Below are 42,301 nucleotides of genomic sequence, written 5' to 3'. Positions count from 1 at the left end.
GACATGGTGGTAGATTACCTTTCTTCCCAGCCCAACCGGGCTGGATATCAGGTGTCCACCAAAAAGGGGTCAGGTCCGTTGTGGCCGGTGAGCAGCAGGCGAAAGACCCGGCAGCGCCCACTTTGGCGGCGGTATCACGTCGAGCCCTGGGAGTTCGACCACGGGTAGTGAATCAGTCATGGGGCCATGAAACAAAGTGAGGCCAACTTGCCTGGAAACATGTTTCCGGGCTATGTACGCGATGAACTTGACTAATATGTTTCCGAAGTTCACCAACAAACTCTTCGTGGACGGGTTCTACAGCGCCCGACGACACGCTTTAAGCTGTGGATATGGGTTCAAAGGCGCCGGTATTCAGCTCCGGAACAGTCGAAAAAGTGGCCAAGCTCATCGGTGAGGTCTACTCGGGTAGGCAGCTCACCTCACTTCTCCTCGACGTAAAGTGTGGGCGGTTCGATCCCGGAGAAGGGATCACGAAGTGGAAGCGAATTGACGAGGCCATTAGTCGGCAGCAGGTTGCCCAAGGAGACGGCCGCCCCCTTCTCGCGGTCGCCTGCAAAGCAGTCGAACCTGGCCGCCTAATGTCCGCGGAGTATCCCGAAGCTGCTGAGCACTTGCATGCGGAACTCGACACAGTCCTATCCACCGAAGGCTACGGGCTAACCGACAACGGGCGGGGCCGCAAACTGGCGCGTAAGGCAACCTTCGAAGAAGCCCGAAACAAGGCGTTGAGCTTGAGAGAGCACCTTCAAAAGCGCGGCTCTCACGCAGAAGTTCTCAAACACTGCCGGGAAGAACTTCTACAAGACGAATCAGACTACTACGAGCTCGTTTTCGAAGCTGCCAAAGGGTTGGAGGATAGAATCCGCCTGCTGTCTAACAGCACAATGGACGGACGCAATCTCCCGCAGAATGTGCTCGGGTCGAAAAATCGCACTGTTCCAATCAATTCGGGTGCAACAAAAACACAGCGCAATGAGCAAGATGCCGTCGCACTGTTCGTTGAGGGCGTGATCGCCGGATTCCGTAATCCGCAAGCCCATGAGACGAGGCTTAGCTGGACAGTGACGAGGGAGGACGCTCAGGACGTTCTTGGTCTGATGGCGCTTATCCACCGGCGCCTCGACACCGCGGAGGACATTCTCCGCGGCGGGGGCGCTGACACTGTGAGCTAAGAGCCGTTGATGGCCTTGGAGACTTCGCTCGCCATGAGCTGAGCAATACCTTTGGCATCGAAGCGCTCGCCCTGCTTGACCGTGACCCAATCATCGTTTCGGAGCGAGATGAGCGCTGACGAAACAATGGGAGACCCGTTGATCGGGCTCGTCCAGGTACCACCGTCAACGACGTACTCATCATCAGGGGTGATTACGAGCCGCTTGCACCTGCCGTCAAAATCCGTCGGCCGGGTCTCCGGCTGGGGTTTTCTCACTTTGAGGTCCTCGAACGACTCGGCGAGGGTTTCGCGCACCGTGTCCAGGTCAGTGGTGTCGTGGACAACGTGAACCGACTCGACGTAGTAGTCGTTTCCCGAGGCCGCAAAGATGCGGACGGGCTTATCGAACTTCGCTGAGGAGAACGATCCGTCATCGAAAGTCGTGGCTGTCTCCGCCTTAACGTGGTCGGTTAAGCCCGGAACCATGTACGCCAACGGCATGTTCGACAATGCCGTTGTCACGCGACTTTCCGCCTCGGAGTCCGTATCGGCTTTCGTTGCGGGCTTCGGGGCGAGTCCCTGCGCCGCCCCGCCCTTCTGCTTAGAAGCAGGGCCGGTGTAAGCGGTGTTACGCACTCGCCGGCCGTCTTTGGTCTTGACGAACTCTAAGTGTGCTTGACTCGGGCGGTGAGCGGTGTCTTTGCGGCGTGGCATCGTTTTCTCCTTGGGCTACTCGGCTGGTGCGCCAGAGAAACTAGCCGGAAGTGCCAAAGTTCTAACCTGCAACGACCGAACGCTCCGTTAGGCAGACCACCACCGGGATACCCGTCTTGCGAAACGCAGCCGCCTTCCGTTTCGCTTTACCTATGTCTGTGGTGCGCCCAAAGAAATCCGAGCCGCACTCGCTCCATACCTCGTAGCACCTGTCATGGAAGCATGTCTCCGCAGGTTCCCGGGGTTGATCCTCAAACGGGTATTGCCCTTCCCGTTCCAAGACATGCTGCTCGAAGTGGTCCTCGGCAATCAGCGCTCCGCGCTCCCACAGCGACAAAGCTCCAAACGGCGCCTCTGCCTCCAGACACAGCAATCCGGTTGGCCGGTCTGTGCAACGGAGCACGGTTTTCAAGAATGCGTGCGCGGCCTGTACGTCTACAGCAACATGCTCGCCGTCGGGTCCGAGAAAGCGGACGGTGCTCTCATTGCGCCGCATGAAAATTTGAAGGCTCGCCAGGCTGTCTCGGTCGAGGTGTAGGTCAAGGTGCAGAAGCACTCGGTCGTTGTCTGTTCGGCTGTGCCGGCTGGGGTGGTGGAGGTTCATAGGAGCACAGCCTGCCTATTTGACCCGAGTAGTCGTCAACCACGGGGGCAAATGCTCTCTACTCACCAGCGTGGCGTTTCAACCGCGGGTCATTTTCCGATTCAATCCGCTCCCACGTCGCCACATAGACGGCGGCTTTCTCTCCCTGCGTCAAGCGTTCACCTACTTCACCGAGAGCGGCACGAGCCGACCAGTGGACGGACAGAAGCTGAAAGTCCTCGTCACGTACTTCGAGTCGGAAACCCGAGGCTGGGTACGTGTCGGTTAGCGCGTTGCCGTGGAGGGCATAAAACATGTGGGGCGCAGCCTGGTCAGCCCAGGAGTCGCCGGGGCGTTGTGATGGAATCTCAGTCATGGAATGACAGTGTGACGTCGCCGACGGTTCACCGCCAGCACCGGGGGTACACATTACGACCGAAGATGCGACGACAATATGTTCGAATCCAGGCGTTCATTTTCTTCGGGCTTGTCTGACCTCCCCGCTACGATAAGACAGACAACATCAATACCGTCCCGACAAACGAAGCGAGGCAGCGAAGCGGTGGCCGGAGCGAAGCAACTACTTGAGTTGACCTGGTTCAACAAAGACAAGGCACTCATTCCCAGTGAGGAAGGCAGGTACGCCTACGAGTGGGTTGACCCGAAAGACCCCCGCTACTGCGAAGCCCGCACTCTCGTCATTGACGAAGTCGTCACCGGCTCTCAGTCTCCAAAAGAGGAGGGCACCCAGTACTCGAAACGCGCAGACCTGGAGCCCACCGACGACAACCTACTCATTCTCGGCGAGTCGGGAGACGTGCTTGAGGCGCTGACTCGGGTACCTGAGCTTCGAGAGAAGTACCTGGGGAAGGTCAAGTGCATTTACATTGACCCGCCATTCAACACGGCACAGACCTTCGCGAACTACGAGGACAACCTCGAACACTCTGTTTGGCTGACCATGATGCGTGACCGCCTCATTCACCTCCGCAAACTGCTCAGCACTGACGGGTCGATTTGGGTTCACCTCGACAACGTCGAGAACCATCGAATGCGAGTTCTTTTGGATGAGGTCTTTGGGAGTCGGAACTTCGTAGCGGAGGTGGTTTGGCAGAAGGTGTATTCGCCCAAGAACTCGGCGAAATATCTGTCGATTGAGCATGACGTGATTCTCGTCTATTCCAAGAATAAGGAAATCTGGCGACCTAATGACCTGCCAAGGTCAGCCAGCAGTGATGCGAAATACACGAATCCGGACAACGACCCACGAGGGCCTTGGAAACCTGGAGATTTTTCTGCGAACAAGCCGTATTCGAAAGGAATTTATCCTATTACGACGCCATCCGGACGGATCATTCCTGGTCCGCCCCCGGGTCGTTATTGGCGCAGCTCGCTGGAAACCCTAAAGGACCTCGATGCCGACAACCGAATTTGGTGGGGTAAAGAGGGAAACAACTCTCCAGCCCCGAAACGCTTTCTATCAGACGTCCGTGGAGCTGTTCCCCAGACAATCTGGATGTATGAATCCGTCGGGCACAACCAAACTGCCAAGAATGAGATACAGGAACTGTTTCCTGGTTCGAATCCTTTCACGACGCCGAAGCCTGAACGGTTGCTTGAGCGAATTATCCACATTTCAACTGAACCCGGTGATCTCGTTCTGGATGCCTTCGCTGGTTCGGGTTCTACCGCCGCAGTAGCCCAGAAGATGGGACGGCGCTGGGTGACCTGCGAACTTGTCGATGACACCTTCAATTCTTTCACCCGTCCGCGCTTGGAAAAAGTTGTTTTGGATAACGACCCGGGAGGGGTCACTTTCACCAACGAACGGGAGCCAAAGCCAGGTGTTGAGGTCCCAGAGAAATTCGATACGAAGAAAATGGAGGATGCCGCAAAACTTTTGCGAGCGGTTCGCTCAGAGCAGGACCTCTCATTAGAGGAGGAGACTGCAATCAAAACAGCCCTAAAGCTCATAGCCACCCGCCCCAGCACTGTACGGAACTGGCGCGGTGGCGGCGGCTTCACAGTGGCTCACCTTTCGCCTCAATGCTTTGACTATTCACCCGAATTGAACCTCGTCACGCTCACCGAGGCGGCGACCGGGCCGACATTGGTCAACTCCGTAGCTGCGAACCTGAACTTCGCCCTCACACCCGATAACCGTCACTTCGACGGCAAGCGCGGTTCCATGTTCCTCAAGGTCATCGAAGGTCGCCTTGACCGCGAAAAGGTAGAGGAGCTGCTCACACACCTCGGGGAAGGCGAAGGTGCAACGCTTGCCGCCACGGAACTCGAACCGGGAGTTCGACAATTCGCGAGGACAACTGACAAGCCGTGCCAGATTGTCCACATTCCCAACGACATCTTTAGCTACTCGGGCACGCAGGAGGGCAAGTAGACATGGCACTTCCAATCGCACTTGACCAGGGTCTTATCGACACTATTGCGGCCGAGTTCGACCTGCGCGATCCGAACAAGCGAGCGCTGCGTCAACTCATTTTCAGCCTCACCGGCGACTTCGATTCACAAGAACCGATGGTCATGCACATGGCCACCGGCGCGGGCAAGACCTACCTCATGGCCGCACTCATTGAGTACCTGGCACGGTTTGACCTCACGAACGTGATGGTTGTAGTTCCACCTTCGACGGTCTTGGAGAACAAGACCGTCCAGAACTTCACCCAAGGCTCGCGACGCTACGTGGGCGGGTTCTCGGCCGCCCCTCAAGTCGTCTCCCCAGGAAACTACGGTGCATGGCGAGCCGGCCAGTCGGAATTGTTCCGCGACACCGCCGACGGGCCTATGGTTTTCGTGTTCAACGTCTCGCAGTTGATTGAGCCAAAGAAGGCCGATGCGGCCGCTGGCACTGACGACGGCATGCGCCGCAAGATTCGAGACCACCAGGAAGAAACCGGATCACTTTACGACCACCTAGTCGGCCTCGATGACCTCGTGGTGATCGCAGACGAGTCGCACCTTTTCGGCTCGTCCGCGAAGGCGTTCAACCAGGCGCTCAAGGACCTCCGCCCCGCGGCAACGATTGGTCTGACCGCTTCGGCATCCGATACGGACCATGTCATCTTCCACTACCCGCTCTACCAGGCCATCGAGGATGGCTACGTGAAATCTCCGATGCTGGTGTACCGCGAGAACGGCTACCCCAAGGACTCCGCGGAAGAGCGCCAGCTCCTCGACGCCGTGTCACTACTGCGCAACAAGGAAGCGGCATACAAGGCTTACGGCACAGCCAACTTCCCCGGTGAAGCCGGTGAAGCGAAACGCACTAAACCACTGCTGTTCGTGATCTGTGAAAACGTGGCCCACGCGGGCGAGGTGACAAAACTGCTCCAAGGCCCGGGGTATTTTGATGACCCAGAGGCAGTGCTCCAGTTCGACAACAAGCACAACGACGCTGTCACGCTGCGGCGCCTAGACGAGCTCGACAGCCCGGCCTCGACGGTGCGGGCCATCGTCTCCGTCGACCGTCTCAAAGAGGGATGGGACACCAAGAGAGTTGCCGTCATGTGCGCTCTTCGCGCTATGTCCTCAGACATTCTCACCCAGCAGACAATGGGTCGCGGCCTCCGGTTGCCTTATGGGGTGAGGACGGGCATCGCGGAGCTCGACCAGTTGGACATCTTGAGCCACAAGTCGTTCAAGTCCCTGCTCAAAGACGAGGACGTGCTGCGGTCATTCGGTCTCGGAGACGCCGCTCAGGGCGCAATCTCGGGAATGGATGTGAAAGAGAGTTTCCTTCAAGGAGAGCAGCAGGTTCAACCCCAACCCGGAGTGGCCGGCCACGGAGACAACCAAGCCACCCCAGGTGCTGGTTCGACGGCATGGCCAGGCCCCCAGGCCGGTGGTCACGATGCCAATGCTGAGCAGGCAGGTGCTTCTACCGCTGGGGAGACAACACAGGTCACCGGTGGTGAAAACGGTGGCGTGAAGTTCCGCAGGGTCGGCGACGACGAGTCCATGCAGAACCAGAATCACATCCCCGCGACGGTCATCAAGGTCAACCACGAGTTCGCAGGGAAAACGTTCCTGTTCCCCTCAACTGTGATGGCGAAAGCGACTTCCCCGTTCCTCCTGAGCCACATTGACGACGAGGACATCATCCGTGCTGCGAAGCGTGTCTCGGACTCTAAAGAGGCGCTCACTCGTGAAGAAATCGTGGTGCGAAAGTCCAAGCTCGACACGAAACGAAGCGCCGACGCGGAGGTCGAATCGGCTCCCGTGGCGGAAGACGTTGTCATCAAAGAACTGACCCGCCGCGTGTTCGGTCTCGGGGTTGTCACCCAGGACAGGAAGAACGCCATCACACTGGCCCAATACGTCCTTCCGACGTTCATGGCGAACGCCGGTATCGACCACTGGACGGAAAAGGCAAAGCAGTCCGCTGTTGACGAGCTCGTAGCCCTGGTCAACGCAAAATCCAAAGAGCACGCCAGTAGCTTGCAGACCGAAACGAATATCGTTCCGATGGAGCTGCCGATTGACGAGGTCGTGACCCTGCCGTTTGGCAAAGAGGTGCTCCAGCAACTGTCCAAGGACCAGCAGGCGAAGTTCAAGCCCCGCGAGTTCTACGACGGGTGGAACCGCGGACTGTTCCCCGCAGCGAGCTTCGATTCGTGGGGCGGCGAGTACCTGCTGGCTCTGCTGCTGAACTACACCTCGGACATTGTCTGGTGGAAGCGACTGTACGTCTCTGACGGTACCTCGATCATGTACACCACTCGTGACACCTACTACCCAGACTTCGTCGCCCAAGATGCCGCCGGCACCATGTGGATCATCGAGGGCAAGTCCGACAAGGGACGAGATGACGAGACGGTTCAAGCGAAACGAGCCGCGGCCCGGGTGCTCGTCCGGGAACTGCTCGCCGAGGACGGCTTCGAGGGCCAGAAGTGGGGCTATGTTATTGCCTACGAATCAGACATTCGAGCGTCCGAGTCGTGGGAGGACTTGAAGCGGAAGTCGAATCCGAGCTCTTGATCCAATTACTGTTCCCATCCAGCACGCAATCAAGGAGAAAACGTGTATCGCACTCTTGCATCCAAGACACGGCACAAGTGCTTCGTCTCGTACCATTCCGAGGACGAAGAAGAGGTGACCAACTTCATCAACTCTTTCGACCACAACAATGACGTCTTCATCTCACGCGGAATCGGCGCTGGGATGGCTGGCGACATCATCGAAAGTTCAAACGAAGATTACGTCAAGCGCCGTATTCGGGAGCTTTATCTTCGCGACAGCACAGTGACGGTTGTGATGATAGGACGATGCACCTGGGCCAGAAAGTTCGTTGACTGGGAGATTGCGGCCTCGTTGCGCAACACCTCAACTAGCAACCGCAATGGGCTTATTGGAATCGTTCTCCCATCCGTGGCGGGGCAACCGTCTTTAAACTACCCCGAGCGATTGACAGATAATCTGTCGACCAACGGGGAATTGGCCTACGCGCGACTGATGTCGTATCCCACCTCGGTGGACGAACTAGCTAACGAGATTGACGCGGCTTTCGCGATGCGGTCCCTATTCGGAAACCTTGCGGATAACTCTCGCAATCTAATGGATTACAACGAACTGTGTTGGTGAGCGGATGGAACTTAAACTTCCGGGTTATTGGGAATCTTCTGATTCCAGCTCTCTGAAGAATCAGCGCTTAGCTTTAGGGATTGCTCGGTCGCGGAACGGAGGACTGATCGCAGCCGCTGCGGCCACCGTCATAGCCTCTCAGCCGATATTAACCGATGCCCGCTGGGTAGCGGTTGCGGGATTCACTTTGGCGTTGATTGCCGAAGTTCTCGATCTTACGCTCAACCCGACCCAGAAGTGGTATCAGGGTCGTGCCTTTGCAGAATCTTCCAAGACTCTCGCATGGCGATTTGCCGTGGGTGGATCGCCATTTCCAGTGGAAATGACCAGCGCAGATGCCGAAATCCTCCTAACCGAACGTCTCGCCGATATTAACAGCGAGGCGTGGAGCGAGGTCGCCGTTCCGCTGGAGGGCGCAACGGTGACCAGCCAGATGCGTGAACTTCGAGCGAAAGGATTCGAAGAGAGAAAAGCTGCGTATCTTGAGGGGCGCATTAAGAATCAGCAGAACTGGTACGCGGAAAAAGCCAACGACTGCAATGAAAAATCCTGCTGGTGGAAAGTCGTGCTGGTTACCGGAGAGGTCCTCGCCCTCGTTTGGAGCATTGCCTGTGCAATGAACCCCGGCTTGTGGAACGCTACCGGTCTTCTCACCACCGTTATCGGATGCGGGTCGGCCTGGGTCTCGTTGAAGCAGTTTGACAACCTAAAGACAGCCTATGCCGCGGCATCACATGAGTTGACTCACATTGCTGCAAAACTAGAAGTGGCCGACAACGCGAATTGGGCACTGGTAGTAGATGATGCAGAGGAGGCCATTAGTCGCGAGCACACGTTATGGTTGGCTTCTCGCTCTGGGGTCACTTCGGTCAGGGGTTTAAGTAAACGGTGACTTGCCTGGGTGTTGTTTTGGACTGAGGCCACTGAAACCACGGACTGATCCTTTGGGCGGAGTTCCATTGCCCCCGGTCAGTTAATTGTCAGAAACCGCCGATGAGGGGGTTTCACGAAACTGTTCCAATCTTTTCACGAGACCTCCTTCCGGCCGAAGAAAAACGGCCGCGAACGACAAAATGACCCACTCCGCTCGTTCGGAGGGGTCATTTTTCTGTCTTAAAACGCCGTTTTGAGCCGAATTTCGGCACTCGCCCACGACCTCTAGGCCACGGGCTTCGTCCTCGTTGTTTTGAGGACCAGTCGGTGGCCTTGGTCGGGCTACGCCGCAAGCGGTGGCGCGTTGGGGAAAGCGTCGGTGCCAGTCTCCTCGCGGCCGCGGGTGAAATTGGGTAGCCGAAAGTTTAATTGCTGGGATTCTGTAAACTCTGTGTGATTAGGTTCACACGCCCGACAGCGCTTCAAAAAGGCCTTCCAGGCGTTATAGGAGCCACCGATAACGCCCGGTCGGGGCCGTTTGGAACGCTGCCGCTACGTCAGAGCCCGAAGGCTCCGCCGCTGACGAGGATCACGATGCCGAGGCCGATGAGAACGATGGGAAAGAGGATGTGCTCAAAGCGTTCGAGCACTTCCGCGATCGGGGGGCGGGTTGCGACGAACTTTGCCAGGGCCACCAGGACCGCAACGAGCGCGAGGAAGATAACGCAGTAGGCGACTACTGCGAGAGGTTCCACGCTGAGGAATACAGGGGTGTAGACGCCGATATTGTCGCCACCGTTGGCAAAGGTGACGCCTGCGACCGTCCCCACGCCGACCTTCTTGCCGGCAACCTTGGCCTCGTCATCGTCGTCATCGTCTCCGCGCCAGGCCTGCCATGCGGCCCAGAGGCCGAGGCCCAGAGGGATGAGACCAAAGTACGGGATGGCTGTCGAGGGCAGGAATGCTCCGGCGCCGACGGTCACCAGAACCGCGGCACCGAGGATGCCCGCGAATCCGAGGTACTGGCCGGCCATAATGCGGGCGGTAGTGCCGCGCTGGCCTGCCCCTCGTGCGAAGAAGAGGGAGAGCACGATGATGTCGTCGATGTTGGTAGCTGCGAACAGGCCTATCGCCTGCAAGATCGTGGTGAGGATCATGCGCCCTCCCCAGCTACATCGCATCCGGGAAGCGAGCAGGCGGGATCGATGCACGGGGCGTCTTCGTCTACTGCCAGGGTGGCATCGACCAGTGTCGTCAGCGCCTGTGCCAGGTGCGGATCGGCGATCTCATATCGTGTCCGACGACCCTCTGGCTCTGAGACGACGATCCCGCAATCGCGCAGGCATGCCAGGTGGTTGGACACGTTCGGGCGTGTCAGGTCGAGATCTCGAGCCAGTTCCGCCGGGTAAGCGGGATGGTCGAGCAGGGTCAAGATGATCCGGGATCGAGTGGGGTCGGCCAGTGCACGACCCAGGCGGTTCATCACGTCGAGACGCGAAGCGATAGTCAGCATGCACTGAACTATACAGCAAGCTCTGAACAGTTCAAGTCCCATGTAGTGGCGTAGCCGTGTGTGCTGCTCAGGAGACAGTGGAAGTGGCAGAGATTCCGGCAAAGTTGCGAAAACAGCGTCGCCCGCTCGAGATCCAAGTTGTGCGCGAATCGTTCTACCGATCAAATAATCCCGCTACGGCCTCTCGGTCCAGTTTGCTGCCTCGATTATCCTGTGTACCTCTTATGGCAAGTACGGAACGCTAGCGGACTTTGAGCTGAAGGTAGTCGTCTGGGTGAGCTGTGTCCTCAATGCTCAGATTGGTGGGCTGCTGGTCCGCAGGCATAAGGGACACCCAGGTCATCTGCTTAGTCTCGCCCGGCTTGAGCATTTCACCGCACGCTGGGTTTCCCGGGAGGCGCTCTAGGTAGCCTACGTTTCCCCAAGAAGAACCGTTCGCGAGAATGTTCGCGTCGAGCTCGAGTCCGCACGCTAAGTCGATTTCACGGGTTCCGTTATTGGTCACGTCCGCGGTGACCGAAACCTGCTTCCTGCCCTCGGAATCGGGCATTTCGACCTCAACGATCGTCGAGGGATCGGCCAAGTTTGTGACGCGAATGGTGAAATCGCCGACTGTGCCAGTGAAACGATCGCCGAGTTCAGTGCCAGACTCCTCGGGTGCTTCCCCTTGAGCTCCGGGTTCCTCTTCGGGTTGTTCTTTGCTCTCCTGGGCGCAAGCGGCGAGGCTTAGGGCGAAAGCGAAGGCAGCAGACAGGGTTAGTTTCTTTTCCCTTTTTTCTGATATTCACAACCAGACTCAGAGAATTAGTAAACGTGGAAAGTTGGGCCGCAGCGGGGGAGCGGCAACCTTCGCGGCCGGCCACTTGAGGGGCCAGTGAAGGAAAGATGACCGACGCTCGACGGCACCACTAGTGTCCGGTGGGGCTTTCGTGAACGTGCTGTTAGATGCGTTATGAATATCGCGATGAAGTTTCGCTGTTAAAGGTTCGTTGCCGCCGGCTACACATGTGGCTACAGTCGGCCTTGTCCAACTTAGTGGACGAGTCAACATTGTTCCCAAAGGAGATCCCATGAGCACACTCACTGGCACCTACAACCTAGACCCCGCCCACTCTTCGATCGGCTTCACCGTGCGCCACGCAATGGTGACGAAGGTCCGTGGCGAGTTCACTGATTACGAAGCGTCCATTACCGTGGCGGAGGACCCATCGGCAAGCACTGCTACCGGCACTGTGCGCACGGAGAGCATCGACACCCGCAACGAAGACCGCGACGCCCACGTCCGCGGCGAGGACTTCTTCGCAGTCGAGCAGTACCCGGAGATGACCTTCAACGCCACCAGCTTCGACGTCGACGCGAACGGTAACGGCACCGTCGCCGGTGACCTGACCATCAAGGGCACCACGAAGCCCGTCACGTTCGAGGTTGAAACGTTCGGTGTGGAAGAAGACCCGTTCGGCAACATCCGCATGGGCTTTGAGGCGCGCACCACGATCAACCGCAGTGAGTTTGGCATCGACTTCCAGGCTCCGTTGAACTCCGGCGGCATGATGCTGAGCGAGAAGGTCGGCATCGAAATCGAGGGTTCTGCGATCAAGCAGTAGCTTATCGACGAGCTTCCGCCCTCCGCCCGCCACTTTCGTGGCGGGCCTTTTGTGCGTGCCGGCAGGTTTCGCTCTTTCTGAAGATGACTCTTGACGGTCAGCGCCTGAGAAAGTACTTTCCAAACTAGAAAGTGATTCACGACCCCAGAGAGAGATGACCATGAACCCGTCAGCTTCTGAAGCGCGCGAGATGCTCGCTCGCGCAAATACCCTGTCCCGCAATGCCGCCCGATTCCCATTGAGCTGGATCGGCTACATCATGCTCTGTGCAGCCGGGCCGCTGTATCTCATCGCTTCCTACTTCAATGGCGGTGGCCCGCCACCACCGATCGTGTGGGCGGTGATTGGGGCATGGGCGTTCTTTGGGACGATGTCGTCCGCTATCTTTGGGGCTCTTTCGGGCCCGGCGCCGAAAGGCTTTGGCGCTCGGTGGGGTGTCATGATCGGACTGTGGGGAATCATGTGGGGGTTCAGCCTCTTGGGTCCGAGCATCACTTCCGGACAACTCGTCCTGCAAAGTTACGTTTACCTTGGTCTCGCCCTTGCGGGGCCGGTGTGGGATCTTTCCTCTCTGCGTGGGCAGAGGATGAAATAGGTCATGGCGCACCTGCGAAACGAGCTTGACCCGGTACTGGCGAATCCGCTGCGCTTTTCCTTGCTCGCTTCTCTTTCCAACGTCGTTGAGATGACGTTCAAGGATCTGCGCGACCATCTGGACACGACGGACTCCACCTTGTCGAAGCATGCGACTGCACTGGAAGACGCCGGGTATGTCCGAGCCAAGAAAGGTTTCGTCGGCAAGCTGCCGCAGACCCGGTTTGTCATCACCAAGGCCGGGCGGGAAGCGCTCAGCCATCACCTGGAAACCCTCAACCGCATCGCGCAGGACGGGTGATGCGGAAGCGGCCAGAAAAAGTCAGGGAAACACGCCGGGGTTCAGTAAAATCACAGAGTTCACGGTCTACTATCAGGTTATGAAGCAATGCACTGTCCTCGGCGGGCTGCTTTTCGGCGCCGTGAGCTTTCCCATAATCGCGGTTCTAGCTGCGCTTTCCGTGGCAGATCCGGACGGGGCCAATCAAGCTACTACCTCAGCGATCATCGCGCTAGGCAACACTGTAGCGACGCTGTGGATCATCGGCTTGACGTACTACCTCGTCAATCGGCCGGAGATCTCACAGGGCAAGGGCGCGGCTATGCAGACCGCTGTCACCGGGGCAATTCTGCTTGTGCTCGGCTTCGGCTCGACCGCGTTCTACGCCTGGGAGGAAGTAGCCGCAGGTACGGAACTGCCGACGATCAATCTGCTGGTCTTTCTCATTCCTGTCGGGTTGTTCGTCGTTACAGTCGCGCTATTCATGGCGATGCTGCAAGGCCCTGGAACTCCCACTGGCAATCCCAGGGTGCAGGTCGCACACGCGCACTAGAAACCAGTTCGAACTAAGGGGCTTTCGGTGAAAAAATCGGTGAACTGGCAAACCCTCACGCCGCCGGGGGCCAAAGACGCGCTCGTTGCGGCGTTAGCTATTGTCTCGATGTACGCGCTGCTCATCGGTCAGGCTGTCGGGCTGTGGAAACTAGACGTCGACAGAAGTGTCCTCATCGTTGCTATGCCGTTCATGATGGTGATAGCGCTTGGTCTTCCCGCCTGGTTGTTACTGCGCTACTTGCGCAACCGCGGGATCGAAGCGGGGTTTCTCCCACTGGGCAAGCGCGGTTGGCACCTCCTTTGGCAGGTGCCGGCCATCATCATCAGCGCCGGCATTGTGACTTCGATCTTGGGGCCGCTCCTTGGGCTGAACAATGCAGAGGACACGTCGGTCTTGGAAGAAGTGGGTGTCGGGCGTGCTCTTCCCATCATTGTCACTTTGGCGGCCTACTTGCTCGTAGGGCCGTTCCTGGAAGAGCTGATCTTTCGCCGGGTTCTCATGGGGTACTTCGATACGCTCATGCCTGCCGCGCTGAGCGTGATCCTCAGTTCGGTGATCTTCGGGATCGCCCACGTAAGCCCACCGGCAATTCTGTACACGACCTTCTTTGGTCTCGGGTGCGCCCTTGTCACCCGCTGGCACGGCACCTTATGGGCTGACTTGATCGCGCACGTTGCAAATAATGCGTTGATCCAGCTCACCACGCTGGCTGTGCTCCTAGGGCGAGTGGGGCCAGCGGTGCCAGAACGGCGTAGCTAAATGGAATCTTCTTTGTAAAAGCTTGCCTCAATCTAAGATTGAGAACTACCCGTCCCGCGGAGCTGTAAGAACACCGAATGACACGAAGAGGAAGCACCATGTTCACATCACGCGCACTGAAAACGATTGGGGCGTCCGTCGCTGCGTCCACGCTGCTGCTGGTGGCCGGGTGTAGCTCGGACGAGCAGGGCAATGCAGAAGCGCCGACCACGGAAGCCCAGGGGGAGACTTCTGAAGCTGCCCCGTTCGAGGAAACGACGACTGAGACGTCTGAGTCGGCCGAGGTGGAGGATTTTTCTCAGTTGCTCGATGGCATCACGTACAAGGGTGAGCAGGTGGTCGCGCAATCACCGGAGCAGATCGAGAAGTTGCTCCAGGTGATGAAGGAGATGCAAGCGGCGGATGTGTTCGAGTTCGATCCCCCTGAGTGCGGCGAGGAGTTCCAGAGGAACCAAGACGACTTCAACGATGAAGACGTTTCGCCGGAGACCTTCACTGCGGGTGACGTTCAAACCGACGGTTTCGCAGTGGTTGCCTATGACCTAAGCGTGACCAAGGACCCGGAGCGCGATCGAACGACCCTGGACTTGGGGACGTGCGGGAACTACTCGTTCACCTCGCCCGCCGGCGCAATGAGCGTCGCGGTTGAGGAGCTGCCCTTCACGGCAGATGCCGATGGGGGCTACGCCGTCATCCAGCGGACCGACTCCGAGATGGAGCAGATGTCCACTTACAACACTGTGGCCGAGAAAAACGGCACGCTCGTCAGCTTGAGTCTCAATGATCCGAGCGAGGAAAACATCAAGGCGGCCGAGGAAACACTGGGCATGATCCTCGACCGCCTGTAGGCGGGATTTAGGAGTCCAGCAGCTCCAGCACGGCCTCGCCGACACCGGCTGCGCTCATCGGGTTCTGCCCGGTGACCAGCTTGCCGTCCACGACGACATGCTTCGTCATGGGCAGCTTAGCGGTGGTGTACTCGCCGGCTTGCTCCTTCAGCTTCTCCTCGAGGCTGAAAGGGACTTCGGCTGTGCGCTGAGCCAGTTTCTCCTCGGCCCAGGAGTAGCCGGTGACGTTACGGCCGTCGAGAAGCGAAGAACCGTCTGCGAGGGTGACGTCGAGCAAACCGACCGGACCGTGGCAGACAGCCGACACAATCTTGTCGGCGTCGGCGAAGTGGGCCACAGCGGCGGTGACTTCCTCGTTAGTGAAGTCGAACATCGTGCCGTGGCCGCCGATCAAGTAGATCCCGTTATAGGAGTCGAGGTCGACGTCGGTGATGGCGGGGGTGTCGTCGAGAAGCGCCATGAACTCCGGGTCCTTGTAACGCTTGTTCGTGCCGCCCATCTGGATCACCGGGGTTTTCAGGCTCACCGGGTCAATGGGGACAGCGCCGCCATCGACGCTGGCAAGGTCGACCTCGTGGCCGGCCTTGGTCATGACGTCGTAAAAGTGCGTGAATTCGCCGAGCCACATTCCGGTGTGAATACCGGAGCTCTGGTAGCGGTGGACGCTGGTCGACAGTGCGAGAAACTTCATTCTATTGTCCTTGTGCTTCGAAGTAGCCGGGCGCGTTGAGGGTGGTTGCCTGGCCGGTGCGCAGGTAATCCACCACGAGGCGATCAACAACGGGGTTGCCGAACGCTACGTGGCCATGGCCCGGGCCGTGCACAGTCACCAACTGCGTGCCCATCGTGGAGTGCAGGGTGCCGCGGCCAGCGTACACAGTCTGCGGATCGCGCGTGGCGTTGATCTGCAGGGGACGCACGGCCAGCTTGGAACCGTCGAGATGCGGGCGTCCAACGACCGGTGCAGCCCCGTTGCACATCAATCCGCTCTTGTACATGGCGTTGATGGCGGTGAAGATGTCCCCGGAGATGTAATTGGTGTACAAAGCCTGCGGGATGAGCGAGTAGTCAGGCGGGGTGATGTTCTCGTTGCAGGTCTGCACAGAGAGCAACTGCTGGGTGTGCATTTGTGACAGCTTGAGCTCTTCAGCGACTGCTGGCGGAGGAACCTCACCGACCTGGCCAGCCGTGCCGTTGGTCATGGTGGCCAGCAGGTGCCACTGGCTCGGCTGCGGGATGAGCAGGCGGGTCATGAGCAGCAACTGGGAGTTGGCCTGGTTCGCGCCGGGGTTGAGAATCATGTTGACCACGTTCTCGCCCTCCACGCGGGCCTTGCCGGTGGCGGTCAAAAGGTCTGCGCCAGCTTGGCCGGAGCTTGCAAGCCCCGGAGGCAGGTCACCCACGCGCGCCGGCGGGGGAACGAGCGTCGGGTTCGTGCCGGTCTCGGCGACGATCTGGCGGGACCAGTACTGGTAGGCCTTGAGCGGGGTATCACCCATCTTGTACTTGTCGTCGTTCATAGACAGCCAGGTGAAGTACTCGTGCAACACCGTCTCGTAGCCTCCCTGCTGGGACGCCAGGACGTCGTTCCACGCCATGTTCGGATCCATTGCGGAATCCAGGACGACCTTGTCAGTGTTGGCCGGGTACATCGTGGCGTACACAGACCCGAGGAACGTACCGTATGACAAGCCCATGATGGAGATCCTGTCGTACCCCAGAGCCTGGCGGACCATGTTCCAGTCGCGCGCGTTGTTGTCCGTGGTGATGGACTCCGGGTAACCGGGGCCGCCGGTCTGGCAGCTGCGGCGGACGTATCCGCCCATGTTGGTCACGGAGTCGACCGTGTCGCGCACCACCGCCAGCGGATCTTGTCCGGTCGCCGGGTCTTGGCATTCTAGGGGAGTGGAGTGCGCCAAGCCGCGTGGCTGCACGGCGACCAAGTCCCACTCGTTGCGGATCTCTTGCGGCCAGTTGTACCCGACGTTCTTCGACCCGAAGTAGGTGTAGGCATCGCCGCCAGGGCCGCCCGAGTTACCAAAGAGTACACCGCGCTTCTCTGCTGGCTGCTGCGCCTTGATCTGCAGGAAGCCGAGCGAGATCGTGCGGCCGTCCGGCTGGTCGTAGCGCATCGGAACATCAATCCGGCCGCACTGAGCGCCGGCGACGTCAACGGTGGCGGGGCAGTCTTCCCACGTAATCTTCGGTGCGGGCTGAGCTCCGGCCGCCGGAATGACGGCCATCGTTGCGGCTGCGGCAACTGTCGCAACGACAGTTGCCGCCCGCTTCAAGGAAAATACGGTGAACACTGCGATACCTCCCAGGTAAGAAGAATCCTTTTCAAAACTATGTCGCCCATAATAAATCTTGCGCGCGAGAAAAGCGCGGCACGGGAAATGACAGCAGATCGGCCCGCACCTTCCACTCGGAGGGTGCGGGCCGATTTGTGTTCTGGCTGCGGTTGCAGCCGGTAATTAATCCACCACGAACACGATCAAGTCGCGCGGGCCGTGAACGCCTTCCACACGCACGAGCTCAATGTCGGACGTTGCCGACGGACCAGAGATGAGCGTGGCCGGTTTGTACGGGTCGATCTTGCCGAACATCTCGGGCACGCCGTAGACCACGGTGTCCATGGGCACGATGCACAAGTGGCGGTCGGGCACCAGGGACAGGGAGCGACGGCCGCAGACGGCGGGGCCGTCCTCTAGAACGTCGGACTGCAGCACGATCGTGCCGGTCTGTGCAGCGGACACGACAGAGCTGGTGACCACCGCATCAGCGTCCCCAAGGGTGCGCGGGTCCACAGAAGACTCGTCCGGGGCAGCAGTGCCGGAGAAACCGTCGAAAAGCGACTTCTCCAGGCCCGGCGCGTAGCGCACGTCGTCGCACTCGCGGTCGTGGAGTACCTCGACGATCTTGCCCGGCAGCTCGTCCGCGGAGCACTGGATCACATCGGCCTTGTAGTCCACGAGCCTGTCGACGAGGATTTCACGCAGCTCGTCGCGGCCCAGCGACGACTCAGTGCGGTACTCGTGGGAGTGCTCGACGCTCGCAGGCGCGTCTGCGAGCTTCTGCGCGTCGCGGATGCGGGAGAGAATTTCCTCTTTAGCGCTCGTCATTGCGGGCCTCCCCTTGGTTGGTCGAGGCGTTGTCCTCGATGGTGTCAGCTGCGACGGTGTCAGAATTCGGGTCAGTGTTGCGGGTAGCACCCTGTGCGCGGGCATCCGCGAGCAACTGCTGCGCCTCATCCGACTCGAACCACTCACGGAAGGACTTCTTCGGCGGCACTGCGGTGTCGCGGTAGTCGGACCAGCCAGACATGAACAGCGGCAGCGAATCAATCACGCCGTTGAAACCGCCGAGGATGCGGCCGGCAGCAGCCATGCGCACCGCCTGGTTCCACAGGTTCTGGTTGCCCATGACAAAGCCAATGGAGGAGAACATCGAACCCTCGAGTGCCGGACGGTGGTTCTTCACCTTCTGGTGGCGCATCTCCAGCAGCACATCGGTGATCGGGATCTTAACGGGGCAGACCTCGTCGCAGCGGCCGCACAGCGAGGACGCGTATGGCAGCGACGCGGTGACGTCATCCGTCGAATCCATGCCCGCTAGCTGCGGGGTGAGGATTGCGCCGATCGGGCCGGGGTAGACCGAACCGTAGGAGTGGCCGCCAGCGCGCTCGTAGACCGGGCACACGTTCAGGCATGCAGAGCAGCGGATGCACTTGAGAGCCTCACGGCCGATCTCGTTGGACAGCGCGGCAGTGCGGCCGTTGTCCATGAGGACGATGTGGAACTCCTGCGGGCCATCTTCCGCGGTCACGCCCGACCAAATCGAGGTGTACGGGTTCATGCGCTCACCAGTCGAGGAGCGGGGGAGCAGCTGCATGAACACGCCGAGGTCGTCGAAGGAAGGCAGGAGCTTTTCGACGCCCATCACCGTGATCAGAGTCTCCGGCAGGGTCACGCACATGCGGCCGTTGCCTTCAGACTCCACGATAGAGACCGAACCGGTCTCGGCGATGCCGAAGTTGCAGCCGGAGATAGCCACCTTGGCCTTCATGAACTGGTCGCGCAGGAAGGAACGCGCAGCGTCCGCCAGCTCCGAAGGGTCCTCAGTGAGGTCCTGGCGCGCGCCAGGCATCTTCTCGGTGAAGATGTCACGGATCTCTGCGCGGTTGCGGTGGATGGCCGGCACAACGATGTGGGAGGGGAAGTCCTCGCCCAGCTGGACGATGAGCTCCGCCAAGTCGGTCTCCTGAACGTGGATGCCGTCTTCGGCGAGGACCTCATTCAGCGCGATCTCTGCAGTCGCCATGGACTTGACCTTGACCACTTCAGTCTCACCGGTGGCTTTGACCAGGTCGGCGACAATCTGGTTAGCCTCGCGGGCGTCGCGCGCCCAGTGGACGTGGCCGCCGCGGGCGGTGACGTTCTCCTCGAACTGCTCGAGCAGCTCCGGCAGGCGAGCCAACGTGTCGCGCTTGATGGTCGAGCCTGCCTCACGCAGCTGCTGCCAGTCATCCAGCTCGTCGACAACGCCCTGGCGCTTGAGACGGATCTGAGTAGTCGCGTGGTGCAGATTCCGGCGCTGCGTAGAGTTGTTCAGCTCGTGCTTCGCGTTCTTCTGGAACTTCTCGTACTCGCGGAAGTGACCCGGCTCATGCGGGGCATGCGGCGGGGTAGTGGGGGTGCCGAGTGAGACCTTCACAGCATCTTCTCCTTCGAGTATGCAGCCGACGTCGGCGTCCACGGGTGCTCGCGGGTGGACGCGAGAATCTCCGCAATGTGGATCGCGCGGATGCCGGAGTGCTGGCGGGACATAGCCCCGCCGATGTTCATCAGGCAGGACGAGTCGCCAGCGGTGACGTACTCGGCCTCCGTGTCCTTAATGTGGCGTACCTTGTCGCTGACCATCGCCGCCGAAACGTCGGCGTTCTTCACCGCGAAGGTGCCACCGAAACCGCAGCACTCTTCAACGTTGTCCAGCTCGACGAAGTCGATGCCCTCGACGTTCTTCAGCAGATCCGTCGGGCGGCTGCCGACCTTGATCATGCGGCGGGAGTGGCAGGTGGAGTGGTAGGTCACGCGGTGGGGGAAGAACGCTCCCACATCGGTGGTGCCCATGACATCCACGATGAACTCGGACAGGTCAAGGGTCTTGTTAGCGGCGCGCGTTGCACCGTCGACAAGCCCCTTGGAACCGTAACGGTCAGCGATGCGCACGTGCTGCTCGCGGACGGCACCAGTGCAGGAGCCGGACGGGGTGACAACGTAATCGATCGAATCGTCCGCGAACGCGTCAACGTAGTTCTCAATAATGGGCACCACTTCCTTCTGGTACCCGGTATTGATGTGCATCTGTCCGCAGCAGGTCTGCTCTTTCGGGAAGACGACTTCGCATCCGAGGCGGGACAAAACCAAGGCAGACGCCTTGTGGGCATCGGGGAACAGGGCGTCCCCGATGCAGGTGGAAAATAGGGCTACACGCACTGGTGGCTCCTTTCTGGGTGGGTTGCCGGCCAGTCAGCGTAGAGGTTACTCCCCTTTAGCCCACAGCGGGCGCTAGGGCACTGAGCACGTTCGTCTGCAGGAAGACCATGGTGCACACAGCCAGCAAGAAGACGAAGGACCAGCCGACGACTTTCTTGAAAAGCTCCGACTCTTTGCCCTCCATGTTCACCGCCGTGGCGGCGATGGCGAGGGACTGCGGGGAGATCATCTTGCCCACGACACCACCGGTGGTGTTGGCCGCCAGCATGAGATCCGGGTTGAGGTCCAGGCGCTCGGCGGCCGTGACCTGAAGGTTGGCGAACAGCGCGTTCGCGGACGTGTCCGAGCCGGTGACCGCCACGCCGATCCACCCCAGCATCGGAGCGAGAAAGGCAAACGCGGGGCCGAGGCCTGCGAACCAATAACCAATGGTCACCGTCTGGCCGGAGTAGTTCATCACGTACGCCAGCGCGAGAACCACCACGATGGTCAGCGCGGACCAGCGCATGCGGTAGGCCGTGTCCACGAATTCTTTGCCCACCTGGGCCCAGTTGAGCTGGTAGCGGCCGTTCTCGTCGAAGATGATGTAGACCAACGCGACGATGAGCCCGGAGATGACCAGCAGGGTGCCCGGGTTGTGCAGGTAGGCGAAGGTGTAGTCGGTCTTGACGTCGGTGCCGGTAGAGCTGAGGATGCGGCCTGTCTCAATCCCCGGCCACGGAATGGCCAGTTTGAACGACTTCAGCCATTCAGGGATCGTCGTGCCCAAGTTGGCAATGCCGAAGATGAACACCACGACGGCATAGGGCATCAGTGCCATCCAGACGCGGTTGCCGGGAAGGCTCTCATCTGCTGCTTCAGCGCGCGTCTTGATCGCGGTGGAACCAGCTACCTCGGTCTCGGCATCGTCGCCGTGGGTTCCTGTCCCCGCGTTCGGTGCTACGTCTGCGTCCGGCTGGTCAAGGCCAAGGCGCTCACGCAGCTCCGGCACACCGACCGGTTTCCAGAACTGCAGCAGAACAAACGCCGCGCCAAGGGCGACGATGCAGGCGATGACGTCGGTGAGCTGGTAAGCGAAGTAGTTGGAGGTCCACCACTGTGCAATACCGAAGGACAGGCCGATGGTGACGGCGGCGGGGATGGTCTCGCGGACGCCGCGTCCGCCGTCTACCAGGAAGGCAATGATGAACGGCACGAAGAACGCCAGGAACGGGGTTTGGTGGCCGACAATCGCAGCGATGTTCTCTGTCTGCTCGAGGGTGCGGCCACCGACCTCACCGGCAGTGGTGATCGGGATGGACACCGCGCCGAACGCAACGGGGGCGGTGTTGGCGATCAGCACAATCGATGCCGCCTTCAGCGGGGGGATGCCGAGGGCGAGAATCATCGTCGCGGTAATGGCCACCGGTGCGCCGAATCCTGCGAGCGCTTCAAGCAGGCCACCGAAACAAAAGGCGATGAGCATCGTCTGGATGCGCACATCTCCGTTGCCCATTTTGTCGAACACCCTGCGAAGGTCTTCGAACCGGCCGGCTGCCACGGTGATCTGGTAGAACCAGATCGCGGTGAGGATCACCCAGACAATAGGGAAGAGTCCGTAGAGCCCGCCGCGGAACGCGGACGATACTGCCATGCCGACCGGCATATTGAAGCCGAGCACAGCAACAAGCAGCGCCACGCCCAGCGCAACCAGACCGGACGTGTGAGCGCGCGCTTTGAAACCCAGCAGCATGACGAAGAACGCCAACAGCGGCAAGACCGACACAAGTGCGGATAGTCCTACGCTTCCCGCTACTGCGTCGGTGTGAATCTGAAAGGTCCCCATTGACCATCTCCTCTGCGAATACTTTGCACGGGCAAAAATAATGCAGTCAAAGTATTCCAGTAGCCGCGTGTGTCCGGAGGAAAACGGAGATTTTCACCCAGTTTCATTAAAGGATGAGCAGCGCACCTGCCAGTTCTGCCGGTGTCCGGCCCCTGATCTAGACTTGCTGCCCATGACCCCTGCTGACCTCGCCGCGACTGTCCGCGCCATTACTACCGAAACGCTCGATGCCCACGGGCTTGATTCCTCCGTCGTCCCGGAGACGGTCACCGTCGAGAGGCCCCGCAACCCGGAGCACGGCGATTACGCCACCAATGTCGCACTTCAGGTGGCCAAGAAAGCAGGGACGAACCCGCGGGAGCTCGCCGGCTGGCTTATCGACGCTCTTGTCGCCCTCCCCGAGATCGATTCCGCAGATGTTGCCGGCCCCGGCTTCATTAATCTGCGCCTTGGGGCTGCTGCCACCGGTGGCATTGTGGCCGACATCCTGGCGAAGGGGGAGGCCTACGGCAGCTCGGACATCTACGACGGGGAGAAAATCAACCTGGAGTTCGTCTCCGCCAACCCGACTGGCCCGATCCACCTGGGCGGCACCCGATGGGCAGCCGTCGGTGACTCGTTGGGCCGTGTGCTGGAATTCTCCGGCGCGGAGGTGACCCGCGAGTACTACTTCAACGACCACGGCGGCCAGATCGACCGCTTTGCCCGCTCCCTGGTAGCTGCAGCCAAGAATGAGCCGACCCCCGAGGACGGTTATGGCGGGGAGTACATCGCCGACATTGCCAGCGCGGTTGTCGCGGAGAACCCGGGCATCCTGGAGGGCGATGCAGCGGTAGTGCAAGAAGCTTTTCGGCGCGAGGGCGTCGAGAAGATGTTCGCGCAGATCAAACAGTCCCAGCACGACTTCGGCACCGACTTCGATGTCTTCTTCCACGAGAACTCCCTGTTCGAGTCCGGAGCTGTGGACCGTGCGATCCAGACGCTGAAGGACAACGGCAACCTCTATGAAAACGATGGAGCGTGGTGGCTGCGCTCGACCGACTTCGGCGATGACAAAGACCGCGTCGTGCTCAAGTCCGACGGTGATGCCGCATACATAGCTGGCGACATCGCGTATGTAGCAGACAAGTTCGACCGCGGACACACTCTGGCCATCTACATGCTGGGTGCGGACCACCACGGTTACATCGCCCGCCTGCGCGCAGCAGCCCAGGCGCTGGGCTACAACCCGGAGTCAGTCGAGGTCCTCATCGGCCAAATGGTCAACCTGGTCCGCGACGGCCAACCGGTGAAGATGTCCAAGCGCGCCGGGACCGTGATCACCCTCGACGACTTGGTGGATGTCATTGGCGTGGATGCCGCGCGTTATTCGATGGTGCGCTCCTCGGTCGACTCCACTCTGGACATCGACCTGGACCTGTGGGAGAAGCAGTCCAATGACAACCCCGTTTACTACGTGCAGTACGGCCACACGCGCCTGGCGTCGATCGCACGTAAGGCTGCCGAGGCCGGTGTCGTCCTCGCAAGCTCGGACGACAATGAAGAGGTTGATCTGTCCTTGCTCACCCACGAGAAGGAAGGCGACCTGATTCGTACGCTGGGCGAGTTCCCTGCCGTCGTCAAGGCAGCGGCTGAGCTGCGCGAACCGCACCGTATCGCACGCTACGCCGAGGAACTGGCCAGCGTCTTCCACAAGTTCTATGACGCCTGCCAGATCCTGCCCAAGGCAGGGGAGGACCCGCAGCCGATTCACGCCGCACGTCTCACGCTCGCCTCGGCCTCGCGCCAGGTGCTGGCCAATGCTCTGCGCCTGCTCGGCGTGACCGCTCCGGAGAGGATGTAGACCGATGCTCGATCCCGTTCTGAACACTGCCAATTTGTCGCGCGATGACCTGTTGCGCATGCGCCACAATGAGGCCGGGTGCTTCAACGACCTGCCCGCCCACGTGTGGCCACGAGGCGCGCAGCGGCTTGATAACGGTACAGTCACCGTCGCCGGCGTGCCGCTGCCGGACATTGCGGCTGAGTACGGCACCCCTGTGATGGTTGTCGACGAGGATGATTTCCGGTCCCGCTGCCGCGACATGGTTCGCGCTTACGGCAAAGCGGAAAACGTGCACTACGCCTCCAAGGCATTCCTGACCACTCACATTGCCCGCTGGGTCAACGAGGAGGGACTGTCGCTCGACGTAGCGAGCGAGAACGAGCTCCTCATCGCCCTGCACGCGGGATTCCCGGCAGAGCGCATCACCGTGCACGGCAACAACAAACCCGATTCGTTCCTGCGCCGCTGTGTGCGCGAAGGCGTCGGCGAAGTGGTCATCGACTCCCACCAGGAGCTCGAGGAGCTTGAGCGCATCGCCGGTGAGGAAGGCACGGTGCAGGACGTGTTCATCCGCGTCAAACCCGGTGTGGAGGCGCATACGCACGAGTTCATCGCCACCAGCCACGAAGACCAGAAGTTCGGTTTGTCGCTGGTATCTGGCTCCGCCTACCGCGCCGCCGTGGCCGCCCGTGAGGCTGGCAACGTCCGGCTGACCGGTCTGCACTGCCACGTCGGTTCCCAGGTGTTTGACGCAGAGGGCTTCAAGCTCGCCGCCGCGCGTGTACTGGGGCTATACGCGCAGATCTACCGCGAGCTGGGCCTGGAGCTCGGCTACCTCGACCTCGGCGGCGGGTACGGCATCGCCTACACCAACGAGGAGCAGCCGCTCGCCGTCGATGATGTGGCGAAAGACTTGCTCAAAGCCGTAGCCGAGAAGGCGGACGAGCTTGGCATCACCCCGCCGGAGGTCATTGTGGAGCCGGGCCGCGCCATTGCCGGCCCCGCTGCTGTGACTGTGTACTCGGTGGGCACGGTCAAGGACGTGCACGTGACTGATGAGGCCACGCGCCGCTACATCGCCGTCGACGGCGGCATGAGCGACAACATCCGCACCGCCCTGTACGGCGCGGATTATGACGCACGCGTGGTCAACCGCCTCACTGGCGGCACTCCGCAGGCCACCCGCATGGTCGGCGCCCACTGCGAGTCCGGCGACATCCTCATCAACAACGCCTTGTGGCCGGACGATATCGCCCGCGGTGACCTCATCGCACTCGCCGCGACGGGTGCCTACTGCTATTCCATGGCATCGAACTACAACTGCTTCGGCCGGCCGGCCGTCGTCAGCGTCAAAGATGGCGTAGTCACTCCGATGGTGCGTAGGGAGACGGTAGAGGACATCCTCGCTCGAGAGGTTTTGTAGACTCGAGAACCATGACTGCACAGACCACTCACAGCGCTGAGGGACACAACGGTAATTACCCGGGCAAGGGCATCGGCCAGCCGGTCGGTGTCGCTGTTCTGGGAATGGGCACGGTGGGCACTGAGGTGCTTCGCCTGATTAGCGAGTTCTCCTCCAATCTGGAGCAGCGCATCGGTGGCCCCATTGATGTCCGTGGTGTCGCAGTGTCTGACTTGGGCAAGCGCCGCGAGGTGCTCGACCTCTTCCCGGATATCACGCTCACTGATAATGCGCTGGAGCTGATTGACCGCGACGACGTCGATGTCGTGGTTGAGGTCATCGGCGGCATCGAGTACCCGCGACAGCTGGTGCTCGCCGCGCTCAAGGCCGGCAAGTCCGTGGTCACGGCGAACAAGGCGCTCATCGCGGCGCACGCCGACGAGCTTTCCGACGCCGCTAATGAGGCCGGCGTCGACCTTTACTACGAAGCAGCCGTCGCTGCCGCTATCCCCGTCGTGGGCATGCTGCGCCGCTCGCTTGCCGGCGACCAGATCCAGCGCATCTCCGGCATTGTCAACGGCACGACCAACTACGTCCTCGACGCGATGGCGTCGACCGGTATGAGCTACGACGAGGCGCTGGCGGAAGCCACCCGCCTGGGGTACGCCGAGGCGGACCCGACCGCCGACGTCGAAGGCCACGATGCCGCCTCCAAGGCCGCCATCTTGGCATCGATGGGCTTCCACTCCCGCGTGACCTACGACGACGTGCACGCGGAGGGCATCACCAACATCACTGCCGAGGACATCGAAGCAGCTAAGGACGCCGGCTTCACAATCAAACTGCTGGCGATCTGCGAGCGGCTTTTCGACGATGCCGGCAACACCACCTCCGTCGCCGCCCGCGTCCACCCGACGCTGGTGCCGAACGAGCACCCACTGGCGAGCGTCGACAAGTCCTACAACGCTGTCTTCGTTGAGGCCGAAGCCGCTGGCCGTCTCATGTTCTACGGTAACGGCGCGGGTGGCGCGCCCACCGCGTCCGCTGTGCTCGGTGACCTTGTCGGCGCTGCCCGCAACAAGATTCACGGCGGCCGTGCCCCGGCGGACAACCCCTACGCGCACTACCCGGTGGCAGACTTCGGCGATGTGCCGACGCGCTACCACATCGACATGTCGGTCGTGGACCGCACAGGTGTCCTTGCGGATATTTCTCGCCGCTTCGCTGATGCAGGCATTTCCATTTCGGCTGTTCGTCAGGAAGAGCACGGTGATGCGTCGCGTCTGATCGTCGTCACGCACATGTCGATTGAGCGCAAGCTTGCGGCGATCGTCGAAGAACTGGCCACGCTTGACGACGTCAAGGTTGTCAACTCCGTCATCCGCCTCGACGCCGACGCTGCCGAGTAGTCATGAGCACCGATCTTGAGGTGGGCTTGCGTGCTCGCGTGACCGTGCCCGGTAGCTCGGCAAACCTGGGTCCCGGCTTTGACACTCTCGGGTTGGCTTTGGGGATCTACGACACCGTCGAGGTGGAAGTAACCTTTTCCGGTCTTGAGGTGGAGATCTTCGGCGAAGGCGCAGACGACTTGCCCCGCGATAACTCCCACCTGGTAGTCAAGGCGATTCGCCAGGGGTTGAAGGCCGCTGATGTCGACGCGCCCGGGTTGAAGGTGACCTGCACGAACAATATTCCGCAGTCGCGCGGGCTTGGTTCGTCTGCCTCGGCGGCTGTGGCTGGTGTGGTTGCCGCCAATACTCTCGCCGGCGACGTGCTGGACACCGAGGAAATCGTCCAGATCAGCTCCTCGTTTGAGGGGCACCCGGATAACGCCGCGGCCAGTGTGTTGGGCCAGGCCGTGGTGAGCTGGACCGACATCCCTGTCGATGGTGTATCGCATCCCGTCTACCGCGCCGTTCAGCTTCCAGTCCACCCTGACATCAAGGCGACTGCGCTGGTCCCGAGCTTCCACGCGTCCACCAACGCGGTGCGCAAAGTGCTCCCGTCGCATGTCACCCATACGGATGCGCGGTTCAACGTTTCCCGTACCGCCGTGATGACGGTGGCGGTCCAGCACCACCCGGAGCTGCTGTGGGAAGGCACCCGCGACCGCCTCCACCAGCCCTACCGCGCCGACGTTCTGCCGGTCACGGCTGAGTGGGTCAACCGTCTGCGCAACCGCGGTTACGCCGCGTACCTGTCCGGCGCCGGTCCGACCGCTATGGTGCTCCACCGCGACCCGATCGACCCGAAAATTATCGAGTCCGCGAAGTCGGACGGTTTGCGCGTCCTCGACCTCGAGATCGCCGGGCCGGTCACGGCCGAGTTCTCCCGAGCGTAGGCGCGCAGGGCCGCGTGGGCCCGCAGGGTCCGCGTAGGCTGCGGAAAAGTTGACATCCGCGATCCGGCCTAAACGGCCAACAACTCTCTGACCTGCGTGGACAGTTCTAGGCGGAAATTCGGTTTGTCAACTTTTCCGCACCGGCTGCGCGCACCGGCCGCACGGGCTTCGTGCACGGATCGAAAAACCCGGGAATGCCAAAGGGCCGAGGGCATCACGCCCTTGGCCCTTTACTCATGCCCGACCCATGAACGGGGGCGAGCAGCTTTAGTGCTCAGCCACGTACTTGACCGGCTCCGGCAGGCCGCGGTCCTCGCGGACGCGACGGGAGATGGACTCGAGGGAAACGAGCGCATCGACGACCAGTTCTGGGGTGACCGGGAATGGCATGTTGTGGATGGTCTCGTCCTCGGCGGTGGCGGCCTTGGCCACTGCCTCGAGCTCTTCGGTGTCGTCGGGGGAGAGGCCGACTTCGGTCAGGGAGTTCGGCAGGCCCACCTTGGTGGTGAAGGCGATGAAGTCCTCGATCTCCTCGGCATCAGCGCCCTCCATGATGAGCTGGGCGCAGGTGCCCACGTTGACCTTCTGGCCGTGGGTGAGACCGTGGGTCTGATCGGCCGCGGTCAGGCCGTCGTGGATGGCGTGCGCTGCGGCGAGACCGCCGGACTCGAAGCCCAGGCCGGAGAGCAGGGTGTTGGCTTCGACGACTGCGTCGAGGGCGGGGGTGACCACGCCAGCTTTGACGGAGTCGATTGCTGCGAAAGAGTGCTCCCAGAGAATGTCCCAGCACAGTTTTGCCAATGCGCCACCAGCGCGGGTCGGGTGGCCGCCGTTCATGGTGGTGCCGTTGCCGCGGGCGGCGGCGCGGGCCTCGACCCAGGTGGCCAGTGCGTCGCCGATGCCGGCGATGAGGAATTCCACGGGTGCGCCAGCAACGATCTGGGTATCGATGAGAACGAGGTCCGGGTTCTTCGGGTAGAAGCGGTACTCGTCGAAGGCGCCGTCCTCGGTGTAGATCACGGCCAGTGTCGAGGTCGGTGCGTCGGAAGATGCGGCGGTGGGAACGGATGCCCACTTGATGTCGGCCAGGTAGCCGGCGGCCTTCGCGGCGTCGATAGCGGAACCGCCGCCGACACCGACGATGATGTCGTGATTGTTCTCTTTGATCTTTTCGGTCAGTTCGTCGACCGCCTTGGCGGTGGCGAAACGCTTGAACCCGACGCGGGTCAGCGGCAGGTCTGCTTCTTTGAAGCCGTCGGTGAGCTGCTTTTCGACGATGCCCCACACCGTGTCGTCAGAGACGAGCAGCGGGTTATCGCCGAGCTTTTTCAGGTGGGTGCCCAGTTCGTGGATGGCACCTTTACCTTGGATGTAGCGGGATGGGCTGGAGAAAATATCCGGTGTAGTAGCCATGCCTCCACGCTACGCCGGCTTATAAGGTTGTGTTTTCGGATTGTTCAGAACTTGCCGCACTGCGGGTTCCCGGCCCAGGTAGAGCGATAATGTCGAATTCGTCACGTGAGAGGTGGCCGCGTAGATCCACCTTGTCGAATTTGCCCACCGAGGTCTTGTCGATGGAGCCCACGAACGTCCAGTACTCCGGCGCCATCCACGTCGGCAGCTCTTGGTGGAGTTCCTTGCGAAGCTTCTTGGCCAAGTCGACGGACGGGGTCACGTCGGCGTGCAGGACTGTCACTGCCAAGGGGCGCTCGCCCCATTTCTTGTCGGGGTAGCCGATGACGGCGCATTCGACGACTTCGTCGGCCTCCATGATGAGGTTTTCCAACTGGGCGGAGTAGATCCACTCGCCACCGGAGCGGATGACGTCGCGGGAGCGGTCATAGAGCGTCATGAATCCGTCGGAAGTCACCGTGCCCACGTCGCCGGTGCGCATCCAGCCGTCTGCGGTGAAGTGCTCCTCCTCGTCGTTGGCGTCTTTACCGCGGAAGGACTGTGCCCGCTCAAGCGCCTCCGGGTTGGCGGGCTGGTAGTAGGAGGCGGCGACCATGTTGCCGCGGACCTGGATTTCACCGTTGTTGCGGTCGGTGCGGGAAACGATCTTTCCTTCGTTGACCACTCGGTATTCCAGCCAGGGGGCGAAGCGGCCCTGGGAAATGCGGTAGGCCCAGCGGCGCTCGCCACCGACACCTGACGGTGGGCGGGCTACCGTGCCCACAGTGGAGGTTTCGGTCATGCCCCAGACGTGAATGACGTCCACACCGTAGCGCTCCTCCCACACCTTGATCAGCGCGGGCGGGGCAGGGGAGCCGCCCACGAAGAGCTCAGTCAAGGACATGCGCTCCGGCGGGTTGTGCAGGTAGTGGACCATGAGCTGGATCCACAGGGTGGGCACGCCGTGGGCGACACGCGGGTGGGTGCCGGCGATGAGCTTCGCCAATGTCGGCGCGGACACGTCCGAGTCAGGCAAGACCAGGGGAGTGCCGGCCAGGAACGCGGTGAACGGCACGCTCCAGCTGAGTACGTGGTAGATCGGGATGCAGCACAGGAAGGACTCACCGTTCGCGATCCCCATCGAGTCGGTCGACCGAAGACTGGTAGCGGTCAGCCAGATAGAACGGTGCGAGTAGGCGATGCCTTTCGGGGCGCCGGATGTCGCCGTCGAATAGCAAATAGCTGCCGCGGTGTTCTCGGGGAGTGAGGGCCAGGTGTAGATGGTGGACGAGCCGTCGAGAAGCGCCTCGTATGCGTGCACCTCGACCCCGTCGAGTTCGGGGATGTCGCCCAAGCCAGTGAAGCAGACCGCGCGCACCGTCGGGCACGACGGCAAAATGCGCCCCAACTTGCCTGCCAAACGCGGGTCGGCGACGATGACTTCTATCTCGGAGTGGTTGATGATGTAGGCGATCTGATCCTCGAGAAGCTGCAGGTTGAGCGGCACGAACACCGAGCCTTTCGCGGCAACGGAGTACATCACTTCGAGGTGCTCAGCGCAGTTGTACATCAGCGTGCCTACGCGCTGATCCCCGTCAATGCCCAGCTTGTCTTCCAACGCGTGCGCGAACGCAGCGGCGCGTGCTCCAATGAGCTCGAAGGTCGTTTCCTCCGCTTCGCCTGAGCGCCATGTGGTCACCTTGGTGCCACCGTGCACGGACGCTCCAAAGTCGAGGATCCGTCCGATGGAAAAAGGCACTTCCTGCATCGTGGAGAGCATGTTGTACACTCTAGCGCGACCACGTTGCCCGATTGTGGTGGGCGTGAGTTACACTAAACGGCAGATCGCGACCCGAGCGGCATTTTCTGCGCTCCCCATACCGCCATTTTTTGGCCGTGCGTCCGATCAATCCTTTTCTGGGCTGTCACTTCAAAGTGCGCCTTCAAATGCTTATCGACGTTTGAAGCCCCCGGAAAAACGAGCCACGTCCACACCGCGTGATGCGACGCGGTGAACAATAAGACGAAAGGACATCCGTGACCGATACGGACAACGCAGCGGGCCAGGACCGCCAAGACCTTGCTTCGCTGAAGCTGCCTGAGCTACGCAAGATCGCTGCTGACAAAGGCCTTCGGGGGACCTCCGCCCTGCGCAAGGGCGAACTGATTGAAGCCATCACCACCGGCACCGTGCCGCAGCGCGCCAAGCAGCGCGCTTCCGAGCAGGCAGCCGCAGAGGCATCCGGTGAGCAGCCGACCGGGCGGAACGAGCAGAACGAGCAGAACAACCCGGAGCAGGGGGAGAAGTCTGGCTCCGAAAAGTCTGGTTCTGACAACGATGGCGCAGATTCCGATGAGCAGCGCTACGAATCCCGCTCCGCAGCGCGCCGTGCACGCCGCAACCGCGCCAAGCACGAGCACCGTGCCGAGCAGCGCGGCGACCGCAACGACCAGCAGGACGAGCAGCAGTCCGACGATCACGGCCAGCGTGACAACCGCGACAACGGTGATAACCGCGACAACCGCGACAATCGTGACAACCGTGACAATCAGGGCGGCAACAACCGCCAGAACAATAACCGCGATAACAACCGCGACGGTGAGGGTGGCGGCCGCCGGGGCCGCCGCAACCGCCGGAACCGCCGAAACCGCGACGGTAACAACAACCAGGGCGGCGGCAACAACAACCAGGACTTCGATCCGGAGGATCTGCAGGAGATCGCGGGTATCGTCGACATCGTCGACAACAATGCCGCGTTTGTCCGCACCACGGGTTACCGCGCCAGCCAGGCTGATGTCTTCATCAACAACAACCTGGTCCGCCGCTGCGGCCTGCGCTCGGGCGACGCTGTGATCGGTCAGGTCCGGGCTAACGGCCAAGGCCACACGCACGGTTCTGGCCGTAACCGCCAGCGCTACAACCAGCTGGTGCGCGTGGACACGGTCAACGGAATGGAAGTGGACGATGCGAAGCAGCGTGCTGAGTTCCACAAGCTCACCCCGCTGTACCCGAACCAGCGTCTGCGCCTTGAGACGGAGCCGAACATCCTGACCACCCGCGTGATCGACCTGGTCATGCCGATTGGTAAGGGGCAGCGCGCCTTGATCGTGTCCCCGCCGAAGGCCGGTAAGACGACGATTCTGCAGAACATCGCGAACGCGATCGCGCACAACAACCCTGAGTGCTACCTCATGGTCGTGCTTGTGGATGAGCGCCCGGAGGAAGTCACGGACATGCAGCGCTCCGTCAAGGGCGAGGTCATCGCATCGACCTTCGACCGTCCGCCAAGCGAGCACACCGCTGTCGCCGAGCTGGCCATTGAGCGTGCAAAGCGTCTGGTGGAGATGGGCCAGGACGTTGTGGTCCTGCTGGATTCCATCACCCGCCTGGGCCGCGCGTACAACAACTCGTCGCCGGCGTCGGGCCGCATCCTCTCTGGTGGTGTGGACTCCAACGCGCTCTACCCGCCGAAGCGGTTCCTGGGTGCAGCGCGCAACATCGAGGACGGCGGATCGCTGACCATCATCGCTACCGCCATGGTGGAGACCGGGTCCGCTGGTGACACCGTGATCTTCGAGGAGTTCAAGGGCACCGGCAACGCTGAGCTCAAGCTCGACCGCAAGATCGCCGAGCGCCGCGTGTTCCCAGCGGTCGATGTCAACCCGTCCGGCACCCGCAAGGACGAGCTGCTGCTCGCACCGGAGGAAGCGCGCGTCATGCACAAGCTGCGCCGCATTCTTTCTGCGCTGGACCCGCAAGCGGCGATCGACCTTATGATCAAGCAGCTGAAGAAGACGAAGAACAACGGCGAGTTCCTCGTCGGCGTGGCGCAGTCCGCGCCGATGGCCGCCGACACGGAAACCGAGGAGTACCAGTAAATGGCAGCTAACACGCAGGTTTCGCTTGTCGACGACTACGTTTCCGAATACCAGGGCATCCAGGCCCAAATGGGTGACCCGGACGTTGTCGGCGACCAGGATCTCTTCCGCAAGCTGTCGAAGCGCTACGCGCAGCTCCAGCCGATTATCAACGTCAATAACGAGCTGACGCAGGCCCGCGAGGACCTTGAGGCAGCTCAAGAGATGGCGGCCGAGGACAAGGAGTTCGCCGAGGAGGCCACGCGCCTTGAGGGCGAGATTGTCCGCCTCGAAGAGGAGCTGGCTGATCTGCTCGCGCCCCGCGACGAGCATGACGCCGATGACGTGATCATGGAGATCAAGGCCGGCGCCGGCGGCGAGGAAGCCGCGTTGTTCGCTGGCGATCTGGCGCGCATGTACCAGAAGTACGCGGAAAAAGCTGGTTTGTCCTGGGACGTTTTAGACCTGTCCGAGTCCGATCTCGGCGGCGTCAAAGACATGACTGTCGCCGTGAAGGCGAAGAACCCCTCCCGCGACGGTGCATGGTCGATGCTGAAGTTCGAAGGCGGTGTCCACCGCGTGCAGCGTATTCCGGTGACGGAGTCGCAGGGACGCATTCAGACGTCGGCAGCCGGCGTGCTGGTGTACCCGGAGCCGGAAGAGGTCGAAGCCGTCGACATCGACGAGAAGGACCTCCGCGTTGACGTTTACCGTTCTTCCGGTAAGGGCGGCCAGGGAGTCAACACGACTGACTCCGCTGTGCGCATCACCCACCTGCCCACGGGCATTGTGGTGACGTGCCAGAAGGAGCGTTCCCAGATCCAGAACCGCGCTCGCGCGATGCAGGTGCTCCAGGCCCGTTTGGATCAGCTTGAGCGTGAGAAGGCGGAAGCTGAGGCGGCAGAAGGTCGCGCATCCCAGGTCCGCACCATGGACCGGTCTGAGCGCATACGCACCTACAACTGGCCGGAGAACCGCATCTCGGACCACCGCATCAACTACAAGTCGAACAACTTGGACGCGGTGCTCGACGGCAATATGGACGACATCATCACCGCGCTGCAGACCCACGAGCGCCAGGAGCGCCTCGAAGCAGAGCAGTAAGGAGACGCAAGGTGCGCTGGAACTCGTCAGAGCTCGCCAATGCAGTGTCGGCAGCTGAGCGCAGGTTCACCGAGGCAGGGGTCGCGTCGCCGTCCTACGATGCGCGGTTCATTGCCGCATCGCTTCTCGACGTATCCAGCCACATCTCCTTACCATTCACCTCTCCCACGGAGATCCTCGACGGGTTCTTCGCCCGATTCGAGGAAGCCGTTTCGCGCCGAGAGAAACGTGAGCCGCTGCAGCACATCATCGGCACCGCACCGTTCGGGATCCATGATCTGAAAGTGGGCCCAGGGGTGTTCATTCCGCGGCCTGAAACTGAAGTCCTCGCCGAATGGGCGGTGGCGGCGTTCGCGGAGTACCTCGACAGTCTCTCCGACGATGAGATTGACGCCCCTGATTTTCAGCCGGTCGTCGTAGATTTAGGTACCGGCTCGGGTGCGTTGGCAATCTATATTGCGCAACGTGTCGATGCGGATTTGGTCATCGGAGTGGAGAAGTCTCCCGTAGCGCTTGCGGCTGCCCGAGTCAACGCAGACGAGCATGGTGGTCGCGGTGCTGAGATCCAGATCATCTCCGGTGACATGACCGACCCGCACTTGCTGGAGGAGTACTCCGGCAAGGTCGGCCTTGTGGTGGCGAACCCGCCGTACGTGCCGTTTGAAATCGAAGAGTCCGGCGCTTTGCAGCCGGAGATCTATCACGACCCTCCTGAAGCCGTCTTCTCTGGTGCTGACGGAATGGACGCTATCCGGGGTCTCATCCCCGTGGCGGCGCGTTTATTGGCACCGGGGGGAAAGCTCGGGATTGAGCATGACGACTCGACGGCGGGCCGCACGCGTGAGCTCGTCGATAAGCACGGGGCGTTTGAGCGCGTCGAGAACCTTGCGGACTTAACCGGCAGGGATCGGTTTGTCACGGCGAGTAAACTACGAGAAATCGACTAGAAGGGATTCGCACATGCCGAGCAGAGTCTACGACTGCCTCGACCCGCAGGGCCGGAAGGAAGGCATTGAGGCCGCGACGAACGCTGTGCGCGCGGGGCAGTGCGTGGTCATTCCTACCGACACGGTCTACGGCATCGGTGCCGACGCCTTCAATCCGGATGCCTGCGCGAAACTGCTGGCCACCAAGCGCCGCGGACCGGACATGCCGGTGCCTGTGCTTGTCGGGTCGTGGACCACGATTCAGGGCCTCGTGCGCGAGTTCACCGACACCGCGAAGACCCTTGTGGAAGCTTTCTGGCCCGGTGGCCTATCCATCGTTGTGCCGGAAGCGCCCTCCTTGCCGTGGAACCTGGGCGACACGCGCGGCACTGTGCTGCTGCGCATGCCGCTTCAACCAGTCGCAATCGAGTTGCTGCGCGAGACCGGCCCCATGGCGGTGTCCAGTGCGAACATTTCCGGTGAAGCACCGCCCGTGACAGCGCTGGGTGCGCGCAACCAGTTCGGCGAAGCTGTTCAGGTCTACTTGGACGGCGGCAAGGCAGAGGTGGGGGAGCCGTCCACCATCATCGACATCTCAGGGCCGAGCCCAATCATTCTGCGCGAAGGCGCGATCTCGCCGGAACGCATCGGCGGGGTTCTGGGAATGACGCCTGAACAACTCCGGCGGAAAGACCGCTAAATGTCAGGCGCTGGCGTCCCGCTCCGCGAGCTGGGTCTGGTGATCCTCGTGGCCGCGGTGATCACCTACCTGGCTACAGGCCCCGTGCGCTCCATGCTCGTACGCACCGGGCGAGTCGCCGAGATCCGCGAGCGCGACGTGCACACCCAACCCACTCCGAGCCTCGGGGGAGTGGCGATGTTCACCGGTTTCTTGTCCGCGGTATTCCTGGCCATGCAGCTGCCAGCTCTGACCCGCGGATTCGCTCCGGTCACGCCGGAGATGACGGCTGTGGTCATCGGTGCATTCCTCATCGTCGTGGTAGGCGTCATCGATGACCTATACGAGCTCGCGGCTTTGCCGAAGTTCGCCGGCCAGGTGCTCGCCGCCGTGACCATGGCGGTATTGGGGCTGTCGTTCAATGTCATCTACTTGCCTTTCGACGGTGGGACCACGCTCATCCTTGACCAGACGCAAGGCATCATTGTGTCCACGCTAATCACTGTGACTTTGATCAATGCCTTCAACTTTGTCGACGGCATCGACGGCCTCTCCGCTGGGCTGGGGCTCATCGCCGGGGCAGCGATTCTGGTGTTCTCCTTGACTGTCCTGCACGACCAAGGCGGCGCCGTGTCCGCATACCCGCCGGCAATCATCTGTGCCGGTCTCGTAGGCATCTGCGGCGGCATTCTTCCGCACAACTTTGAACCTGCCCGGATCTTCATGGGGGACACCGGAGCAATGCTCATCGGCCTGCTGTTGGCAGCAGCGTCGATCTCTGCGTCCGGCAAGATCAACATGTCTCTGTATGGCACCGCGGACTTCGTGGCGCTGATCAGCCCGTTCATTGTCGTCGTGGCCGCGATTGCGCTACCTGTCATCGACCTAGTCATGGCCGTGATCCGCCGCGTATCTCAAGGGAAGAGCCCTTTCTCGGCGGACCGGCAGCACATTCACCACCGACTCCTCGCCCTCGGCCACACCCACCGGCGCACTGTTCTTGTCCTGTATATGTGGGTGACTGCTATCGCGTTCGGTACCGTGAGCTTCTCCATCGTGCCTGCGCGCTACGCGGCGGCATTCACGGCAATCGCGCTCGTGCTAGCAATCGCGGCGACCTCAGTGCCGTGGATGCGAGGAAAGATCGGCCCGCAAACTGAGAGATAGTGCGCCCGAGGGACCTGCATCTTATCAATAACTGGCATTCGCCTAAGGTTCTTCCAAGCAGTTTTAATGATTTGGAGGTATCTTGTGGACATGCAAGGTCCCTCGATGCTCAATGAGTTGATAAACGCAACATTAAACTGCTTTAATAGGCACTCCTTAAATGAAGTCTAAGAGCTGAATAATTGATGTATCAGGTAGCAGTCATCCGTTACGGTTCAGCGTTTCCTAGCTTGAAGTCAACTGTGATGCCTACTGCTGCCGATCGAAACTTGCACTAGGAGGTTTGCGGTGCATACAGAGGACAATCGGACATCGGACGAGTTCGATGATCCGTCACTAGCTATCTACGGTGTCGAGGAAGTCCCTGAACCCAGGACATTGGTCGACATCTTTATGGAAACTGTCAATCAGTTTCCAGATGCCCCGGCACTGTCCGGTTCAGATGGAACGCTGACATACCGGGAGCTTGCCGAGCGAATCGATGAACAGGTCGAGATTCTTGCAAGCTACGGAATCGGGGTCGGTGATCGAATTGGAATCCGCGTGCCGTCGGGAACGACCGACCTCTACGTGGCAATTCTGGCAACCATTTGTGCCGGGGCTGCTTACGTGCCTGTGGACTGGGATGACCCAGATTCACGCGCCACGACTGTGTGGGAAGAAGCCAATGTTGCGGCGGTGTACGGCGCGCGCCTGATGCTCACCATGCACCGTGAAGTCGGCGCACAGGTAGAACCCGGACGCCCGGGTCTCAGCGATGACGCATGGATCATCTTCACCTCCGGTTCCACCGGTAAACCGAAAGGCGTTGCGGTGAGCCACCGCTCTGCAGCTGCCCTGGTTGACGCAGAAGCCCGGATGTACCTTGTGGATGCTCCGCTTGGACCGCAAGATCGCGTCATGGCCGGACTGTCCGTTGCCTTCGACGCCTCGTGCGAGGAAATGTGGCTGGCATGGCGCTACGGTGCGACCCTGGTCGCTGCTCCGCGCGACATTGTCCGCTCGGCAGACGCCCTGGGGCAGTGGATCACTGAGCACGAAATCACTGCGGTGTCTACTGTGCCTACGCTCGCGTCCTTCTGGCCCACCGAGTCCCTCAGCGCGGTTCGCCTCCTCATTTTCGGTGGAGAGGCACTACCCAAGGAACTTGTGAACCGCCTTGTCGCGCCTGGGCGGGAATTGTGGAACACCTACGGGCCGACCGAAACGACAGTCATCTGTTCGGGCCACAAGATGGAACGACTTGAAAACGATGAACCGGTCCGCATCGGCCGAGCTACACCCGGCTGGGAACTCGCGGTGATCGATCCTGAGACCGAGCAGCCGGTCGAGTGGGGACAATCGGGCGAGCTGGTTGTCGCGGGAGTCGGCCTTGGTAGGTACCTCGACCCTGCTAAGGACGCAGAGAAGTATGCTCCCATCCCTGCCCTTGGGTGGGACCGTGCGTACCGCACAGGAGATCTTGTCGTCGCCGAGCGAGACGGATTGATCTTCGCCGGGCGCACCGATGATCAGATCAAGTTCGGTGGTCGACGAATGGAGCTCGGTGAGATTGACCGAGCCCTGGCCAGCACGCCGGGCATTTCGGCTGCCGCGGCCGCGAAAAAGACTACTGCGGCCGGATCGGACATCATCGTCGGCTACGTCGTTGCTGAGGGTGAGCTTGACCTCCAGGAGGTTCGCGCTCACCTTTCCACAGTGCTGCCGGGCGGCATCGCACCGTCGATCTGCGTCATGGATTCGCTCCCGATGAAAACGTCGGGAAAGGTGGACAGGGGTGCCTTGCCATGGCCGCTGCCAGACTCCGGAGAAGTGACCGCTGGATTGTCCCCCGAGCTGCACTGGCTCGCCGGCAAGTGGGCAGACCAACTGGGTCCTGTTCCGCTCGAAGCAGACGCCAACTTCTTTGAGCATGGCGGGTCGTCGGTCGCGTTGGCCAAGCTCGCCGTCGACTTGCGTGCGGACTACCCGGCGCTCGATATCGGTGCGTTATACGACAACCCGACTCTCGAGGACATGGCCGCCTACCTTGACACCCTCAATGCGACGCTGGAACCTCGGCCGACACCGAAGAAGATTCCCTGGTGGACGGGTATCTTCCAGTTCCTTTGGGTGTGCGGAATCTACCTTGTCAACGCGGCGCGCTACGTGGTCGGTGCGTTACTGGTCGTATGGGCCCTCGACGTATTCCTGGATGCCCCGTGGGTCCCGGCACTTCCTTTCTGGCCGCTGCTCATTGGCTGGATCGTGCTGTTCTCACTACCTGGCAAGGTGGCACAAGCCACGCTTGTCTCACGTTTGCTCACCATTGGTATTCGTCCAGGCGAGTACCTCCGCGGCGGGTGGACGCACATGCGAGTGTGGGCTGCCGAGCGGTACGTCACGTACTTGAAGCTCGAGACGCTTCTGGGCACTCCGATGGCTCCGCTGTTCTTCCGTCTCTTGGGTAATTCGGTCGGACGCGACGGAGAACTGGCGACCATGCCTCCTGTCACCGGTTTGGCCACAATCGGCGACCGAGTGTCGCTGGAACAAGAGGTCGATATCTCGGGCCACTGGATTGAAGGGGACACGTTCATCCTTGGCAGCATCGATATCGAAGATGGGGTCCGTGTCGGCCTTCGCACCTTTGTCACGCCTAACTCCCGCATCGGCGCCAACGCCGAAATCCTCTCGGGCTCGTGTGTTTCCGGTGAGGTCGCTCCGGGTCGCCTTTACGGTGGATCACCACTGGCAGACCGCGGCGAAGCCGGATTGACGTGGCCGGAGCTTGCTCCGGAGGAAGCTGCAGGTCGCGGTTCCGTGACACTGGCGAATCGTTTCGAGCGCGCCATGTTCTTCGGTGCAGGAATGGCGTGGATGACGCTGCTGCCCGTACTAGCAAGTTTGCCTGGCATCTTGCTGATCTATCCGACAGTGTGGTCCCGCGACCGGTACCAAGATGTGTTTCCGATTCTCGCAGCATGGACACCAGTCTTCATTCTTCTGGTCATGGTGACGTGGCTCGCTTTGGTCGTGCTCAGTGTGCGGTTCTGCTCTGCGTTCATCCAGCCCGGGTACTTCCCGCAGCGAAGCACTACTGGCTGGGCGGTGTGGATGACCCACACTCTCCTGCAGAAGACATTGACCTCCACCTACTTCATGTACGCAGGGTGGTTGACCCCGGCATTCCTGCGCATCCTTGGTGCTCGTGTTGGCGAGGACACCGAAATCTCCACCGTCGAGACCATTCCGCACCTGACCTCCATCGGCGACCGGTGCTTCCTTGCCGACCACTCACTGTGTAGTGCTGCACGACAGGGCAACGGATGGGTGCACCTCGGAACGACGGTGGTGAGCGACGGCTCCTTCGTCGGTAATTCCGGAATTGTCGGTGCTGATCACGATCTTCCCGAAGACGCTCTCATCGCAGTGTTGTCTTCTTCCCCTTACCGGCCGGGCCGAGGCACCTCGTGGCTCGGACGTTCCATCCGTGAGATCCCGCGCGCCCATGTCGAAGCCGACGTGGCTCACACGTTCAAACCCCCGCGTTATCTCAAGGTGGCCCGCGCAGTCGTCGAGGCGTTCCGTATCGTGCCGATCTTGGTGACGGCCTACCTCGATCTGTTCATCGTGTGGGTGCTGACCGAGATCTACATGCGTGCAGGTATGGGTCAGGCAGGGTTCAACGCCGTTTTGTTGTGGGTGTTCCCGGTTGTGCTCGCCGCCGGAATCATTGCAAGTATTGTTCCCATCGTCGCGAAGTGGCTGCTGGTCGGACGGTTCAAACCAGGCGACCACACCCTGTTCTCCACATTCGTGTGGCGCGGCGAGCTCGTCGATAACTTCGCCGAATTGCTCGCTATCCCGTCTTTGATCCGGATGTCGCTGGGTTCCCCTATGCACAACTGGTGGCTGCGCATGATGGGTTGCCACATTGGCAAGGACGTTTGGTGCGAATCATGGTGGCTGCCTGAATTCGACTTGATTAGGCTCGGCGACCGTTCCACGGTGAACCGCGGAACCGTGTTGCAGACCCACCTGTTCCACGACAGAGTGATGGCCTTGGAGACCGTCGAGTTGGGCATGGGAGCCACCCTCGGCCCGAACAGCTTCATGTTGCCAGGATCGTCTCTGGGCGATCGAACCACGATTGAGCCGGGCTCTCTCGTTTTGCGGAACGACGGGATCCCCGCAGATACTGTGTGGTCCGGCAATCCGGTCGCCCACGTGGAAGCGCCAACAGACGAAGCGCCGGCAGACGATCAATCAGGCAAGGTCAGTCACTCAGATGCGCACTATTCCGCCGTTTGATGCAGTTGATGAAGTAGGAAAACAGCAGTATGTCATCATCAGTGAATCCCTCAACTGAGGAATCCGTAGCTCGTCCCACCCCAGGACCAGCGGGAGTCCGGCCCATTTGGGATGGACAAAAGGAGACGCTACCTCCACCGGAGGATGGTCCGAGCCCCGAAGTTTTGGGGCCGTCCAGGGTACGTTGGACCTCTGATCGGGCGTTCGGGCCCAGTGGCAACCCGAAGCGCATCGTCGGCCTCGATGTCGCGCGCGGGTTCGCGCTGCTTGGCATGATCGCGGTGCACATTCTGCCCGCGTACAGCCCCTATACGGGGCGGCCGACCGTGGTCTGGCAGCTCCTAGCGGGTAATGCCGCTGCGCTGTTCGCTCTCTTGGCGGGAATCTCCGTAGCGCTGATTACTGGCGCGAATAACCCGCATCAGGGCCGGCGGATGACGCGTAGCAGGGTTTCCCTTGTTACCCGTGCGATCCTGATCTTGCTGTTGGGCTTGGCCATCAGCGAGCTGCCCCTGCGTGTCTTCAACATCTTGCCGTACTACGGTCTGATGTTCTTGGTAGCGGTGTTGCTCACCGGGATGCGGATCCGCAGTCTCTTGATCACCGCCGGAGGCTTCATCGTTCTCGGGCCGCTCGCGATTTTCGCGTTGAACTCCTTCGTTGATTACAAGGGCCCCGCAAACCCGAACTTCACGTCCTTGTTCACGCAGCCAGTAGAAACCCTTCTGACACTCCTTGCCGGAGGCACTTATCCCGTGATCACGTGGATGGCCTACATCTGCGTCGGCATGGCGCTAGGACGGATGAACCTGCGCTGGTTGCTGACTGAGGCGCGGCTCATTCGGGCCTGACCCCCGGAAAGTGGACACGTCGGGGGTTATCTATGCTGCTTGGGTCAGTGTAGCTGATGTGAGTG

36 protein-coding genes are annotated in these 42,301 nt (G+C 60.9%); 23 read left to right on the top strand and 13 right to left on the bottom strand.

The annotated features are described in order from the left end of the window. Positions 1-377 precede the first annotated feature (377 nt). Complete coding sequence (locus KBX17_RS10485; protein ID WP_256019767.1) at positions 378-1,175, top strand: TIGR02391 family protein; 798 nt, start codon at positions 378-380, stop codon at positions 1,173-1,175. Here KBX17_RS10485 and KBX17_RS10480 read toward each other — a convergent pair. Further along, on the bottom strand, positions 1,172-1,870 hold the full coding sequence (locus tag KBX17_RS10480) for a hypothetical protein (protein WP_256019766.1): 699 nt from the start codon (positions 1,868-1,870) through the stop codon (positions 1,172-1,174). The genes KBX17_RS10485 and KBX17_RS10480 overlap by 4 nt on opposite strands. Positions 1,871-2,153: 283 nt before the next feature. Between KBX17_RS10480 and KBX17_RS10475 the strand changes: the two genes are divergently transcribed. Continuing rightward, positions 2,154-2,408 (top strand): hypothetical protein, encoded by a 255-nt coding sequence (locus tag KBX17_RS10475; protein ID WP_256019764.1) that lies wholly within the window; start codon positions 2,154-2,156, stop codon positions 2,406-2,408. A gap of 124 nt (positions 2,409-2,532) precedes the next feature. Here the strand turns inward: KBX17_RS10475 and KBX17_RS10470 are convergent, their stop codons facing one another. Then, the gene (locus KBX17_RS10470; RefSeq protein ID WP_256019763.1) at positions 2,533-2,829 is read right to left on the bottom strand and encodes a hypothetical protein; all 297 of its coding nucleotides are present in this window, start codon (positions 2,827-2,829) and stop codon (positions 2,533-2,535) included. 186 nt (positions 2,830-3,015) lie between these two features. Here KBX17_RS10470 and KBX17_RS10465 point away from each other — a divergent pair, with 186 nt between their 5' ends. Genes KBX17_RS10465 through KBX17_RS10450 form a run of 4 tightly spaced genes read left to right on the top strand, consistent with a single transcriptional unit; the run spans position 3,016 to position 8,943 of the window. Then, positions 3,016-4,851: a site-specific DNA-methyltransferase gene (locus KBX17_RS10465; RefSeq protein ID WP_256019761.1), complete on the top strand. Its 1,836-nt coding sequence runs from the start codon at positions 3,016-3,018 to the stop codon at positions 4,849-4,851. A 2-nt stretch (positions 4,852-4,853) separates the two neighbouring features. After that, positions 4,854-7,448 (top strand): DEAD/DEAH box helicase, encoded by a 2,595-nt coding sequence (locus KBX17_RS10460; protein WP_256019760.1) that lies wholly within the window; start codon positions 4,854-4,856, stop codon positions 7,446-7,448. A 42-nt stretch (positions 7,449-7,490) separates the two neighbouring features. Then, a complete protein-coding gene (locus tag KBX17_RS10455; RefSeq protein WP_256019758.1) occupies positions 7,491-8,051 on the top strand; it encodes a TIR domain-containing protein in 561 nt (186 codons plus the stop codon). Between the two features lie 4 nt (positions 8,052-8,055). After that, entirely contained in the window at positions 8,056-8,943 is an 888-nt protein-coding gene (locus KBX17_RS10450; RefSeq protein WP_256019757.1) for a DUF4231 domain-containing protein, read from the top strand. Positions 8,944-9,481: 538 nt separating this feature from the next. On the opposite strand, the gene KBX17_RS10445 is transcribed toward KBX17_RS10450, so the two are convergent. The 3 genes from KBX17_RS10445 to KBX17_RS10435 all read right to left on the bottom strand — a co-directional run bounded on the left by KBX17_RS10445 (position 9,482) and on the right by KBX17_RS10435 (position 11,020). Further along, positions 9,482-10,081, bottom strand: a complete 600-nt coding sequence (locus tag KBX17_RS10445) for a cadmium resistance transporter (RefSeq protein WP_256019755.1) — start codon at positions 10,079-10,081, stop codon at positions 9,482-9,484. Continuing rightward, positions 10,078-10,437, bottom strand: a complete 360-nt coding sequence (locus KBX17_RS10440; protein WP_256019754.1) for a helix-turn-helix transcriptional regulator — start codon at positions 10,435-10,437, stop codon at positions 10,078-10,080. Before KBX17_RS10440 ends, KBX17_RS10445 begins: the two co-directional genes overlap by 4 nt. A gap of 241 nt (positions 10,438-10,678) precedes the next feature. Next, the gene (locus KBX17_RS10435) at positions 10,679-11,020 is read right to left on the bottom strand and encodes a hypothetical protein (RefSeq protein ID WP_256019752.1); all 342 of its coding nucleotides are present in this window, start codon (positions 11,018-11,020) and stop codon (positions 10,679-10,681) included. 487 nt (positions 11,021-11,507) lie between these two features. Here KBX17_RS10435 and KBX17_RS10430 point away from each other — a divergent pair, with 487 nt between their 5' ends. From KBX17_RS10430 to KBX17_RS10405, 6 genes are all read left to right on the top strand, one after another. Then, on the top strand, positions 11,508-12,041 hold the full coding sequence (locus KBX17_RS10430) for a YceI family protein (protein WP_256019751.1): 534 nt from the start codon (positions 11,508-11,510) through the stop codon (positions 12,039-12,041). Between the two features lie 160 nt (positions 12,042-12,201). Next, the gene (locus KBX17_RS10425) at positions 12,202-12,636 is read left to right on the top strand and encodes a hypothetical protein (RefSeq protein WP_256019749.1); all 435 of its coding nucleotides are present in this window, start codon (positions 12,202-12,204) and stop codon (positions 12,634-12,636) included. Between the two features lie 3 nt (positions 12,637-12,639). Continuing rightward, positions 12,640-12,936 (top strand): transcriptional regulator, encoded by a 297-nt coding sequence (locus tag KBX17_RS10420; protein ID WP_256019748.1) that lies wholly within the window; start codon positions 12,640-12,642, stop codon positions 12,934-12,936. A gap of 79 nt (positions 12,937-13,015) precedes the next feature. Continuing rightward, the gene (locus KBX17_RS10415) at positions 13,016-13,468 is read left to right on the top strand and encodes a hypothetical protein (RefSeq protein ID WP_256002887.1); all 453 of its coding nucleotides are present in this window, start codon (positions 13,016-13,018) and stop codon (positions 13,466-13,468) included. A 27-nt stretch (positions 13,469-13,495) separates the two neighbouring features. Beyond that, a complete protein-coding gene (locus KBX17_RS10410; protein ID WP_256019746.1) occupies positions 13,496-14,230 on the top strand; it encodes a CPBP family intramembrane glutamic endopeptidase in 735 nt (244 codons plus the stop codon). Between the two features lie 98 nt (positions 14,231-14,328). Then, a complete protein-coding gene (locus tag KBX17_RS10405) occupies positions 14,329-15,078 on the top strand; it encodes a hypothetical protein (protein WP_256019745.1) in 750 nt (249 codons plus the stop codon). Positions 15,079-15,085: 7 nt separating this feature from the next. On the opposite strand, the gene KBX17_RS10400 is transcribed toward KBX17_RS10405, so the two are convergent. The 6 genes from KBX17_RS10400 to KBX17_RS10375 all read right to left on the bottom strand — a co-directional run bounded on the left by KBX17_RS10400 (position 15,086) and on the right by KBX17_RS10375 (position 22,398). After that, a complete protein-coding gene (locus tag KBX17_RS10400) occupies positions 15,086-15,769 on the bottom strand; it encodes a type 1 glutamine amidotransferase domain-containing protein (protein ID WP_255997290.1) in 684 nt (227 codons plus the stop codon). A gap of 1 nt (position 15,770) precedes the next feature. Then, complete coding sequence (locus KBX17_RS10395; RefSeq protein WP_256002881.1) at positions 15,771-17,387, bottom strand: alpha/beta fold hydrolase; 1,617 nt, start codon at positions 17,385-17,387, stop codon at positions 15,771-15,773. A gap of 165 nt (positions 17,388-17,552) precedes the next feature. Next, positions 17,553-18,200, bottom strand: coding sequence for an LUD domain-containing protein (locus KBX17_RS10390; RefSeq protein WP_255997291.1), 648 nt, complete (start codon positions 18,198-18,200; stop codon positions 17,553-17,555). After that, positions 18,187-19,791 carry a LutB/LldF family L-lactate oxidation iron-sulfur protein gene (locus KBX17_RS10385; protein ID WP_256019743.1) on the bottom strand — a complete coding sequence of 535 codons (1,605 nt, stop codon included), beginning with the start codon at positions 19,789-19,791 and terminating at the stop codon, positions 18,187-18,189. Before KBX17_RS10385 ends, KBX17_RS10390 begins: the two co-directional genes overlap by 14 nt. Beyond that, positions 19,788-20,573 (bottom strand): (Fe-S)-binding protein, encoded by a 786-nt coding sequence (locus KBX17_RS10380; protein WP_255995938.1) that lies wholly within the window; start codon positions 20,571-20,573, stop codon positions 19,788-19,790. Before KBX17_RS10380 ends, KBX17_RS10385 begins: the two co-directional genes overlap by 4 nt. A 55-nt stretch (positions 20,574-20,628) precedes the next feature. Further along, on the bottom strand, positions 20,629-22,398 hold the full coding sequence (locus tag KBX17_RS10375; protein ID WP_255997293.1) for an L-lactate permease: 1,770 nt from the start codon (positions 22,396-22,398) through the stop codon (positions 20,629-20,631). A 172-nt stretch (positions 22,399-22,570) separates the two neighbouring features. On the opposite strand from KBX17_RS10375, the gene argS reads away from it, so the two are divergent. Genes argS through thrB form a run of 4 tightly spaced genes read left to right on the top strand, consistent with a single transcriptional unit; the run spans position 22,571 to position 27,966 of the window. Then, complete coding sequence (argS, locus tag KBX17_RS10370) at positions 22,571-24,241, top strand: arginine--tRNA ligase (RefSeq protein WP_256019742.1); 1,671 nt, start codon at positions 22,571-22,573, stop codon at positions 24,239-24,241. A gap of 58 nt (positions 24,242-24,299) precedes the next feature. Beyond that, positions 24,300-25,646 carry a diaminopimelate decarboxylase gene (lysA, locus tag KBX17_RS10365; RefSeq protein WP_256019769.1) on the top strand — a complete coding sequence of 449 codons (1,347 nt, stop codon included), beginning with the start codon at positions 24,300-24,302 and terminating at the stop codon, positions 25,644-25,646. A gap of 11 nt (positions 25,647-25,657) precedes the next feature. Beyond that, positions 25,658-27,034 (top strand): homoserine dehydrogenase, encoded by a 1,377-nt coding sequence (locus tag KBX17_RS10360; RefSeq protein ID WP_256019740.1) that lies wholly within the window; start codon positions 25,658-25,660, stop codon positions 27,032-27,034. Positions 27,035-27,036: 2 nt separating this feature from the next. After that, the gene (thrB, locus tag KBX17_RS10355) at positions 27,037-27,966 is read left to right on the top strand and encodes a homoserine kinase (protein WP_256019739.1); all 930 of its coding nucleotides are present in this window, start codon (positions 27,037-27,039) and stop codon (positions 27,964-27,966) included. A gap of 267 nt (positions 27,967-28,233) precedes the next feature. Here the strand turns inward: thrB and KBX17_RS10350 are convergent, their stop codons facing one another. Both KBX17_RS10350 and KBX17_RS10345 read right to left on the bottom strand, forming a co-directional pair. Next, on the bottom strand, positions 28,234-29,379 hold the full coding sequence (locus KBX17_RS10350; protein ID WP_256019737.1) for a glycerol dehydrogenase: 1,146 nt from the start codon (positions 29,377-29,379) through the stop codon (positions 28,234-28,236). A gap of 19 nt (positions 29,380-29,398) precedes the next feature. Then, entirely contained in the window at positions 29,399-31,138 is a 1,740-nt protein-coding gene (locus KBX17_RS10345; RefSeq protein WP_256019735.1) for a long-chain fatty-acid--CoA ligase, read from the bottom strand. Positions 31,139-31,395: 257 nt separating this feature from the next. Between KBX17_RS10345 and rho the strand changes: the two genes are divergently transcribed. The 7 genes from rho to KBX17_RS10310 all read left to right on the top strand — a co-directional run bounded on the left by rho (position 31,396) and on the right by KBX17_RS10310 (position 42,236). Next, a complete protein-coding gene (gene rho / locus KBX17_RS10340) occupies positions 31,396-33,237 on the top strand; it encodes a transcription termination factor Rho (protein WP_256019733.1) in 1,842 nt (613 codons plus the stop codon). Beyond that, on the top strand, positions 33,238-34,320 hold the full coding sequence (gene prfA, locus KBX17_RS10335) for a peptide chain release factor 1 (protein WP_005290571.1): 1,083 nt from the start codon (positions 33,238-33,240) through the stop codon (positions 34,318-34,320). Positions 34,321-34,331: 11 nt separating this feature from the next. Then, a complete protein-coding gene (locus tag KBX17_RS10330) occupies positions 34,332-35,267 on the top strand; it encodes a HemK/PrmC family methyltransferase (protein WP_256002866.1) in 936 nt (311 codons plus the stop codon). Between the two features lie 13 nt (positions 35,268-35,280). After that, a complete protein-coding gene (locus KBX17_RS10325) occupies positions 35,281-35,946 on the top strand; it encodes an L-threonylcarbamoyladenylate synthase (RefSeq protein ID WP_255995955.1) in 666 nt (221 codons plus the stop codon). Next, positions 35,947-37,092: an MraY family glycosyltransferase gene (locus KBX17_RS10320; RefSeq protein WP_256019732.1), complete on the top strand. Its 1,146-nt coding sequence runs from the start codon at positions 35,947-35,949 to the stop codon at positions 37,090-37,092. A 288-nt stretch (positions 37,093-37,380) separates the two neighbouring features. After that, positions 37,381-41,385: a Pls/PosA family non-ribosomal peptide synthetase gene (locus KBX17_RS10315; RefSeq protein WP_256019729.1), complete on the top strand. Its 4,005-nt coding sequence runs from the start codon at positions 37,381-37,383 to the stop codon at positions 41,383-41,385. 164 nt (positions 41,386-41,549) lie between these two features. Then, positions 41,550-42,236 (top strand): heparan-alpha-glucosaminide N-acetyltransferase domain-containing protein, encoded by a 687-nt coding sequence (locus tag KBX17_RS10310; RefSeq protein WP_256019728.1) that lies wholly within the window; start codon positions 41,550-41,552, stop codon positions 42,234-42,236. Positions 42,237-42,301 lie beyond the last annotated feature (65 nt).

This window comes from Corynebacterium sp. CCUG 65737, from assembly GCF_024454115.1.
Taxonomy (GTDB): domain Bacteria; phylum Actinomycetota; class Actinomycetes; order Mycobacteriales; family Mycobacteriaceae; genus Corynebacterium; species Corynebacterium genitalium.
This window is presented reverse-complemented; position numbering and strand designations above follow the sequence as displayed.

What these genes read in the sequence shown, in the direction of transcription:
- KBX17_RS10480 (WP_256019766.1), bottom strand. Translation starts at nt 1,870, where the DNA reads ATGCCACGCCGCAAAGACACCGCTCACCGCCCGAGTCAAGCACACTTA.
- KBX17_RS10475 (WP_256019764.1), top strand. Translation starts at nt 2,154, where the DNA reads ATGCTGCTCGAAGTGGTCCTCGGCAATCAGCGCTCCGCGCTCCCACAG.
- KBX17_RS10470 (WP_256019763.1), bottom strand. Translation starts at nt 2,829, where the DNA reads ATGACTGAGATTCCATCACAACGCCCCGGCGACTCCTGGGCTGACCAG.
- KBX17_RS10460 (WP_256019760.1), top strand. Translation starts at nt 4,854, where the DNA reads ATGGCACTTCCAATCGCACTTGACCAGGGTCTTATCGACACTATTGCG.
- KBX17_RS10450 (WP_256019757.1), top strand. Translation starts at nt 8,056, where the DNA reads ATGGAACTTAAACTTCCGGGTTATTGGGAATCTTCTGATTCCAGCTCT.
- KBX17_RS10445 (WP_256019755.1), bottom strand. Translation starts at nt 10,081, where the DNA reads ATGATCCTCACCACGATCTTGCAGGCGATAGGCCTGTTCGCAGCTACC.
- KBX17_RS10440 (WP_256019754.1), bottom strand. Translation starts at nt 10,437, where the DNA reads ATGCTGACTATCGCTTCGCGTCTCGACGTGATGAACCGCCTGGGTCGT.
- KBX17_RS10430 (WP_256019751.1), top strand. Translation starts at nt 11,508, where the DNA reads ATGAGCACACTCACTGGCACCTACAACCTAGACCCCGCCCACTCTTCG.
- KBX17_RS10425 (WP_256019749.1), top strand. Translation starts at nt 12,202, where the DNA reads ATGAACCCGTCAGCTTCTGAAGCGCGCGAGATGCTCGCTCGCGCAAAT.
- KBX17_RS10420 (WP_256019748.1), top strand. Translation starts at nt 12,640, where the DNA reads ATGGCGCACCTGCGAAACGAGCTTGACCCGGTACTGGCGAATCCGCTG.
- KBX17_RS10415 (WP_256002887.1), top strand. Translation starts at nt 13,016, where the DNA reads ATGAAGCAATGCACTGTCCTCGGCGGGCTGCTTTTCGGCGCCGTGAGC.
- KBX17_RS10405 (WP_256019745.1), top strand. Translation starts at nt 14,329, where the DNA reads ATGTTCACATCACGCGCACTGAAAACGATTGGGGCGTCCGTCGCTGCG.
- KBX17_RS10400 (WP_255997290.1), bottom strand. Translation starts at nt 15,769, where the DNA reads ATGAAGTTTCTCGCACTGTCGACCAGCGTCCACCGCTACCAGAGCTCC.
- KBX17_RS10390 (WP_255997291.1), bottom strand. Translation starts at nt 18,200, where the DNA reads ATGACGAGCGCTAAAGAGGAAATTCTCTCCCGCATCCGCGACGCGCAG.
- KBX17_RS10375 (WP_255997293.1), bottom strand. Translation starts at nt 22,398, where the DNA reads ATGGGGACCTTTCAGATTCACACCGACGCAGTAGCGGGAAGCGTAGGA.
- argS (WP_256019742.1), top strand. Translation starts at nt 22,571, where the DNA reads ATGACCCCTGCTGACCTCGCCGCGACTGTCCGCGCCATTACTACCGAA.
- lysA (WP_256019769.1), top strand. Translation starts at nt 24,300, where the DNA reads ATGCGCCACAATGAGGCCGGGTGCTTCAACGACCTGCCCGCCCACGTG.
- KBX17_RS10360 (WP_256019740.1), top strand. Translation starts at nt 25,658, where the DNA reads ATGACTGCACAGACCACTCACAGCGCTGAGGGACACAACGGTAATTAC.
- thrB (WP_256019739.1), top strand. Translation starts at nt 27,037, where the DNA reads ATGAGCACCGATCTTGAGGTGGGCTTGCGTGCTCGCGTGACCGTGCCC.
- KBX17_RS10350 (WP_256019737.1), bottom strand. Translation starts at nt 29,379, where the DNA reads ATGGCTACTACACCGGATATTTTCTCCAGCCCATCCCGCTACATCCAA.
- KBX17_RS10345 (WP_256019735.1), bottom strand. Translation starts at nt 31,138, where the DNA reads ATGCTCTCCACGATGCAGGAAGTGCCTTTTTCCATCGGACGGATCCTC.
- prfA (WP_005290571.1), top strand. Translation starts at nt 33,238, where the DNA reads ATGGCAGCTAACACGCAGGTTTCGCTTGTCGACGACTACGTTTCCGAA.
- KBX17_RS10325 (WP_255995955.1), top strand. Translation starts at nt 35,281, where the DNA reads ATGCCGAGCAGAGTCTACGACTGCCTCGACCCGCAGGGCCGGAAGGAA.
- KBX17_RS10320 (WP_256019732.1), top strand. Translation starts at nt 35,947, where the DNA reads ATGTCAGGCGCTGGCGTCCCGCTCCGCGAGCTGGGTCTGGTGATCCTC.